This is a genomic window from Streptomyces sp. NPDC001093, assembly GCF_040298985.1.
Taxonomy (GTDB): domain Bacteria; phylum Actinomycetota; class Actinomycetes; order Streptomycetales; family Streptomycetaceae; genus Streptomyces.
The window spans coordinates 1-56,878 of record NZ_JBEPBF010000037.1 but is presented as its reverse complement, the minus strand read 5'-3'; the positions used below and the strand labels follow the sequence as shown (position 1 = coordinate 56,878).

Sequence of the window (56,878 nt, the reverse complement as noted above, 5' to 3'; positions counted from 1 at the left end):
CAGGGCGGCGGCCACGGCGGAGGCGGGGACCGCGACGTCGCGGCCGGGGGCGGGGCTGTAGGAGGTGGCGACCCCGTGCAGCCCGGCGAGCCGGGCCAGGTCCGCGTCCGCGAGGTCCTCGAACGCCGCGGTCATCTACGACCTCGCGCCGAAGTCACCGGACTCGTACGACTGCGCGCCGAAGGCGTCCGACTCGCTGGTCAGCGGGGTGGCCTCGGCGAGCGGCGGCTCGCTGGTGAGGGGCTCGGCGTCGGGCAGGGGCGGTTCGCTGGTCAGCGGGGCCTGGGCGCAGGCACTCTCGGCGCTGAACACGCTCAGCGGCGTGTCGCCGGTCGGGGCGGACGGGTCCGCCCCGGGTTTCCACTGGTCCGGGATCGAGAGCGGAGCCGGTGCGGCCACGGGGGCCTCCTTCTGGGTGGCGGTCGGATGCTGCGGTTTTGAACGGATTACGGCAGGCCTACCCCGTGACGGCGCGGGCACTCCCGACACCTGCTCGAACACGAGACGACGGGTGGTGCGCGCCCCCTGGCCTCTGACCTCGCGCCGGGTGCGGCCGGGCAGCGGGCGCGGGCCGGGGCTGCTGTTCGTGTGCTCCTGCCGGCGCCGTGGGCCGTGGCGAACACCTCCGGCACCGGTCGCGGGCGCATGCCGTTGACGGTCTTCGCGCTGGTCCTCGTGGTCGGTGCGGGCGCGGTATGGCCGGCCGGGGGCACGGCCGGCGCGGTCGGGCGGCTGCCGGCGGGGGGGCGGCGGGCGCTCCTGGCTGTGCTGCGCGGGGACTCGCTCGGCGCGGGCATGACCTTCTGCACGACGGGCATCGGTCTGACGGCCGCCGCGATCCTCGTCGCCCTCGCGATCGCCCTCTACGGCCTCGCCGGCCGGGGGTACACCGCGCTGCTGGTTCCGGTGGGCGTGTACGCCTGCTGTCCGCCGGCGGCGGCCGCCTCACTGCTCCCACTGTGGCGTTCGGCGCGTCCGGGGGAGCTGCGGTACGCGTGAGCCGCACGGCTCCGGGGGCACGGTGGGCTCCCGGAGCCGGTTCGCGTCCTCGGCGCGGCAGGTACGCGAAGGCCCGGATCGCCGTCAGGCAGAAATGCCGTCGATCCGGGCCATGGCGTCGTCCGCGCCGTACGGCTGCAAGTAGGGCAGCCAGCGCGGGTCCCTGTGCCCGGTGCCGATGATGCGCCAGGCGAGCCCGCTCGGCGGCGCCGGTTTGTGGCGCAGGCGCCACCCCAGTTCGACGAGGTGACGGTCGGCCTTCACGTGGTTGCAGCGGCGGCAGGAGGCCACCACGTTGTCCCAGACGTGCTTGCCCCCGCGACTGCGCGGGATGACGTGGTCGACGCTGGTTGCGACGCCACCGCAGTACATGCACCGGCCCCCGTCGCGCGCGAAGAGCGCACGTCGGGTGAGGGGAACGGGCCCCCGATAGGGAACCCGGACGAATCGCTTGAGCCGGACCACGCTGGGTGCGGGGACTGTGACGGTTGCGCTGTGCATATAGGCGCCGGATTCCTCGAGGGAGACGGCCTTGTTCTCCAGGACGAGGACGAGCGCGCGGCGGAGCGGTACGACGCCGAGCGGCTCGTACGACGCGTTGAGGACCAGGACATGCGGCACGGGTGCCTCCTTGGGCGTCGGCGGCGCGTGGCTCGCGCCGGGACGATCTGCAGTCAGTCTCCCCTCATGCCTGGTGGAAGCGCCACCATGTCCCGGTAACGGGCTGGGAGTGTTTTCGACCACACCGGATACTTCCCCCGGATCATGGCCTGTTCAAGCCGACGTGAGTCCCGTCTCTCCTGCGCACCTCCTTGGCGGATCCGCGCGATGCCCACACAATGCCCCGTTAGTGTGGTGGCCCTGTCCGTCCGGTGACCTTTTCGTGACCTTGAAGACCTTGACCGCCCACCGGCACGGACCGCGCAGCACCTGGAGGTATCTGCCGTGTCGTCCTTGCCCGCCGTCCTCCTGGCCGCCGGTGCGTCGCCGACCCCGTCCCCCCCTCCGTCCGAGACGGCGCCGGCCGTGCCGGCGTCGCTGCAGGACGCCCAGCAGAGCGCGACGAACGCGGCGAGCTGGGTCGAGCAGAACTGGTCGACCTGGCTCGCGATGGGACTGCAGATCCTGCTGATCGTGGTGATAGCGGTCGCGCTGCGCGCGATGGTGCGGCGGGCGATCACCAAGCTGATAGACCGGATGGGCCGCACCGCCGAGGCCGTGAACGGCACGGCGCTGGGCGGGCTGCTGGTCAACGCCGAGCGGCGCCGACAGCGATCGGCGGCGATCGGCTCGGTGCTGCGGTCGGTGGCGAGCTTCCTGATCCTCGGTACGGCCGCGCTGATGGTGCTGTCCACCTTCAAGATCAACCTGGCGCCGCTGCTGGCGTCGGCCGGGGTGGCCGGTGTGGCGATCGGTTTCGGCGCGCGGAACCTGGTCACCGACTTCCTCTCCGGCGTGTTCATGATCCTGGAGGACCAGTACGGCGTCGGTGACGTGGTCGACGCGGGCGTGGCCACCGGCGAGGTGATCGAGGTCGGGCTGCGCGTGACCAAGCTGCGCGGCGCGGACGGCGAGATCTGGTACGTCCGCAACGGCGAGGTCAAGCGGATCGGCAACCTCTCCCAGGGCTGGGCCACGGCGGGCGTGGACGTCACCGTCAAGGCCTCCGAGGACCTGGACCGGGTCAAGGCCACGCTGGACGACGTCGCCGAGCACATGAGCAAGGAAGAGCCCTGGAACGAGCTGCTGTGGGGCCCGATCGAGGTCCTCGGCCTGGACTCGGTGCTGATCGACTCCATGGTGGTGCGGGTCTCGGCCAAGACCATGCCGGGCAAGGCGCTGACGGTCGAACGGGAGATCCGCTGGCGCATCAAGCGCGCGTTCGACCAGGCGAGCATCCGCATCGTGGGCGGCGCGACGTCGGTCGAGGACGCGGAGGACACCCCCGACCCGGCGGCCTCGGTGGCCGCCCCGTCGGTCTTCGCCAACGCGGACTCCGCGCAGGCGAAGGCGACGACGCCGATAGCTCCGCAGCAGCCGGAGCCTCCGGGCAAGTAGCGAGCGGAACGGTTCAGCACACTCGTTCGAGTGAACAGACGGGGCATTCCGGCGCGCAGGGCGCATGGGGTGCCCCATCGTTCTGCCGGGGCGCCCAGCGCGGGCTTAGCCTGGCATCAGCGTGACGAGGAGAACCAGGGATGAGCGCCGAACCATCATGGAGAGGGTCGTGATGCAGGTGGACCCCATCGACCTGTTGAGCGTGATCGAAGAAGCGTCGCCGACGCCGATTCGACCCGAGTATGTCGAGGGGACGGTCATCGCGCCGCCGCAACCTGACGAAAACCACAACGACGGCATCGGCGAACTGCACTACCAGTTCCGCACAGCCGGTTTCCGCCTCGTCGGCTTCGGCTGCGGCTACCGCGCCGCCCATAAGGACGGCAGCACCATGGCCTTGCTCATTCCGGACTTTTACGCGCGTCGCCGTAAGGCCTCGGAACTCGACGAGTCGTATCGCAAGGCCAACAAGGGCTGGTACCCGGTTGACATGATCGCCCTGGTCGGCGAAGTCACGTCATCCAATCACTGGGCGGACACCGGACCGAAACTCCGCACCTATGCTGCCGCCGGTGTCCCCGCCTACGTTCTGATCAACCGCAACACGAAGACTGCCCACTGCTATACGGACCCCATTCTCCCGAGTGACGACCCCACAAAGGCGTACTACAGCGTGGACACCCCGGTCGACCTCGGCAGCCCCCTCCCCTCCCCGCCCCCTGCCCCACCCTCGACACCACCCCCTTCCTCGACAACTGAGCCCCCGGACGATCCCGCCCCCGAGGTAACGACTCCGTCTCCTCGGGGCCGTTGTCTATTGACGCCCCCTTCGTCCTGGGCTTACGTTCCTCGCACCGCGATAGGAAACTTTCCTAACAGTGATCTTCCGGCGTCCGTTGATCAAGGCTGGACGCCACGCCCGGGTCGCTGAAAAGCTGGGTGGCTGGAAAGGCAGGTGTCGACCCCATGGCAGGAACCGCCGGTACGCCGGGCACCCCGCGCGTGCTGCGCGCCATGAACGACCGCGCCGCCCTGGACCTCCTGCTGGAGCACGGGCCGCTGTCGCGCACCCGGATCGGGAAGCTCACCGGCCTGTCCAAGCCCACCGCCTCCCAGCTGCTGGCCCGCCTGGAGGCGGCCGGACTGGTGCGGGTCACCGGCACCAGCGAGGGCCGGCCGGGCCCCAACGCCCAGCTGTACGCCGTCAACCCCGCGGCCGCGCACGCAGCCGGGCTCGATGTGACCCCGGAGCGGATCCGCGCCGCCGTCGCCGACATCACCGGGCGGACCGTGGGTGAATTCGAGCTGCCGACCCCGGGGCGGCGGCCCGCCCGACCCGTCGTCCAGCAGGTCACCGACGCGCTCGACGGTGCCGTCAAGGCCGCCGGACTCGCCCGGTCCGATGTGCACCGGCTGGTCATCGGCACCCCGGGCGCCTTCGACCCCAACACCGGGCGGCTGCGCTACGCCTCCCACCTCCCCGGCTGGCACTCCCCCACCCTGCTCGACGAGCTCGCCGCCGCCCTGCCGATGCCGGTGGAGTACGAGAACGACGTCAACCTCGTCGCCCTCGCCGAACAGCGGCTCGGCGCCGCGAGGGGCCACGGCGACTTCGTCCTCCTGTGGAACCAGGAGGGGCTCGGCGCCGCCCTGGTCCTCGGCGGCCGGCTGCACCGCGGCTGGACCGGCGGCGCCGGCGAGGTCGGCTTCCTGCCGGTGCCGGGCACGCCCCTGGTCCGGCAGGTGACCAAGGCCAACAGCGGTGGCTACCAGGAGCTGGCCGGCTCCCAGGCCGTACCGAAGCTGGCCCGTGAACTCGGCATCCCGGACCTGCCGTCGGGGTCGTACACCGAGGTCGCCGCCGAGCTCGTGGCGCGGGGTGCCGACCACGTCTCCGGCCCCTACCGGGAGCTGCTCCAGACCTACGCGACCCGGCTCGCCACCGGTCTCGCCTCGCTCGTCTCGGTCCTCGACCCCGAACTCGTCGTCCTCAGCGGCTCCGCGCTGACGGCCGGCGGCGAGGTCCTGCGCGCCCTCGTCCAGGCCGAACTGGAGGAGCTGGCCGCGGCCCGCCCCCGGCTGGTCGTCGGCGACGTCCACGAACACCCCGTTCTGCGCGGCGCGTTGGAGTCCGCGCTCGTGACCACCCGCGACGAGGTCTTCGACACCTCGCGCTGACCCCGGCAGCACCTCTCTTCCCGTTCACCCGTCCCTGGGAGACCTCGCCATGCCCACAGCCATACCCGAAGTCGCCCGAAAAGCGGCTTTCGCCCTGACCGCCTCCGCGCTGCTGCTCACCGCCACCGCCTGTACCGGACAGTCCGGCTCCGGGGCCACGGACGACGCCTCGAAGGACACGACCATCAACTTCTGGCACGCCTGGAGCGCGCCGAACGAGGTGCAGGCCGTCAAGTCCCTGGTCGCCGGCTTCGAGAAGGCGCACCCCAACATCCACGTGAACATCGTCGGCAACATGACGGACGACAAGATCAACCAGGCGCTGCGGTCGGGCGGTGACAAGGCACCGGACGTGATCTCCTCGTTCACCACCAACAATGTGGGCAAGTTCTGTTCCTCGGGCGCGCTGGTCGACCTCAACCCCTTCTTCAGGAAGTCCGGGATCGACCCCGAGAAGACGTTCCCGAAGACGATGAACGAATACACCCAGTTCGACGGCAACCGCTGCACCGCGCCACTGCTCGGTGACGCGTACGGGCTCTACTACAACAAGACGGCGTTCAAGCAGGCCGGTATCGCGAATCCGCCGAAGACCTGGTCCGAGTTCGAGGCGGACGCCAAGAAACTGACCATCCCCCAGGGCGATGGCTACAAGCAGCTCGGATTCATGCCGGACTACCACGGCTGGGAGACCACCACCGAGCACTACTTCGCCCAGTTCTCGCCGACGTACTTCGGCAAGGACGGCAAGTCGGACCTCGCCACGGACCCGGCGTTCGAAAAGGGCTTCACACTCCAGAAGCGGCTCGTGGACGAACTCGGCGGATTCCAGAAGCTGGAGAAGTTCCGGGCGACGCTGGGTGACGAATGGGGTCCCAAGCACCCCTTCCACACCGGTCAGGTCGCCATGCAGCTCGACGGCGAATGGCGGCTCGGGATGGCCGAGCAGACCAAGCCGAAGTTCGAGATCGGGGTCGCCCCGCTGCCCGTGCCCGACGACCAGGCGGCGCAGTACGGCAAGGGCTACATCACCGGCACCATCGCGGGCATCGCCGCCACCAGCCACAAGCAGAACGCGGCCTGGGAATTCGTCAAGTACATCACCACGGACACGGACGCGGTGGTCGGCTTCGCCAACGACATCCACAACGTCCCCTCCACGCTGGCCGCGCTGAAGTCGCCGAAGCTGAAGTACGACCCGCGCTTCAAGACGTTCCTCGACATCGCCGCCGACCCGGACTCCACCACCACGCCCGCCTCGGTCAACGGCGGTGTGTACCTGGTGACGATCCAGCAGTTCGGTTATGACTACGAGAGCGGCAAGGCCACCGATCTGAAGGCCGGTCTGAAGAAGACGGCCGCGCAGATCGACACGGACATCGCGCAGGCGAAGTAGCCGATGAGTACGGTCACTCCGGCGTCGAAGCGCCGTCGGTCGGCGCTTCGCACCCTCGCCTTCATGTCGCCCTGGCTGATCGGTTTCGCGGTCTTCTTCGCGTATCCCCTGATCTCGACGGTCTATTTCTCCTTCATGCACTACGACGGTTTCCGGCCGCCGACGTGGAGCGGCGGGAAGAACTGGCGTTACGTCTTCGAGCACTACCCGCTCTTCTGGCCGGCCCTGCGCAACACGCTGTGGCTGGTCCTGGTGATGGTGTCGTTGCGGGTCGTCTTCGGGCTCGGCATCGGCCTGCTCATCACCAGGATCAGGACGGGTACGGGGGTCTTCCGCACCCTGTTCTACCTGCCGTACCTCGCCCCGCCGGTCGCCGCGACCATGGCCTTCGCCTTCCTGCTCAACCCCGGTACGGGCCCGGTCAACTCGATCCTTGAGAAGGCGGGCATCCCGGCGCCGGGCTGGTTCAACGACCCCGCCTGGTCCAAACCGGCCCTGACCCTGCTGGCGCTGTGGGGCATCGGCGACCTCATGGTCATCTTCATGGCCGCCCTGCTGGACGTGCCGGCCGAGCAGTACGAGGCGGCCGAGCTGGACGGGGCCTCGGCCTGGCAGCGGTTCCGGTACGTCACCCTGCCGAACATCTCACCGATCGTGATGTTCGCGGTCGTCACCGGCGTGATCCAGACCATGCAGTGCTACACCCAGCCGCTGATCGCCGGGAAGGTCGCCTCCGGGGTGATCCAGGGCGCGGGCACCCAGTTCGAGCCCGGCTACCCGGACAAGTCCACGCTCACCCTCCCCCAGCTCGTCTACAACCTCGGCTTCCAGCGCTTCGACTACGGCTCGGCCTGTGTGGTGGCCCTGGTGCTGTTCGCCCTGTCGATGGTGTTCACCGGGTTCCTGATGCGGCGCCGGGGCGGTCTCATCCAGGCAGGTGACTGACCATGACCCAAGTACTGGACAAGCCGGTGGAGTTGAGGACGCCCTCCACGGCCGCCGAGCGCACCGCCCGGCGCAGGGCGCTGTTCGAATGGATCGCGGTCCACTCCCTCGGCGTCGCCGCCGCGCTGTTCTTCACCCTGCCGTTCGTGTTCGTCTTCCTGACCTCGCTGATGAGCGACACCCAGGCGCTCAGCCGCGACCTGATCCCGCACACCTGGGAGTGGGGCAACTACCGGAAGGTCTTCGACACCCCCGGCTTCCTCACCTGGTGGAAGAACACGCTGATCTACGCCGGCCTCGGCACCGTCCTGACCGTGGTGTCGTCCATCCCGGTGGCGTACGCGCTCGCCAAGTTCCGCTTCCGGGGCCGCAATCTGTCCCTGATGCTGGTGATCTCGATGATGATGCTGCCCCCGCAGGTGGTCATCATCCCGATGTACCTGTTCTGGGCGAAACAGCTGGACCTGTCCGGCACGCTGTGGCCGCTGATCATCCCGATGGCGTTCGGCGACGCGTTCTCCATCTTCCTGCTGCGCCAGTTCCTGATGACGATCCCGAACGAGTACCTGGACGCCGCGCGGGTGGACGGCTGCGGGGACCTCAGAACCCTGCTGAAGGTCGTCCTGCCCATGGCCAGGCCGGGGATCGCGGCCGTCGCCCTCTTCCAGTTCTTCTACGCCTGGAACGACTACTTCGGGCCGCAGATCTACGCCTCCGAGAACCCCGGCGCCTGGACGCTGAGCTACGGCCTGGAGTCCTTCAAGGGCGCCCACCACACGGACTGGAACCTCACGATGGCCGCGACCGTGCTGGTCATGGCCCCTGTGATCCTCGTGTTCTTCTTCGCCCAGAAGGCGTTCGTCGAGGGCGTCACGCTCACCGGAGTGAAGGGTTAACCACGACATGAAACTCACCGTGGTCGGCGGAGGCTCGACCTACACCCCCGAACTCATCGACGGCTTCGCACGCCTCAGGGACACCCTGCCCATCGAGGAACTCGTCCTCGTGGACCCGGCCGCCGAGCGGCTGGAGCTGGTGGGCGGGCTGGCCCGGCGGATCTTCGCCAGGCAGGGCCACCCCGGCCGGATCGTGACCACCGCCGACCTGGACGCGGGCGTGGACGGCGCCGACGCCGTGCTGCTCCAGCTGCGCGTCGGCGGACAGGCGGCCCGCGAGCAGGACGAGACCTGGCCGCTGGAGTGCGGCTGCGTCGGCCAGGAGACCACCGGCGCGGGCGGCCTGGCCAAGGCGCTGCGCACGGTCCCGGTGGTCCTCGGCATCGCCGAACGGGTCCGCCGTGCCAACCCGCGCGCGTGGATCATCGACTTCACCAACCCGGTCGGCATCGTCACCCGCGCCCTGCTCCAGGCCGGGCACCGGGCGGTCGGCCTGTGCAACGTGGCGATCGGCTTCCAGCGGAAGTTCGCGAACCTGCTCGGCGTGGCGCCGGCCGACGTGCATCTGGCGCACGTGGGCCTCAACCACCTCACCTGGGAGACCGGAGTACGGCTGGGCGGCCCGGAGGGGGAGAACGTCCTGCCCAAGCTCCTGGCCGAGCACGGCGAGGCGATCGCCGACGACCTGCACCTGCCGCGCCCCCTCCTGGACCGCCTGGGCGTGGTCCCCTCCTACTACCTGCGCTACTACTACGCCCACGACGAGGTCGTACGCGAACTGCGCACCAAGCCGTCCCGGGCCGCGGAAGTGGCGGCCATGGAGCGGGAGTTGCTTCAGATGTACGGCGATCCGGCCCTGGACGAGAAGCCGGCGCTGCTCGCCCGGCGCGGCGGCGCCTACTACTCGGAGGCGGCCGTGGACCTGGCGGCGGCGCTGCTGGGCGGGGGAGGCAGCCCGTACCAGGTGGTGAACGCGTTCAACCGGGGCACCCTGCCGTTCCTCCCCGACGACGCGGTGATCGAGGTGCAGGCCGCGGTCGGCCCGGCCGGCCCGGTCCCGCTGCCGGTGCCGGAGCCGGCTCCCCTGTTCACCGGTCTGATCGCGAACGTGACGGCGTACGAGGACCTTGCCCTGGAGGCGGCGCTGCGCGGCGGCCGTGACCGCGTCTTCCGCGCCCTGCTCGCCCATCCGCTGATCGGTCAGCACGCGTACGCCGACGCCCTCACCGACCAGCTGATCGCACACAACCGGGAGCACCTCGCGTGGGCCTGACCCAGACCGTCCTCGCCATCGACGCGGGGAACAGCAAGACCGACGTGGCCGTGGTCACCGCCGCCGGGGAGGTGCTGGCCACGGCCCGTGGCGGCGGTTTCCGCCCGCCCGCGGTGGGGGTGAGGGCGGCGGTGGACGCGCTGGCCGAACCGGTGGGGCGCGCCTTCGCGGACGCGGGCCTCACGTCCGTCGCGCATGTCTCGGCGTGCCTCGCCAACGCCGATCTGCCCGTCGAGGAGGAGCAGTTGGCGACGGCGCTCCAGGCGCGCGGCTGGGGCGCGTCGGTGCAGGTGCGCAACGACACCTTCGCGATCCTGCGCGCGGGCGTCGCCGAGCCCCGCGGGGTGGCCGTGGTGTGCGGGGCGGGCATCAACTGCGTCGGCATGCGCCCCGACGGCCGTACCGCGCGCTTCCCGGCCATCGGCCGGATCTCCGGTGACTGGGGCGGGGGCTGGGGCCTGGCGGAGGAGGCGCTGTGGTTCGCGGCCCGCGCGGAGGACGGCCGGGGCGAGCCGACGGCCCTGGCCCGCACCCTGCCCGGCCACTTCGGGCTGCCGACGATGTACGCGCTGATCGAGGCGCTGCACCTGGAGCACGTCGGCCACGACCGCCGGCACGAGCTGACCCCGGTGCTCTTCGCGACGGCCGCCGACGGCGATGCGGTGGCCCGCTCGATCGTCGCCCGGCTCGCGGCGGAGGTGGCGGTGATGGCCACGGTGGCGCTGACCCGCCTGGACCTGCTCGACGAGGAGACGCCGGTGCTGCTGGGCGGCAGCGTCCTGACCGCCGGGCACGCCCTGCTCGACGACGGCATCCGCGACCTGCTGACCGCGCGCGCCCCCAAGGCCGACGTCCGCGTGGTCACGGCGAGCCCGGTCCTGGGCGCGGCCCTGCTGGGACTGGACCGCCTGGGGGCGGCCCCGCAGGCGCGGGAGCGGGCGCGGGGGCACTGGGAGGGGTAGCCGCTGCCCCACCTCCCCGGCGCCCTCCCCGGGGGAACCGAACAGATGCTCCCGGCGTATTCATGAGCAGCGCACGCTGCGATCCGATCAAGATCCAGTGAAGGCCGGTGCGGATGTCGGTCCGGGCGGCGATACTTGGCGGCGAACGGATGACCATGGGGGAGGTCGAGTGACACACCCGCCGAAGAGCACGGCAGCGCCACCGGTGGCGGGCTCCGGCCTGCCCGGAGCCCCCGGCATCCCCGCGCAGCCCGTCCGCCCGGCGCCCGCCGGCTCCCCCGCGCCGTCCGCCCGGCGGAGCGCGTTCGCCGAGGGCGTCGACCGGCTGCGGGACGCGGCGACCACCGAGCCGGGGCGGCTGCGGATCATCGGGGCCGTACTGGCACTGCTGGTCGTGGCGTTCGGCGCGGCCGCGGCCTGGCAGGCCAGTGAGCGGGGGGCCGCCGCCGACGACGTGCTGCACCGCAGCCAGCCGCTGAGTTCCGGCGCGGCGGACATCTACCGGTCGCTGGCCGATGCCAACACGGCCGCCTCCAGCGGTTTCCTGGCCGGCGGTCAGGAGACGGCCGTCTCCCGCGACCGGTACGAGAAGGACATCCGTACCGCCGCCGCGGGCCTGGTGACGGCCGCCGCGAACGCCGAGCCGGGCTCCGCCTCCGAGACGACCGTCGCCAGGCTGAACACGCTGCTGCCCGAGTACAAGGGGCTCATCGAGCGGGCGCGGACCTACAACCGGCAGGGCTACCCGGTCGGCGGCGCGTATCTGCGGTACGCCAACGAGAAGATGCAGAAGGAGATGCTCCCGGCGGCGGAGGATCTCTACACCAAGGAGAACCAGCGGCTCGACGCCGACTACGGCGACGCGACGCCGTATCCGTGGGTCGCCATCGCGCTCGGCGTGCTCGCCCTCGCCGCGCTCGGCTGGGCCCAGAACCGCACCTACCGGCGCACCAACCGCGTCCTCAACCACGGCCTGGTCGCCGCCTCCGCCGCCACGACCGTCGCCCTGCTGTGGCTGGTCGTCGGGCACGCGGTGGCCCGCTCGGAGCTGAACGGCTCCTACGACCACGGCATCCGCTCGCTGACCGTCCTGCACGACGCCCGGATCGCCTCCCTGAAGGCACGCGGCAACGAGAACCTGAGCCTGGTGGCGCGCGGCGCGGAGACCGTCACGGTCGACGGGCAGACGTACGACGCGTACTACTACGACTTCGACAAGGACATGACCAACCTCGGCACGAGCCTGGCCCGGGCGGCGAAGCTCGCCGACGACCAGGGCGGCAGCACTCCGGTGAAGGCGGCCGAGGGCAACATGGCGGTGTGGAAGCAGCGCCACACCGCCGCCCGCACCGAGGACGAGGACGGCAACTACCAGCAGGCGCTGGACGAGGTGATCGGCGCCAAGGGCGCCACCGGCGAGTGCTTCGACGGAGTCGACACCAATCTCGCCCGGGCCATCGACCACGAGCAGGCCGAGTTCCAGCGGGCCGCCGGCGACGGCCGGGACGCCATGGCCGGGCTGCCGGCCGGCGCGGCCGTGCTCGCGGCGCTCGGCGCGGCCGGCGCGCTGTTCGGCATCGGCCGCAGGCTTTCGGAGTACCGGTGACAGGGGGCATGACGATGTACGCGGCGCGTGTACGGGCCTCCCTGCGGGGCTGGGGCGGGGTCGGCGCGATGGCGGTGCTGTGCGCGCTGGCTCTGGCGTTCGTCCTGCTGCTGCCGTGCACCCAGCAGCCCCTGCCGCACCGCCCGGCGCGGACCGGTCAGGCCGTCGCCAACGGTGTGCAGGCCCGCGCCACGGACTGCACGCCCTCCGGGGCGCAGAACCAGACCCTGTCGCCGTCCGGCGCGGACGGCCCGACGATCGACGCGATCAAGGCCCGTACGGGCGCCAAGCGCAAGCTGATCGTCGGCGTGGACCAGAACAGCTACCACTGGGGCTACCGCAACCCCAACACCCAGGGCGCGGAGCTGGAGGGCTTCGACATCGACCTGGTGCACCGGATCGCGCAGGACATCCTCGGCGACCCGGAGGCGGTGCAGTTCAAGGCGATCCCGACCAGCCAGCGGATCTCCGCGATACAGGACGGGCGGGTGGACATGGTCGTGCGGACCATGACCATCACCTGCGACCGGCTGTCCCAGGTGGCGTTCTCCGCCCCCTACTTCAAGACCGGACAGCAGGTCCTCGCGCCCAAGTCGTCGTCCGTCACGGGCTACAACAGCACCCTGGCGCACAAGAGGATCTGTACGGCGGCCGGTTCGACGGCGTACACCAAACTGGACGCCGACAAGAAGGACGGCACCCTGCCCGCCTCCACGGACATCTCCACCACCGTGCCGAACCAGCTCGACTGCCTGGTCAGGCTGCAACTCGGCGAGGCGGACGCGGTGGTGACCGACGGCGCGCTCGCCGCCAGCCAGGCAGCGCAGGACCCGACCGTCGAACTCAAGGGCGGGGCGTTCACCACCGAGTACTACGGCGTGGCGATGAAGAGGGACGCCTCCGATCTGGTACGCCGGGTCAATCGCATCCTGGTGGACTACCGCGCCGGCGGCTGGCAGGTGTCGTACGACAAGTGGCTGTCGGCGACACTGGGGAAGGACTCGAGCGCGTCCAAGCCGCCCGCGCCGCAGTATCTGCGCACGAGCTGAGCCACATCCGACCGGAAACCTTAAAGCAGCGAGAGGTGATCGATGGGCGTCACGGACCCCGCCGGGCCGGTGATGGACCGGGACGAGGTGGACCGTGCGCTGGCGCGGCTCGGCCAGGAGCACGAGGCGATCGAGACCTCGCTGCTGGCACTGCAGGACCACGCGGGCCGCAGACTCCTCGAAGGCGCCGAACTGACCGGCGTCACCAGGGAACGCTGGCAGGCCACGGAGGCGCGGATCACCCTGCTGTGGGGGTATTTCGACGCCTACGCCGACGCGCTGCGCTCCGCCCGCGAGATCCGCTCCCGGCGCCGCTGGTCCAGCCGCGAGGACCTGGTGGAGCTGACCGATCTGCTGCGCGGCGAGGCCGTCACCGTGGCCGGCAACGGCACGCTCAGCGAGTCCTTCTCGCTGTCCGGCCTGGTGGACCGGATGAACGAGCTCTACGCGACGAGCCTGGACCTGGTCGTCGCCGCCGACGCGGTGTGGTCGGCGCTGCCCGCCAGGATCGATTTACTCGCCGCGGAACTCCAGCGCACCCGCAAGCTCGCGCACTCCGTCGGCGTACGCCCCGGCGAGCACCCGGCCGGTGACGACCTGGAGCGGATCACCCGCACGCTCACCAAGCTGCGCGAGGACGTCGTCTCCGACCCGCTCGCCTTCTGGGTGCCGGCCGAGGGCAGTTCGGCGCCGGGCGGCGGCCGTCCGGACACCACGGTGTACGACCGTGAGGCGCGCGCCCTGGAGGACGTGCGCCGGGAGATCGACGCCGTGCTGACGGTCCGGCAGGACGCGGAGGCGCGGCTGATCCGGCTGCGGGACGTGCTCTCGCGCGCCGACCGCACGCTCGCCGAGGCCCGCACCGCGCGCGGCGAGGTGCTGGCGAAGATCGCGGCGACCGAGGTGCCGGTGGTCAGCGGCCCGCCGACCGTGCTCCAGGAGCAGCTGGCGACGGCGGCCGAGTACCGCAGGCAGGCCCAGTGGCACCGGCTCTCCCCGCTCCTGGAGTCCCTGGAGCAGAAGGCCGAGGACGAACTGCTGCGCGCCCGTGAGTCGTTGACCGCGGTCACCGCGCCGCTCGCGGTCCGCGCCGAGCTGCGCGGCCGGCTCGACGCCTACAAGGCCAAGGTGGCCCGGCACGGGCTCGCGGAGGACCCGTTCCTGGTCGAGCGGTACGACGCGGCCCGGCGCATGCTGTGGAGCGCGCCCTGCGACCTGCGGGTGGCCGAACAGGCCGTGCTGCGCTACCAGCAGCTGGCGGCCGAACTGCTCGGCGGCGCGGGCGCGCCCGAGGACCGTAAGGGGGACCAGTCATGAGCCAGCCGGGGCAGACCTGTCAGCGGCCGGGCTGCGAGGGGTCGTACGAGGACGTGGGCGGCGGCGAGCTGTACTGCGACACCTGCGGCCTGGCACCGGTGGTCTCGGCGAGCGGCATGGTCGGTTCGCCGGCGACCGGGGTGACCAGGGGTGCGGCGGACAGCGGGAGTTCGCGCAGCAGTTCCCGTACGTCCTCGCAGTCGTCGAAGTCGCGCCGCTCGGTGTCCGGGCGGCTCTCGCGGTCCCTGTCGGGCCGCTCCAGCGGGCGTTCGGTGTCGGTGCGCAGCTCGGGTTCCTCGTCCGGGACGTCGACCCGCGGGCGGCTCGGCGCGGGTCTGGTGCATGTGCCGCAGGTGCCGCGGCCCGACCCGCGCGCGATGGTGCTGGACAACCCGGAGGTGCCGGAGCGCAAGCGGTTCTGCTCGCGCTCGGACTGCGGGGTGCCGGTCGGCCGGGCCCGGGGGGAGCGGCCGGGGCGCACGGAGGGTTTCTGCACCAAGTGCGGGCACCCGTACTCCTTCGTGCCCAAGCTGAAGGCCGGGGACATCGTGCACGGCCAGTACGAGGTGGTGGGCTGCCTCGCGCACGGCGGGCTCGGCTGGATCTACCTCGCCGTGGACCGGGCCGTCTCCGACCGGTGGGTGGTGCTCAAGGGCCTGCTGGACACCGGTGACCAGGACGCGATGGCCGCCGCGATCTCCGAGCGGCGCTTCCTCGCGGAGATCGAGCACGCCAACATCGTGCGGATCTACAACTTCGTGGAGCACCTGGACCAGCGCACCGGCTCCCTCGACGGCTACATCGTCATGGAGTACGTCGGCGGCAAGTCCCTGAAGGAGATCGCCAACGCCCGCCGCACACCGCAGGGCCGCCGGGACCCGCTGCCGGTGGAGCAGGCGTGCGCGTACGGCATCGAGGCGCTGGAGGCCCTCGGCCACCTGCACAGCCGTAACCTCCTCTACTGCGACTTCAAGGTCGACAACGCCATCCAGACCGAGGACCAGCTCAAGCTCATCGACATGGGCGCCGTGCGCCGCATGGACGACGACGAGTCGGCGATCTACGGCACGGTCGGCTACCAGGCGCCCGAGGTCGCCGAGGCGGGCCCGTCGGTGGCGAGCGACCTGTACACGGTGGGTCGTACGCTCGCGGTGCTGACGTTCGACTTCCAGGGCTACACGAACGTCTACGCGGACTCCCTGCCCGACCCGGACACCATCGACGTCTTCCGCCGCTACGAGTCCTTCTACCGGCTCCTGGTCCGTGCCACCGACCCCGACCCGGCCCGCCGGTTCGCCTCCGCGCAGGAGATGGCCGAACAGCTGACCGGCGTGCTGCGCGAGGTCGTCTCCCTGCAGACCGGGCAGGCGCGGCCCGCGCTGTCGACGCTGTTCGGGCCCGAAGTGAGGGTCATCGACCGGGAGTTGTTCCCCCGGCTGGACGGGGATGTGTCCCGGCTGGGGGCGCGGCCCCCGGCCAAGGCCCCGTCACCCGTCCCGGCCGCGCTCCCGCCCGCCCTCGTCAGGCCCGTCGACACCCCCGCCACCGCGCTCGCCCTGCCGGTCCCGCTCGTCGACCCGGGTGACCCCAACGCGGGTTTCCTGGCGGGTCTGATGACCTCCGCGCCGGCCGAGCTGATCGCGGCCCTGGACGCGGCGCCCGCGCAGACCGTGGAGACCCGGCTCCGGCAGGTCCGTGCCCGGCTGGAGAGCGGTGACCACCAGGCCGCGCTGATGAGCCTGGCCAAGCTGGAGGAGGAGCGGCCCGACGACTGGCGGGTGGTGTGGTACCGGGGCGTGGCCGCCCTGGTCACCGGCGACTTCGAGGGCGCCGCGCTCTCCTTCGACGCGATCTACGACGCCTTCCCCGGCGAGGCCGCGCCCAAGCTGGCGCTCGGCCTGTGCGCGGAGGTGCTGGGCCAGCTGGACAACGCGGCCGAGTACTACCACCTGGTGTGGGCGACCGACCCGAGTTTTGTGAGCGCCGCCTTCGGGCTCGCCCGGGTGCAGCTCGCGGCCGGCAACCGGCACGGTGCCGTGCGGACCCTGGAGTCGGTGCCGGAGTCCTCCATCCACTACACGGCCGCCCGGGTCGCCGCCGTCCGGGCGCGGCTCAGACAGCGCACCGCCACCGCCGGTGACGTACCGTTCCTGGACGACCTGACGGCCGCCGCCGGGCAGGTCGAGGCGCTGGACGCGTACGGTCTGGACCCGGCGCGGCGCGAGCAGTTGTCGGCGGAAGTCCTCGGCTCGGCGCTGGACTGGATACTCTCCGGTGGCCAGGGCACCCCGCCCGCCGCCGGCGGACGGGTGCTGCTGGGCAGCGGTCTGGACGAGCGGGGCCTCCGCTTCGGCCTGGAGCGTGCCTACCGCACGCTGGCCCGGCTGGCGCCCGGCGGCGAGGAGAGGATCGAACTGGTGGAACGGGCCAACCGTTACCGCCCCCGGACGTGGGTGTAGTTGATGTCGCAGATGCCCCAGCAGGCCGCACTGCCGAAGTGCCCGAGCTGCGCGGAGCCCGTCGAGCCGGGTGACCTGTTCTGCGGAGCGTGCGGGTACGACCTCTCCGTCGTACCCGCGCCGCCGCAGGACCATCCGACGCTCACCATGACCGGTTCCCCGGGGGACGGCGTGGACTGGCCCGCCCCCGAGCCGGACGGCTCCAACAGCCCGCAGGCGCCCCATCTGCCGGCCGACCTGCCCGGCACCGACTCCGGCGGGTCACCCCTGCCCGAACACGGGGCCGGCCCGGACCCGCACGGCCACGGGTCCGGGCCGCAGCCAGCCGGTTCCGGGGTGCGCTTCGACCGGCCCGCGGAGCTCGACGAGTACCCGTTGCAGGCGCCGGACCCGCGAGTGGCCGAGAGTCCCGGGAACACGGCCGGGCCGGAGGAGCCCGCGCAGGTGTGCGTGGCCTGCCGGGCCGGCCGGGTGGACAGCGACGGCTACTGCGAGAACTGCGGGCACGCCCAGCCCCGCGAACGCGACCACATGGAGCGGGAGTCGGGCCCGGTGGCCGCCGTGAGCGACCGGGGTCTGCGCCACCACCGCAACGAGGACGCCTTCACCGTCGGCCACACCGCGCTGCCCGACGGCACCCCGGCCGCCCTCGCGATCGTCTGCGACGGCGTGTCCTCCGCGACCCGCCCCGACGACGCGTCGACCGCCGCCTCCCAGGCGGCCGGTGACACGCTGCTGGCCGCCCTGCCGCGCGGCACGCATCCGCAGACGGCCATGCACGAGGCGATCGTCGCCGCCGCGCAGGCCGTCAACGCGCTCGCCGAGGAACCCGCCACGGCCCGCGAGCACGCCCCGCACCAGAACGCCCCGGCGTGCACGATCGTCGGCGCGGTCGTCGCCTCCGGTCTGCTGGTCGTCGGCTGGGTCGGCGACAGCCGCGTCTACTGGGTGCCGGACGACCGCAGCGCGCCGGCGGCCCGGCTCACCGAGGACGACTCCTGGGCCGCGCAGATGGTCGCCGCCGGCCTGATGAGCGAGGCCGAGGCGTACGCCGACGAGCGCGCCCACGCGATCACCGGCTGGCTCGGCGCGGACGCCTACGAACTGGAGCCGCACACCGCGTCCTTCAAGCCGGACCGGCCCGGAGTCGTGGTGGTGTGCACCGACGGCCTGTGGAACTACGCCGAGTCGGCCGAGGAGATGTCCGAGGTCGTGCCGGCGGACGCGGCCGAGCGCCCGCTGCACAGCGCCCGGGTGTTGGTCGGCCACGCCCTGGACGGCGGGGGCCACGACAACGTAACAGTGGCCGTCGTGCCGTTCCCGGTGCCGCCGCAGGGGGCAGGATCGGCCTGAGGCCGCGGGTCGGAGGGGACCGGCCCGTTCACAGCCATCGTCCTGCATCGGCAGGGCGGTCAAGGGGGATTTGAGTACGCATGGCCAATTTCGCGAAGTCGCATGTGCCGCAGTTCTCGATGGACGTCTATCAGAACGAGTACCTGCCGGAGGGCGGGCGCGAGGTCAACGCGATCGTCACGGTGACCTCGACCGGCGGCGGCACGGTCGGCAGCGCCGTGGCACCGCTGTACCCGCGCGGCCAGGGCCCGTCGGCCGCCGTGGCGCTCATGGTCGACTGCTCCGGTTCGATGGACTACCCGCCGACCAAGATGCGCAACGCCCGGGACGCCACGGCCGCCGCGATCGACACCCTGCGCGACGGCACGCACTTCGCGGTGATCGGCGGCACGCACGTGGCCAAGGAGGTCTATCCGGGCGGCGGGCGGCTCGCGGTCGCCGACGCCGCCACCCGTGAACAGGCCAAGCAGGCGCTACGACGGCTCAGCGCGGGCGGCGGCACGGCCATCGGCACCTGGCTGCGGCTCGCCGACCGGCTGCTGAACTCGGCGGACGTCACCATCCGGCACGGCATCCTGCTCACCGACGGCCGCAACGAACACGAGTCGCCGGAGGATCTGAGGGCGGCGCTGGATGCGTGTGCCGGACGGTTCACCTGTGACGCGCGGGGCGTGGGCACCGACTGGGAAGTGAAAGAAGTCACAGGGATCGCCTCCGCGCTGCTCGGCACCGCCGACATCGTCGCCGACCCGGCCGGGCTCGCCGCCGACTTCACACAGATGATGGAGACGGCGATGGGCAAGGAGGTCGCCGACGTCTCCCTGCGGGTGTGGACGCCGGTCGGCACGGCCATCCGGTTCGTCAAGCAAGTCGCGCCCACCGTCGAGGACTTGACCGCCCGCCGCACCGAGGCCGGGCCGCGCGCCGGGGACTACCCGACCGGCTCCTGGGGCGACGAGTCCCGCGACTACCACCTGTGCGTCCAGGTCCCGGCCGCCGGCCTCGGCCAGGAGATGCTCGCCGCGCGCGTCTCGCTGGTGGTGCCGCAACCGGACGGATCGGTACAGAACCTCGGCGCGCAGGGCCTCGTACGGGCGGTGTGGACCGACGACATGGTGGCCTCCACCTCGATCAACCCCCAAGTCGCCCACTACACCGGGCAGGCCGAACTGGCACAAGCCATCAGGCAGGGCCTCGATCTCCGCAAAGCGGGCGATTTCGATGGTGCAACGGCCAAACTGGGGCGTGCCGTTCAGCTCGCCAACGCCTCCGGGAACGCCGATACTGCGAAACTGCTTGCGAAGGTGGTGGACGTGGTCGATGCCGCGACAGGTACTGTGCGGTTGAAGACGAAGGTCGCAGAGGCGGATGAGATGACTCTGGAGACCCGGTCCACAAAGACTGTTCGTGTAAAGAAGTGACCCAGTAGAACATCCGGAGAAGGGGAAGCGCCGACATGCCGACCTGCCCGAACGGACACCAGTCGGGTTCCGACGACTGGTGCGAGGTGTGCGGTCACCGCATGGCCGGTGCCGTACCTCCGCCCCCGCCGCCGCCCCCGCCCGCGGGCGGTTACGGCTTCCCGCCGCCCGGCGGCCCGAACGGCCCCGGCACCCAGGCCGGCACACGCCCGCCGGCCGCGTCGGCCTCGGAGCCGGAGCTGTGCCCGCAGTGCCGCACGCCCCGCGAGGGCGGCGCGCCCTTCTGCGAGGAGTGCCGGTGGAACTTCCTGACCAACACGGCCACCTCGTACACCCCGGCCTCGCCGCGCCCGCCGCAGCCGCGGTTCCAGCCGCCGAGCGCGACGTACGGCGGCAATGACGGGTACGAGTACCAGGGCTCGCGGCCCTCGCAGATGAACCGGCCCGCCGAGCCGATCCCGTCCTTCGGCAGCGAGCCCTCGGGCCCGACGCCGTTCGCCGGCGAGCGCGGCCCGTCGGGACCGCCGACCGCGCCCGGCCCGGGCGGACCTGGCGGTCCGGGTGCCTTCGGTGGCGGCCCGGGTTCGGGCGGTCCGTCCGGTTTCGGCGGCGGTCAGGGCCAGGGTCCCGGCGGCCCCGGCGGCCCCTCCGGCTTCGGCGGTGGCCCCGGGCAGCCTCAGGGCCAGGGCGCCGGCGGTCCTTTCGGTCGTGAGCCCTCCGGTCCCGGGGGCCCCTTCGGCCGTGAGCCCTCGGGTCCCGGCGGCCCCACTCCCCCCGGCCCGCCCCAGGGCGGTCCCTCCGGCTTCGGCGGCGACCCCTCGCGTCCGGTACCGCCGCCGCCCGGTCCGACCCCGCCCGCCGGTCCCGGTGCCGGGCCCGGCGGTGCCCCGCAGGCGTACCAGCAGTCCGGACCGCCCGCGCCGCCCGCGTTCCCGCGGGAGACCGGCCGGCCCCCGGTCGGCGGTCCGCCCGGCGGCACCGGGCTGCCGGCCGGTCCCCCGCCGCCCGGCCCCTCCTTCGGCGGTGACGACGACTGGGTGATCTCCCCGCCGTCGGCCTCCGGCCCGCAGGGCGGACAGACCGGTGGCGGTTACGGCTACCCGCCGGTGCCGCCGCAGCGGGCCACCTGGACGGCGACCATCGGCCCGGACCGCGACTACTTCATGGCGATGATGCAGCGCTCGGGTCCCGAGGCCGCGGGCCTGAACCTGCCCGCGTACTCGCCCGAGCAGCAGCGCACGCTCAGCGGCAACCAGGTCACCATCGGCCGCCGTCGGCACTCCACCGGCGACACCCCCGACATCGACCTGGCGGTGCCACCGGAGGACCCGGGCGTCTCGCACCAGCACGCGGTGCTGGTGCAGCAGCCGGACGGCAGCTGGGCGGTCGTCGACCAGAACTCGACCAACGGCACCACGGTCAACATGTCCGAGGAACCGATCCAGCCGTTCGTGCCGGTTCCGCTGCAGGACGGCGACCGGGTGCACGTGGGCGCCTGGACGACGATCACCATCCGCCGGGCCTGAGCGGCACCGGGGACGGTCACCGGAGGGGCCAGGCGTACGGCCCCTTCGGCTCGTCCAGCCACGCCCAGGCGTGCTCGCCGTCGACCGTGACGCCGTACCGCTCGCGCTCCGGCATGCCCTCGCGCTCCCACAGCGCGCAGGCCTCCTGCGGATCGAGGATGCCCCGGGTCAGCCCGAGCAGGAAGCGGAGCGTCTCCTGCTCGCGGGCCCGGCCCGGCAGCCCGGCGAGCGACACGCCCTCCGGATCCGGCCTGCCCTCACCGCGCAGCGGCACGAAGTAGGCGGGCGTGGACAGGAAACGGCCCTCGCCGTGGGCCGCGTCGCGCACCGTCAGCGCGAGCAGGCCGGTGGCCAGCGGCGTCAGGATGCGGGCGCCGGCGCGGCACTGGGCGAGCCAGGCACGCGGGACCGTGGGCAGCTCACAGGTGGCGATGATCCGGTCGAACGGGGCGCGTTCGGGCACACCGCGCGCGCCGTCGCCGGTGACGACGGCCGGGCGGTATCCGGCCGCTTCCAGGTGCCGGCGGGCCGACTCGGTGATCTCCGGTTCCAGATCGACGGTGGTGACGAGGTCGCCGTCGCCGAGCCGGTGGGCGAGCAGCGCCGCGTTGTAGCCGGTGCCGGCGCCCACCTCCAGGACCCGGTCTGCGTCCTCGACCTCCAGCGCGGCCAGCATCCGCGCCATCAGGGAGGGTTGACTGCTGGAGGAGACCAGCTCGCCGTCGCGCAGCCGGGTGGCCAGCGGAACGTCCTCGTAGACGCCGCGCACCCAGCGCTCGCGGGCCTCCCGGTCGGGACTCTCGCCCCAGCGGCGCTCGTAGCCGCGCGGTCCGGCGACGTAGTAGTACGGCACGAACAGGTGCCGGGGCACCGCCGCGAACGCCTCCCGCCACACCGGGTCCCCGGCCCAGGCTCCCTCGGCGTCGATCTCCCGCACCAGCGCGTCCCGCGCGGCGGCGGCCAGGCGGTCGATCTCGGCGTCGTAGGCACCCATGGGTCCACAGTAGGGGCGAGCGGCTCCCCGACAGGCCCGAGCCGGGCGGAGCCGGACCGCGGGTCCTAGGCCTTGAGTCCTGGGTCACCCGGTCTGAGACCATGGACGGGTGAATGAGATTCGGCGCGGCACGCTGCAGGAGCAGACCTTCTACGAGCAGGTCGGCGGGGAGGAGACCTTCCGCCGGCTGGTCCACCGTTTCTACGAGGGAGTGGCCGGGGACCCGGAGCTGCGGGCGATGTACCCGGAGGAGGACCTGGGCCCGGCCGAGGAGCGGCTGGCCCTGTTCCTGATGCAGTACTGGGGCGGCCCCACCACCTACAGCGAGAACCGCGGCCACCCCCGGCTGCGCATGCGGCACGCCCCGTTCACGGTGGACCGGGCGGCGCACGACGCCTGGCTGCGGCACATGCGGGTCGCCGTCGAGGAACTCGGGCTGTCCGAGGAGCACGAGACGACGCTGTGGAACTACCTGACGTACGCCGCCGCGTCGATGATCAACACCCCGGAGTGACGAACAGCGGAACGGGATGAGCCGGAAGGAGCCACCTGGGCTCAGCGCACGCTGACGCCCAGCGGGCCGAGGCCCGTCCGCCGTACGGCGACGGAGCCGTAGGGGGTGCGCAGCCTGAGCCACGCCCCCGAGGAGAACAGCGCGGTGTCGGCCGGTTCGGTGCCCGGCCGCAGGAAGCCCAGGGACTGGGCCGCGTGCACCGCCCGCACCGTAAGCCCGGTCCGCCCGATCTCCCGGGACCAGATGTCCCGCCCGATCCGGTCCAGCTCCGCGCGGGTACGGCCGTCCGGCGCCAGCTCCTGCGTACGGGACCGGAACTCGGTGACCGCCGCGGTGACGGTCGCCCGCAGCGCGTCCGGCGCGGGCAGCCCCGGCTCGGGCTGCCAGCCGCCGCGCGGCGGCAGCACACCGGCCCACGGCGGACCGGTGACCGCGGCCGGCACGGTGGCGGTGGCCGCCCGTTCGTCCACCGACTCCAGGAACTCACCGGCGGAGACGGTCACGTCGAGGGTGACCTCGAGGCCCTTCTCGTAGGGCTTCGCCAGCCGTACCGCGCGGACGGCCAGCACCTCGAACGACGGCGGCCGGCCGAAGACGGCGAGCGCCGTGCCTGCCGCCTGCAGACGCACCGCGGCTCCACGGTCGTAGTGGAGCAGCCGGGAGAGGAAGGCGGCGAGATCGGCCGCCTCCGTCTCGTCGGCCAGGTGCAGCACGGTCATGCGGCGACGGCCTCCTCGCCGGCGTCGTCCGCTGCGTCGGTGTCGTCCGCGTCGTCGGTGTACCGCTGGAGGAACTCCCGCTCCTCGGCGGTGAGCCGGCGTGGCCGCTGCGTCTCGAAGTCGAACGGGACGACCACGGTGGAGGCCCGGACGTAGATCACGTCCGCGTCCTTCACCTCGTAGGTGACGGTGAAGGACGCGGCCCTGACCTGGGTGACCCACAGCTCGATGTCCACGGGCGTGGGTCGGTGGACGAGCTGGCGCTTGTAGTCGATCTCATGGCGCGCCACCACGGACCCCTGCTTGGACTCCTTGCCGCGCAGGGACAGGAAGTCGATGCGAGCCTCCTCCAGATAGCGGAGGAAGATCGCGTTGTTGACATGTCCGTACGCGTCCATGTCCGACCAGCGCAGCGGGCAGCGATAGATGTGGCGCAAGACCGATCAGCCCCGGGTCAGCTTCTTGTAGGTGGCGCGGTGCGGACGCGCGGCGTCCGGGCCCAGCCGCTCGATCTTGTTCTTCTCGTAGGACTCGAAGTTGCCCTCGAACCAGAACCACTTCGACTCGCCCTCGTAGGCGAGGATGTGCGTGGCGACGCGGTCGAGGAACCACCGGTCGTGGGAGACGACCACGGCGCAGCCGGGGAAGTCCAGCAGCGCGTTCTCCAGGCTGGAGAGGGTCTCGACGTCGAGGTCGTTGGTGGGCTCGTCGAGGAGCAGCAGGTTGCCGCCCTGCTTGAGGGTGAGCGCCAGGTTGAGGCGGTTGCGCTCACCGCCGGAGAGGACGCCGGTCGGCTTCTGCTGGTCCGGGCCCTTGAAGCCGAAGGCGGACACGTACGCCCGGCTCGGCATCTCGACCTGGCCGACGTTGATGTAGTCGAGCCCGTCGGACACGACCTCCCACAGCGTCTTCTTCGGGTCGAGGTTGGAGCGGCCCTGGTCGACGTAGGAGATCTTGACGGTCTCGCCGACCTTGATGTCGCCGGAGTCCGGCGTCTCCAGGCCCTGGATCATCTTGAACAGCGTGGTCTTGCCCGCGCCGTTCGGACCGATGACGCCCACGATGCCGTTGCGCGGCAGCGTGAAGCTGAGGCCGTCGACGAGGACCTTCTCGCCGAAGGCCTTGTTGAGCTTGTCGACCTCGACGACGACGTTGCCCAGGCGCGGACCCGGCGGGATCTGGATCTCCTCGAAGTCCAGCTTCCGCATCTTCTCGGCCTCGGCGGCCATCTCCTCGTACCGGGCGAGACGCGCCTTGGACTTGGCCTGCCGCCCCTTGGCGTTCGACCGCACCCACTCCAGCTCTTCCTTGAGCCGCTTCTGCCGCTTGGCGTCCTTCTGGCCCTCGACCTTGAGGCGGGAGGCCTTGGTCTCCAGGTAGGTGGAGTAGTTGCCCTGGTAGGGGTAGGCGCGGCCGCGGTCGAGCTCGAGAATCCACTCGGCCACGTTGTCCAGGAAGTACCGGTCGTGGGTGATGGCGACGACGGTGCCCGCGTACTTGGCCAGGTGCTGCTCCAGCCAGTTCACGGACTCGGCATCCAGGTGGTTGGTGGGCTCGTCGAGCAGCAGCAGGTCGGGGGCCTCCAGCAGCAGCTTGCAGAGCGCGACGCGGCGCTTCTCACCACCGGAGAGGTTGGTGACGGGCCAGTCGCCGGGCGGGCAGCCGAGGGCGTCCATGGCCTGCTCGAGCTGGGCGTCCAGGTCCCACGCGTTGGCGTGGTCCAGCTCCTCCTGGAGCTTGCCCATCTCGTCGAGCAGCGCGTCGGAGTAGTCGGTCGCCATCAGCTCGGCGATCTCGTTGAACCGGTCGAGCTTGCCCTTGATCTCGGCGACACCCTCCTGGACGTTCTCCAGGACGGTCTTCTCCTCGTTCAGCGGGGGCTCCTGCAGCAGGATGCCGACGCTGTAGCCCGGGGAGAGGAACGCATCGCCGTTCGACGGCTGCTCGAGCCCCGCCATGATCTTCAGCACGGTCGACTTACCGGCACCGTTCGGGCCGACGACACCGATCTTCGCTCCCGGCAGGAAGCTCAGGGTGACGTCGTCGAGGATCACCTTGTCGCCGTGCGCTTTGCGCGCCTTGCGCATGGTGTAAATGAACTCAGCCAAGAGAAACCGTCCGGCAGCTTGAAATCTGGCAGTGGGCAGATACACCCCATCTTGCCGTACGGCCACCCCTGGGCGGAAACCCGTTGGGTCGAGGGGCGCTGACCTGGGGGTTTCGCTGCTACGGGCTGCGCTCGTCCGTCACCGTCGGCCGATGTCGGCCGGCTCGGGCAGGCTCGCACGGCTCAGGGACGCCCCAGCGGCGATCACTCGTCAGCCGCCCGCCACTCGCAGGACGATGCCGGCGCACCTCGGTGTGCCGGTCCGAGATCTCTCCCGCGGGCTTTGAGCCTGCCGTGCGGTGCCGGTGTCCGCCGTCGGCCTGACACAGAAGCGGTTCACGCGGCCGCCGGGACGGACGCTGTGGGCCGACCGCGGGAAAGCGGCCTTCGCCTGCTCGTGCCTGCGGTCCGGCTTCCGCGCCGCGCAGAACAATCGCCTGGGCATGGCGTACGTACGCGTCCGGGCGGAGTGAGGGGAACGACCGATGGCCGCAGCGGAACACCCGAATCGCAGGGCTCTGCTGGCTGGAGGACTCGCATTCTCCACGGCCGCGCTTGCGGGGTGCTCGTCGACGAGTGCCATCCCGTTGGCCGCCAGTGCTTCACCGGAAGTGAGCCCGACAACGCCCGCCGCGGCATTCGCGAGGCTGATGGATGGCAACAAGCGGTGGGTGAGCGGAGACCTTCGACACCCCGACCGGGATCCGAACCGGCGCCAGTTCGTAGCCCAGGGGCAGAAGCCGTTCGGGGCGGTCCTTTCCTGCATCGACTCCCGGGTGCCGCCGGAACTTCTCTTCGACACCGGGCTGGGCGACCTGTACGTGATGCGCACAGGAGGAGAGGCGGTCGGGCCGGTGGTCACGGGTTCCGTGGAGTACGGGCCCATGACGAGTGGCACTCCGCTCATCGTGGTCCTCGGGCATCAGCGGTGCGGAGCCGTCGAGGCGGCGTACAAGTCTCTCCAAGGCGGCGAGCCGCTGCCCGGCAACCTCGATGCGATCGCCAAGGCCCTGCGTCCGGCGTACGAACAGGCGGCCAAGGAGGGCGGTGCCGACCCGGTCGAGACCATGGCCCGCGCGCAGGCCAAGCTGACCGCGGCCGACCTGCGCTCCAACCAGGACCTGGCCCCACTCGTGAGAAGGGGCAGCCTCGCCGTGGTCGGCGCCTACTACTCCCTCGACACCGGGAAGGTGGACGTCCTGGCGGGCGCGCCTTCCTGACCGGCCGACGGTGAACCGGGCTTTCAGCCGTCGGCCTGTTCGCGCTTGCGCAGGAGGACCAGGACCGCACCGCCGATCACCACGAAGCCGATGGCCACGCCCGCGATCAGCGGGGTGATCGCGGAGCCGCCGGTCGCGGCGAGGTTGGTGCCAGGGGCGGTGGTGCCGCCGACCGAGGCGGGGCTGGGTTCGTTGTGGATCCGGGCCGACTCCGTGGTGATCGCGCCCTGGGTCCTGCAGTCGAGGACGCCGGTGAAGCGGTGGCTGAAGCCGTGGGGTCCGGTGATCGTGAAGTCGTAGGCCTGGTCCTCCTGGAGCGGGACGGTCACCGTGCGGGAGGTGCCCGCGGGGATGGTGTGCTCGGCGCCCATCAGCTCGAAGGTGAAGGGCTTGTCGCCCTTGTTGGCCGCGAAGATGTCCAGGCTGCCCTTGGCGCAGTTCCTGCGGGCCGACACCGCCGGTATGGCGCCCTCGGCAGCCCAGGTGGCGGTCGCGGTCGCGGAGACCGTGGACTCGCTGGAGCCGGCCAGGATCTGGGTCTGGCTGCGGCTGTCGGAGGCAAACGCGCGGCCCACCGGCACCGTGGTCGACGCCTGCACGGTCAGCTGCGCCGTTCCTCCCCCACTGCCGAAAGCGTGGGAGGGGCCCCCGGATCCCTCCTCCGGAACGGCGAAGTACAGCCGGGTGCCGTCCTGCGCGGACGTGATCGCCTTGCCGGTCCTGTCGGTGATCCGTACCCCGCTGGTGGCCGCGTCCGGCGGCGGACTCACCGAGACCGTGTCCGCGTTGGTGTGCACGGTCACCGGGCCCAGCAGCTCCCCCGGCCGGCCGGAGACCGCCGGCGGGTCCAGGGTCAGCGAGGCCTGCGGTTCACCCAGGTCGCGGGCGCTCTTCTGCAGATAGGCGGCGAGCTTCTCGGCCTGCGGGTCGACGGCGTCGACCTTCGCGTGGTCGGAGTAGCGCCAGATGGCCACCTGGGTGCCGGCCGCCGCGTCCTGCTCGGTCAGGGTGCCGGCGCCGGCCCGGCGGGCGAGCGCGGCGAGGTCGTTGACCTGGGGATAGGAGTTCTGCAGGATCCAGCGGATCCGGCCGGCGTCCTTGTTGCCGCCCAGCGAGGTGCCGCTCCAGGGCGTCTCCTGGTAGGGGGCGTCGCGCTGGGTGGGGTTGTGGAGGTCGACGCAGTACGTCTGGAGGGTGCCGCCGCCGTCGACGGACATCTCGAACAGGCCCGCCTCCACGCGCTGGTCGCCGCCGTCCTCGTGGATCACTGCCTCGCCGTAGGTCTTCAGGCCGTCGATCGTGGCCGTCGCCCCGCCCTGGGTCTGCGGTATCCCGTCGGTCCCGTCGGCCACGGCCGCACCGGCGCCGGACAGCACACCGGCGGCCACCAGGCCGGTCACCGTCGTGGCGGCGGACAGGCGGGCCGCTCCGGTGGAACGGCGGAACCCACAGAACGCAGCAAGCACAGAATTCCCCTTCGAGCAGGACCCGTTGGACGTGGGGGACGGTCCCACCAGCAGAATCGGCGGCCCCTGGGGGCACGCCCGGCATCCTATGGATCAGCCGGAGCCTCTCCTGCCGGTCGGATGATCCGATGGGCGATCCGATCCGTAATCGTTATCGCCGGGACCGTCCATGAGCTGGGCATATCGACAAATCAACCGGTTCGTACGGGGTGTTGGGCAACCGGACGGGCACCGGCCGACGCCGCCGCGCCGTTGCGGAACCGGATGCTGATGTCATGTCACCGCTACTGGTTCCGCCGCCAGTTGAGGCGCGTCGCTGCCCTCGTCCGGGGTGTCGGTGGGACGCGGTGTCTCCCAGTTCGGTTCCGGCCGGGTCGCCGTCGGCGGTGCCTCCGGTTTGGCCGAGCGCTGGAAGGCGGCCGTACCGCGTGAGAGGTCGTGGCCGATCGCCACGGCGTCGATGTCGGCGGAGGCCCACTGCTGCTGCCCGTCGCGCACCTCCGTGCGCACCTTCAGCCGGCCCTGTACGACGACCGGCTGGCCCACCTCCACACACGCGGCCACGTTCACCGCGAGCTGACGGTTGGCCCAGACGGTGAAGAAGTTGGTGTGCCCGTCCGTCCAGGCGTTCTTCTCCCGGTCCCAGTAGCGCGCGGTCGCCGCCAGCCGGAACCGGGCCGACGGACCCGCCGCCGACTCCCGGTACACCGGCTGGGTCGCCACGTTGCCCACCACGCACACGATGGTCTCGTTCATGGTCTCGCTCCCCTCCCCCGCCCGGCCCCTTCCGGCCGGGCGGACACGCGCACGGGCCCCTCCCGTACGGCCGTGTCTGTCGTGTGTGTCTGTCACGTTCTGCCGCGTTGGTCTGTCATGCGTGTCTGCCGTGGGGCGCGTACGACCGGCGTACGTGCCCGCACCTCGCGCCGATCGCGCGCACCGTCCGCCGCACCTCCGGCCGGACCGCCGTGCGATCGCCGCGACCCCAGACTGCCTCCGCCCGGCCAGGCCCGCTGAGCGCTGTGGACGACCACCCCACCTGTGGAAAACCCCGCCACTCGCATGAGTGAGCCCCCTCGCATGAGTGACCCCCGCTCGCATGAGTGACCCTCGCTCACGGCGACCCCCTCACCCCCGGAAAACCGCCGAGGGGCCCCGGGAACACCCGAGGCCCCTCGCGCTCACGTCTCGCGCGTTCCGGCTCTCACCCCACTCCGGCCCCGCGCCGCGCGACGCGCCCGTACTGCTCCCGCACCTCCCGGTACCGCAAGAGTTCCGCCGCCACCGGATCGAGCACCCGGGCCCGGCCGCAGCCGGCGGCCGCCTCCCGGAGGCGGCGTTCCGCCTCCTGGCCGTAGCGCCGGGCCGGGCCTCTCGCCGCCATCCGGCACCCCCACTCCACCAGCGGCCCGCCGACGATCCCGCACACCATCAGCAGCACCGGAACCCAGAGGTTGGGCGCCATGACCCCGATGATCTGGCCGAACAGCCACAGGCCGCCCATGACCTGCAGCAGGGTCATCGCCGCCTGGACCAGCACCGCGGCGGGCCACCACCCGGGCCGCGGCGGCCGGCCCGGCGGCAGTCCGGCCCGCGCCGCCAGCTCGTCCAGCGCTTCGGACAGCCCCTGCGACCCGCGTACGGCCGCCTCGCGCACCGCCTGCGCCCACGGCGTCGGCAGCCCGGCCGAGGCCCGGTCGGCCACCGTACGGACCGCCTGTTCCACGCGCTGGCGAGCCGTGGCCTCCTCGTCGGGCTGGGCCGTGCGCACCGGGATGCGGCCCGTGGTGGACTCGCCGCGGCACTGGTACCAGCGCCACAGCCGCAGCCAGGGTGTGCCGCAGGCCCGGTTGGCGTTGCGCAGCCAGGCACGCTCGGCGGCCTCGCCCGCCGCGGTGGCGCCCACCGCGTCCGCGAGCCGCGCGGCGAACTCCTCGCGCGCCTCCTCGCTGAGACCGACGCGCCGGCCCGTGGCGTACACGGGCCGCAGGTCCACCGCCGTGGCGTCCACGTCGGCCGACACCCGGCGGGCCGCCGCGCCGCGCTCCGCCACGAACTGGCCGAGCACCTCGCGCAGTTCCCCGACGCCGTCACCGGTGAGCGCGGACAGGGCGAGCACGGTGGCGCCCGGTTCGCCGTACTCGCCGAGCGCGATCCCGTCCTCGTCCAGCAGCCGGCGCAGATCGTCCAGGACCTGGTCGGCGGCGTCCTCGGGCAGCCGGTCGACCTGGTTGAGGACGACGAACATGACCTCCGCGTGGCCGGCCATGGGCCGCAGATAGCGCTCGTGCAGCACGGCGTCGGCGTACTTCTCCGGGTCGACCACCCAGATCACCGCGTCGACCAGCTTCAGGATCCGGTCGACCTGCTTACGGTGCTCCAGGGCGGCGGAGTCGTGATCAGGCAGGTCGACGAGGACGAGCCCGCGCAACTGCGCCTCGGCCTCGGGACTCTGCAGCGGACGGCGGCGCAGCCGGCCCGGGATGCCGAGCCGGTCGATGAGGCTCGCCGCGCCGTCGCTCCAGCTGCACGCGATGGGGGCGGCCGTGGTCGGACGTCGTACACCGGTCTCCGAAATGGCCACTCCGGCAAGGGCGTTGAACAGCTGCGACTTGCCGCTGCCGGTGGCGCCCGCGATGGCCACGACGGTGTGCCGGCCGGAGAGCTTCCGGCGGGCCGCCGCCTCGTCCAGCACCCGGCTCGCTTCGGCGAGGGTATGGCTCTCCACGCGGGTCCGGGAGAGCCCGACCAGCTCGCGCAGGGCGTCCAGCCGGGAGCGCAGTTGGCCGTCGTACGCCAGGGGCGGCGGCGTCTGGCTGCCGGGGCCGCGGCCGCCGCTGTCCAGGGTGGAGGCGCGTTCGGCGGCGAGGGCGGCGGCCGTCGCCTCCGTGACGCGCCGGGCGATGAGTCCGTCGTCCCAGGGCCCGGAGGAGTCGGAGGAGCCGGAGGAGTCGGGGGACGGCGGCTTCGAGGACTCCGACGATGCCGAAGGTTCCGCCGCCTTGGGGGACCTGCGGGCGGCGGCGTCCGTGTCCGCGATGGCGCGGGACACGGGGCTCGGCAGGAAGGTGGGCATGGGCGGGATCGGCGGAATGGGCGGCAGTGAGGGTACTGGCCTGGTGATGGGGGCCGGTTCGGCCGGGGGGTTGGTGGCTTTCGGGACTCCGGGGGTGTCGGCTTCCGCTGTCGGCTGCGGGAGCGGCCGCGGCAGACAGAGCTGTGCGGCGCCTGCGGTGTCGGTGTACTTCCCCCGCTGCTGGTCCCGGTTCTCGCCGCCCGGGTTGTCGTCGCCCTCGTCAGAGCCCTCAGCCCGGTCCTCGTGGCGCACGCGGGCGTGCTGCTCGCTCGACGGGTTCTCGGGGCCCGCGGCGGCGACGTCCCCGCCCTCCTCCTGCCCGCTGTCGGTGTCTGCCTCGTCGGAGCGGGCGGCGGGTCCGGCGACACCAGCACTGCCGGAGGCGTCGCGGGCGTAGGAGAGGTCGGCGGTCCCGGAGGCGTCGCGGGCGTCGCAGGCATCGGCCGTGTCGGAGGCGGCCGCAATGCCGGCGCCGGCATCGACCGCCCCGCCGCCGCCGTCCACCCCGTTCGCGCCACCCCGAAGACGCGCTGCACGCTCGGCCATGGCTGCGCTGTACTCCGCGCGATGCATACGCTCCAGGCACTCCACGCGATCGATGTGCTCCAGGCGATCGATGTGCTCCATGCGCTCCGTACGATCGACGTGCTCGAGCCGGTCCATGGGCTCCACGCGCTCCAGGCGCTCGACGTGCTCGACCCGGTCCATGGGCTCCACACGCTCCCCGAGCCCAGACTCCAGGCGACCGCCGTGTTCCACTTGTCCGGTACAGGTGTCGCCGTGGCTGCCGTGCTCCATGTCTCTCATGCGTCCCACGTGCCTCAAGTGGTCGATGTGATCCGTGTGGTCCTGGTCAGTGACGGCGGTCACCGGTCACCTCTCCTTCTGCAGTACGGACAGCGCGGCGATGAGTGCGGCCTGGGGCTCCGGATTGACGTCCAGGGCTTCGAGCGGGGCCAGGCGCCGCTCGCGTTCGGTGTGCATGACGCGGTCCACGTGCTCGTTGAGCAGCCGCCCGGCCCGGTCGCGCAGCCGCAGCGCGCCGTGCGCCCCGATCCGCTGCGCGAGCCCCTCGCCCGCGCTGCGCGTCCGGCGCCCGCCGAGCAGCGCGGTGGCGACCAGGGCGGCGACGGCCTCCGGGTCGAGCGGCGTGGTGCGTTCCAGCTCACGCGCCTCGTCCTCGGCGTATTCCTCCAGCTCGCGCCGCCAGCGCCGTACGGCGACACCGATGCGGTGTTCGGTGCTTTCCGTGGACGACTCGCCGGCGGCGAGGGCCGGGTCGGCTCCGGCCGGCTCGCTCCGCCAGGCCTCGTCGACGCGCTCGTCCGCGGCGGTGACCGAGCACAGCAGCAGGGCGGCCAGACTTTCCACGAGCGCGTCGAGGAGTTCGCCGGGGGTGCAGTCCAGGGGGAAGGCCCGCCAGCGTTTGAGGGCGTCTCCGGCGAGTACGGCGCCGGACTGGAGCCGGCCGCGCACGCGCGCGTGCTCGCTGTCGTAGGCGGTGTCCACGGCGGAGGTGAGCCGGAGTGCGGCGGCGTGCTGGGCGGCGGCGGCGCTGGCCAGCTCGGGCATGCGGGACTTGAGCGAGTCGAGGAGACCATGGGCCGTACGGGTCATGGCCTGCTCCCTGGCGGAGGGGTCTTGGGCGTGGTACGCGAGCCAGTTCTTCAGCGGCGCCACGGCGGTGGCGGGCAGCAGACCGGCGCCCCAGGCGGACTCGGGCAGCTCGGGCACGGTGAAGCGGGGTACGTCGCCGAGCCCGGCCTTGGTGAGCAGGGCGCCGTACTGCCGGGAGACCTCGGAGACGACCTGGTGGGGAACCCGGTCCAGGACGGTCACGAGGGTGGCGTCGTACTCCTTGGCGGTGCGCAGCAGCTGCCAGGGGACGGCGTCGGCGTACCGGGCTGCCGTGGTGACCATGATCCAGATGTCGGCAGCACAGATCAGCTCGGCGGCGAGGACTCGGTTGTCGGCGATCAGGGAGTCGATGTCGGGGGCGTCGAGGAGGGCGAGTCCGCGCGGGACGGTGTCGGCCGTCTCGACGCGCAGCACGCGCGTGGGGGGCTCGCCGGTCATGAGGAGTTCGTCGGGGTCCTCCTGGGGGGCCCACACGCGCGCGAGGTCGGGCAGCACGCGCGTGTCGCTGAACCAGTGATGGTCCTCCGGATGGCAGACAAGCACCGGGGTCCGCGTGGTCGGCCGCAGTACGCCCGCCTCGCTCACCCGGCGGCCGACGAGCGAGTTGACGAGCGTCGACTTGCCGGCACCGGTGGACCCACCGACGACGGCCAGCAGCGGCGCGTCGGGCTCCCGCAGGCGGGGTACCAGGTAGTCGTCGAGCTGCGCGAGGAGTTCGTCGCGGTTGGCACGCGCGCGTGGCGCCCCGGGCAGGGGCAGCGGAAAGCGTGCGGCGGCGACACGGTCGCGCAGTGCAGAGAGTGTGTCGAGCAGCTGAGGCCGAACGTCCAAGGTCACCACATGCGAAGAATGCCCAATTTTATGGTGATTCTGAAGCATATAGACATGTCTGCGCGCCGACGGGACAGAAAGGATGCAAGGGACGACTGGGACACAGGAACGGCCCAGGCATAACGAGTGCACAACACCCGGTGCGCCGGAGGTCAAAAGCGGTGCACGATTCGTACCTGCCTGCGATTATCGGGACCGCTTCACCAAACCTCCACATCGAGCCACGGAGGCGAAGCGGCAAGGTCGAGGAGCAGGGAGCTTTATCCTTGGTCCCGCCACCAGGCCCCCGTAGCTCAGTGGATAGAGCAGGCGCCTTCTAAGCGCTTGGCCGCAGGTTCGAGTCCTGCCGGGGGCGCACAGCCTCAGCCCTCCCGTCGGGAGGGCTTTTTGCTGGTCAGGGCGGGTGTCACTGATCACGACGAAGCCCCGGACGCCCTCTTGATGATCAAGGGCAGACTCCGGGGCTGTCCGGCTGTCACCGGGTTTTCGCGGGTGGCCGTGTCGAATACGTGTCGAAGTTCTCGACCGGAAGAAGATCAGCCAACACCCGGCACCTCCGACTCAGGGAGGTCTCCCGCGGCTTCCAATCGCCGTTTCAGGTCCGGCAGCTGCCCGTCGATGCAGCGGGCGTAGGTAGCCAGCGGCACGGCGACGCTGTTCCCGGCCCACTCCGCCACCTGGGCGGGCGGGATGCCGTCGTTGAGCCACTTCGTCAGGCGCGTGTTCCGGTTGTCGTACACCCGCCGCCCGGTGGGCGACTCGAAGACGTGCGGGGGCAGGACGGCCTTACGTGCGCTGCGCCATGCCCGACGGATGACAGAGCCGGCGAGGATGCCACCGGACTCCCCCTGAAAGAGCAGATCGCCTGGCTTCAGCTGTTCGTCCGCGATGTGTTGCCGAAGGATGCGCGTCAGGGCCGGATGCCCCGGCACAGTGCGCGTCTCACCCTCCGCACGGCCCTTCAGGTCGCGTTGTTCGTGGATCTCCCCCGTGTCGGTCCACTGCTTCCCGACCTCCGGCGTCGCCGTGTGGATCAGCAGCTCGCACCACTGGTCGTCGGCGTAGGGCTCGGGCAGGGTCACGTCCTCCACGCGCATGGCTACGGCTTCCTCGGGCCGTGGGCCGCAGTAGTACAGCGTGGCGAAGAAGGCATGGAGCCGCTTACCGCCGCGCGGCCGTCGCCGTATCCAGTCGAGGATTGCCGCCGCCTGCTCGGGGTTGAGCAAGGACCGCTTGTCCACGGCGTTAGTGGTCTTCGTGGCGGCCGTCGACTCCTTGCCCTTCGGGAGGGGATTGGTCCGCAGGATGCGCCGCCGAAGCGCGTACTTCATGGCGACGTTGAGGATCCGGCGGTTGCGCTTCCGGGACCAGGCCGCCGCTTGCTTGCCGTCGAGGCGGGTGTCGATGGCCTGCAGGACCTGGTCGACCTTCTCCGGGTCCTCCCAGGCCGAGACGGGCAGGGAATTCCGCTCGACCCATTTGAGGATGGCCACCACGTCTCGGGGCGCGTCCGGGCGTCGGTTCGTGTTGAACGCCCACTCACGCAGAGCAGTGCGCACGGCCGCAGGTGCGAACTGGGTGGGCTTGGCCCGCAGCAGGGCGATGGTGGTCGCGGTCAGGGTCTTCGCGATGTTCTTGCGGCTGTTGCCGCCGAGTTGAGGCCAACGGGCGTCCACGTACTCGACGGCGAACCTGTACCACCTCATGGCAGCCGACTTGGAGCGATGGGACACCGGGAGACCCGTGGCGACGACGAAGGCCTCGCCCTTGCCCGTGGCCCGGATGAGTTCTGAACGGAAGCCCTCGGCGAGCGCGACGGTGTTGAAGGGCTCACGCCAGCGCTTGTCCGCGACCGTCCAGCGCACGGTGTACGTGGTCTTCCGGGCGCCCTTGTAGGTGAGGATCTTGTAGATCTTCACGTCGTACGTCGTCTCCATCAGGCGGCGTCCTCGCAGTCGTCGAGCCAGTGATCGAGGTCGCTCCGCCGGATCCGGAGGTCGCCGTTCGGGAGCTTGATGCAGCGCGGCGCACGGCGCTTGGCCCGCCAGTCGTAGAAGGTCGAGCGCGAGACGGCCAGTTCCTCGCAGACCTCCGCGAGGGTGAGCATGGTGCGTCGCGACCGGATGGCCGTGGTCATTCCGTGCTCCCTTCGCTCAGGAGGGCGTCGCGCGCGGTCTCCCGGTTGGTCTGGAGGTCACGGGCGATGGTCGCGGCGAGAGCGGCCTCACCCGGCGTGTGGCCGTGGCCGGCGTACTGCCAGTCCGCCAGGACGAGGACGGTGTCCGGCTCGCGGTCGTCGAGGCCGAGGACGGCTGCCTCTTGGGCTGCGCGGTAGTCGGCGCGTTCCTGGCGGAGGGCGCCGAGAGTGGTGGAGTAGGTGCGCGACTTGGACGAGAAGTGGCCGCGGAAACCGAGCATGTGCGCCCAGGCCCAGAGGCGCCGGTCCGGGTACAGGCTGTCCAGGTCGCGGCACGCGGTGATGAGCCGTCGGGTGTGGTCCGGGACCTGGTGGCGGTCGAGTTCGGCGACTTCGCCGATGCGGCGGTCCAGGGTGCCGGTGTTCTCGGCGGCCTTGGTGGCGTACTTGGCCACGTACGAGGCGACGGCCTGTTCGGTGATGTCGGAGCCGTCGCCGAAGGCCTTGACCGGGCGGACGTCGAGCTGTCGGCCCCAGCGGAAGGTACGGGCGGGCTCGTCACCGGCAGCCGGGACCGAGACCGATGTGTACGAGTGAGCTGCGGCGGCGTGAATCGCGTCCGTGAGGAGGTTCACCGTGGCCCAGGCGGGCGGTGGCGTCCCGGGCCCCTCCGGGCCGTCGAGGCGTACGACGGCGTGGAAGTGCAGGGCACCACGCTTCTGGAACTCGGCGACCTTGCCGTACGAGACGCGAAGGTGTTCGGCGAGTTCCCGGCGAGGCAGGCCGGCGCGGGCGGCGAGTTCGCGGCGGAGTCGGGTGGTGAAGCGCTGCCAGAGCTGTCCGGCGTGGTTGTTGAACAGCACGGCGCCCGCGTAGTCGTAGGTGTCCGGGTCGAGGGCGGTGCCCAGTTCCGGGGCGTCGGGCGCGTGCGCGGTGCCGCAGCGGCAGGAGCCGTCGTCGGGACGGTTGTGGACCGGCCCGAACGAGGGGGCCGTGAGGGTGGCGAAGACGCGCGGGTGATCGCGGACGGTGGCGGGGATGTCGCGGCGGTCGTCCCCGGCCAGGCCGACGCGGATCAGGTGGTACGTGTCGCCCGCGTAGGTCCAGGCGCAGGACGGGCAGCGGGACGCGCGGCGGTTGCCGCAGGCAAGGCGGAGGCGTCCGCCCGGCTCCTTCTCTGTGGAGTAGTGGTGCAGGGTCTCGCCGCTGGTCTTGTCCTTGTGGAGGACCCAGCCGGTGAGGTGGATCGGGTCGGAGCAGCCGCCGGTGCGGCGGATCTGGTCCTCCCAGCGGGCGTAGTCCGAGGCCGAAGCCACCCGGAGCACGTCCCCAAGGGTGATCGGGTCAAGCAATGTGTCGGGCATGGGCGCACTCGGTGTCGCGGGTGAGGCGCGGTGGGCCATGCTTGGGGTTCCTTCCGGTTGCGAGATCGGACAGGGACGGCGCCCGGGCGGCGGATGCTTGGCGGTATCAAGGCCGCCCGGGTGCCGGTCAGCGACGCTTGGCGTCGGAGGCGAGCAGGGAGCGCAGGACGACGGCGCAGACGGCGACTGAGGCGCCGGTGATGGCGACCGCCAGAAGCAGGGAGACCAGGACGGCGCCGAGGACCAGGACGACGGCCGTGCCGCCGCCGACGAGGGCGAGCGCTGTGCCGGGGGTGAGCTGGACCGGGGGCCGGGACGGCGCCGGAGTAGGCGTGGTGGCCGGCGGGATCTCTGCGTTCCGGGTGACGGTGGTCGGCTCGATGACGGCGGGCGGGGTGGTGAGGCCCGTCGGCATGGGCATGGTAGGGATCTTCGGGCGGAACATGGGTGGTCTCCTCTCGCGGGCGGGCTACTTGACGAGCGCGTTGATGGCCGGGGCGAGGACGCTGTCGGCAAGGAGGAAGCCGCCGAGCAGGAGCACGGCGATGAGCCAGGCGGGCGGGCGGATGAGCTTGACGCCGAGGTAGCCGACGACGAGCAGGGCGAACCAGAGCGGTACCTGCATGGCGGTGGGTCTCCTAGCGGACGCGGCAGCGGTGGGTGCGGGCGGCGAGTTGGGCCGCGGACTGGCTGGAGTAGTCGGCGGACCAACCGCAGTCGTCGGAGGTGCACACGGCGGCGTGCTTGGTCTGGCCGTGGCGGTCGCGGTGCGTGCCGATCTGCACCGGGCCGATGTGCATCACGGAGTGGAAGTGGTCGCGGGCGGGCATGTCAGTCGGTCTCCTCTCGGGCCGTGGTCGGGGCGGGGAAGCTGGCGCGGATACCGGCGGCGGTGGCCGGGTCGGCGGTGAGGCGGGCGGCTTCCTCGGCGAGCAGGTGGGCGAGGAAGGGCCGGTTGGCGGCAGCCATCTCGCGGGCGCCGTCGAGGTAGTCGGAGGCGGTCAGGTCGGCCGGGTCGCGGGTCACTGGTCTTCCTCTCGTGCTGGTCAGGTGAGGTGGGCGGCGATGGCGTCGGCGAGGTGGGGCGGGACACCGAGGCGGGAGCGCAGGGTGTCTGTGTCGATCGGGGCACCGGTACGGGCGCGGTACTCGTCGGCGACCTTGCGGGCGTGGTCGACCAGGACGGCAGGGACCGGAGGAGCGGGGGCCGGGGCCGGAGATGCGGGGGCCGCGTCAGGATCGGGCACCGGCTCAGTTGCCGATGCACGTTCGGCGTCCGGGACCGGCTGCTCGACCGGAGACACGACCTCCTCCACGTCCGCGACAGATGCCGGCGGCACCGGTCCCGACTCCGCAGCCGACGAGTGCGCGAGGAGCGTTCCGCCGAGGAAGGCGAGCGCGGGCCATCCGGCGATGCCGAGGCGGAGCAGGGCGGGCGGGTCGGCCAGATCCAGGAACCCGGCCGTGGCGACGTTGGCGCCGAGCGAGGCGAACAGCGCGACGAGGAACCAGCACCAGGCCAGCCGAGACGGGCCCTCACTGCGCAGGCGCCGCCAGGCGGCGACCAAGAGCAGGTCGACACTGACCGGGTAGGCCCAGGCCTTCCACCCGTTCTGACCGGCAGCGGAGGCCAGATCGTGCAGGTGAGCGAAGGACAGGGCACCGGCGATGACGGCCTGGACAAGGACCGCGTCGACACGGAGGCCGTGACGGGAACCCATCAGGAGTCACCGGGGTAGTCCGGGCCGCCGTCGGGGTCGTAGCCGGGCGGGAAGGTGCCGGGCGGGGGTTCGGGTAGCGAGACGGCGAGGGACGCGCTGACGGCTTCCACGAAGTCGAGGTCGGCGCCGGTCATATCGGCGTACAAGGCGAGTTGGCCGAGCAGGAGCACGGTCCGGGCGAAGTCCTCGCAGTTCGGGCACACTTCGGGGTCTCCCTTCTTTGGGCATGGCGGGGGTAGGGACCTGACGCGAAGGCGGTCGCGCCGACCGGTGAGGATCAGAGAGAGATCAGACGGCGACTGAGGAAGCCTTGGCCAGCGACACGGGAGTGGCGGCGGAGGCGGAGAGGGCGGGCCGGAACGGAGCCAGCTCGGGCAGGTCCGGGGTCCGGTCGGCGTGCCGGTTGCAGATGTTCACGGCCTGGCGGAGCGAGGTATGCGGGGCGCGGATGCGGTGCCACCCTCCGGAGGAGTCGCCCGAGATGGCGAGTCCCCGCATTTCGGCCGGGATCTGGATGGCGGCGAGTACGGCGTCCGGGGCGATGTCGCCGAAGGCCATGTTGGCGGATGTCTCGTCGTTGACGCGGTGGGCGGTTCGGCCGGTGAGCTGGGCGCGGAGCATGGTGATGCCCTTGCCGAGTTCGGAGCCGAAGCGCTGCCCGCAGATTTCAAGGTAGATACCGGCCGCGCGGCCGAGCTGGGCGAGGCGAACCAGGGCGGTAATGATGCGATCCCGGCGCTTTTCCTCCTCCTTGTTGGCGTACAGGGCGAGTTCGGCGACCTCGTCGACCAGGACCACGACCGGGACCGGGCGCAGGTGATCGGGCAGGTCCCAGATGTCGGCGGCGATCTCCGCGTCCGGCACGTCGGCGGCGATGCGCTGCTGAGCCCGGATGACCTCATAGATGCGCCCCATCCGGACCACGAGCGCATCGAGTACTTCGGCGGCGGTGTCGGGATCGTCGGCCAGCGCCGAGAACCGGCGGGCCAGCGGGAACAGCTCAACCCCCTGCTTGCAGTCGATGCCGACGAGGGCGACGTCCATCGGCGCGAGTCCCGCGACCAGGTTGCGCTGGTAGACGGACTTGCCGGACTCCGTGGCCCCGAGGGTGAGGGCGTGGGGTATCGCCCGGTAGTCGCGGTAGTGCACTGAGCCGTCCTGCCGCAGGGCGACCGGTACCCGCATTGGCCGGATGTCGGTCTTGGCCGGCATCTGCACCCGCTTGAGGACGTCGTAGCCGGTCATCCGCACCTCTACGACGCCGGAGCGCAGCTCTCGCGAGGTCACGCCGTACATGGAGAACGAGTGCCGGAGCCGGTCCGAGGCGGCGGCGATGTCGAAGGCGTCCTGCCCGGGGCGGAGCTTGAGCCGCAGGACCAGGCCGGTGCGAGTGGGCCGCAACCGCAGGATGCGCGGGGCCCGTGGTCCCGGTATCGGCCGGTTGGTGGCACGGGCGAGAGCGAGGCGCCACCGCGCAGGCGGCACCGTTAACCCGCACGCGTCCATGACGGAGCCGTACCGGACCAGGACCCGCACCACGGCCAGCGTGACCCCGAAGGTCAGCCAGTACCAGGCGGGGCGCCGCCACCGCAGAAGAACCGCGGCGACGGCGACCAGCACCAGGGAGACCGAGAAGCCGGTCATGATCAGGCCGCCTTGGGCCCTGCGGCGGCGTCGGCGAGCGAGGTGACCGCGACCGCGCGGAACGCGATGCCGTGCCGCTTCTGGCCGTTGAAGTCGTTCTCCCAGGGGCGGGCGATCAAGCCGGTGAGTGCGACCGGCGTGCCCATGGCCAGTTCGCCGGTGATGCCGGGCTCCGGGACGGTGATGGAGAGGATCTCCACCTCCTCGTTCGCCGCGAACATCACGTCGACCGTCATCAGCTTGGCCCCGGTCTCGGCGTCGGTGGCGATCTCGCCGGTACGGCGGTCACGGACCTTGACCTGCGGGGACTTGGCGACCATCACGACCGCGCCGGCGGTGTCGACGGGAATCTGACGCAGAGATCACTCCTCTATAGATGCTGAACTCCGCCACTCATGCACATGAGCGACATGAAGAAGAGTGCCTGACTCCTGTACATGAGTCAATCCGCCACGAAGAGGAACTCGTGACGGGTTGCGGAGAGTTGAGTGCGCGTCAGTCGGCGGCACGGATCCGGTACTCGAAAACGAACTGGTCAGCGGCCATGAGGGTGTCGCACACTTCAACCACGAGACCCGCGGTCGTACGGGCCTCACGGATCAGATGAACCACGGGCGCACCCGGACTCAGTGCCAGCTCCGAGGCTTCCGCCTTGGAGGCCGGCCGCGCTTGCAGCGTCTCGACGAACTCCGCGAACTCATGCCCGTGGTCTTCGAGTCGGGCGTAGATGCCACCGCCGCCGGGGTTCTCGGCGAACAGCTCCGGGATGTCCTTCACGACGTCCCAGGGCAGGTACGACGTCGCGGTCTCGACCGGGGTGCCGTTACGGAAGTACAGGCGACGACGAGCCAGCACCTGCGTACCGACCGAGACGCCCAGTCGCTGGGCGGCATCCTCGGGCGCCTCCATGGGCCCGATGTAGAGAACGCTGACTTTGGCGGTGGCGCCGGACTGAGCGGACTCCGCGAGGTGGGCCGCCTGTCCGCCCTGCCGGAGCGAGCGCCGGAAGCGATCGGAGGAGCGGTGCCGCACCGGAGGCCGGTTCTTCACGATCGAGCCCTTGCCGTGCCGGGTCTCGACCAGCCCACTCGCCCGCACCTCGACCATGGCCTTACGGATCGTCCCGCCGGACACGCCGTAGCGCTCCACCAGCTCAGACTCACTCGGCACCATGTCGCCAGGCTTGAGAACTCCCGCCCGGATCTGTTGCACGATCTCGTCCGCGATCTGCACGTACCGAGGTCCGGACCCGACCCCTCCAGCCGCAGTTCCCATAGTCCTTCTCTGCCTCCTATGCTCCTCTACATGAGTCAAGCACAGGAAGCGACGCCGTCTCCCCTGCACTCCGTATCCGTGGCCGGAGTGGTGGTGCGCGAGGACGGCCGCCTCCTGGCGATCCGCCGAGCCGACAACGGCACCTGGGAACTCCGGGCATCCTCGAACTCAACGAGACCTCCGAGGCCGGCGTCGCCCGCGAGGTCCTGGAGGAGACCGGCATCCACGTCGAGGTCGACGAACTGACCGGCGTCTACAAGAACCTCACCCGCGGCATCGTGGCCCTGGTCTTCCGCTGCAAGCCCTCCGGCGGCACAGAGCGCGCCTCAAGCGAGTCCACGGCTGTTGCTTGGCTCACACCCGACGAGGTCAGCGCGCGTATGTCCGAGGTCTTCGCCGTCAGGCTTTTGGACGCCTTGGACGGCAACGGCCCGCACGTACGCAGCCACGATGGCAGGCAGCTGCTCACCCGATGACAGAAGCGGATAACGCACGTCGGCAACCGAGGCACATCACGGAGCTCTCCAGCGTCCATGAGTTCCTTGATGAGATACGCCTCCGCCCCGGTACGTGGCTACGCGGCGGCTCACTCCAGCACTTGGACTCCATGCTCATCGGCTACCGAGCCGCGATGGCAGTGCACGGTGCCGAGGAAGACTTCCCCTTCTGGAGCCCTGGCACTCAGGGCCCGTTCGCCGAGTGGTTGTGGCAGCGGCTCGGCCGTCACAGCTCCCTTGGCTGGGCGGTCGAGATCGAACGCGAGGCACAAGAGGCCGGCGTACCTGCGGTTGAGCTGTTCTTCAGCCTGTTCGATGAGTACCGACGAGAGGCCCACCCAGCCGAGGGATAAGACTTTCCCTACTTCATCAAGCACCCGTCGTCGCTTCGCTCCTCCGGGCGGGCGCGGGCGGCCGGCGGCGCCCGCGCTCATGTCTCCGCCCCGCTCGGCACCGCCGGCCGCCCGCTCCCGCCCAAGAGGCAGGCACACGGGGCATCAGGTCAGAACACGCCGTGGCTGGGGCGGTCGGCTCCGCGACTTTAGCCAGCCGCTTTGGCGCGAGCCTCGAAGATCATGGCCCCAACGTCGTGCTTTACCGGGCAGGTCCACAGACTGCCCGACGCGCCGGAAGCTTACGGGGCCATGATCACTCGCGCCAAAGCAGCTCCCGGCCAAAGTCGCTACGCCGACCGCTCGGTACCGTGCACCACGAGGGACGGCGGGTCAGTCGTCACCCCAGCCGCGGAACGTCCCTGCCCAGCGGCGGAGACTCGCCCTGATCAAGCCCGGCCGGCATCCACAAAGCTTGTGACCTACCACACATGACCCCGCATGCCCGTATATGTCCGTTTCAATTGATAGAATCATCAGAATAGATGATCTGATCCTAGAGGGAGCAGCGCATGGCATTCACTTTCCGCGACCCTGCGTGTACGGCTCCGCGTGGCATGCAGGAGCCACACCTGATGCATCACCGAGCCAGGCCGTCACTCGTTCACTCGCGCACCTTGCCGCAATCACGATCCATGCTGACCATCACCCTGCTGTTCATTCTGGCGATCACACTCATCGATCTTCAGGTGCCTGGCGCAGTTCATCTCGGCGACTTGCTGATCATGGCGCCTGTACTCACTTCCTGGTACGCGAGCTCCCGGGTCACCGGACTTGTCGGCGTCATGGCCGTGTCGGCTTTGATGGCCATCTACCTGGTCCGCCAATCGGTGAACCCGCCACAGGCGGCTGCCCTCATTGCGACCTCGGTGGCCGTCGTGATCGCCCGGTACCTGACGGAACGGGGACAGCGAAAGCTGGTCCAGCTGCGCGCAGTCGCCGAGGCCACGCAACGCGCCATACTGCCTCCCCTCCCCCACCGACTCGGCCCTCTTCACCTGGCCTCGACGTACCTGGCGGCAGAGAACGAAGCACGCATCGGCGGAGATCTCTACGCCGCCGTGCGCACGCCCACGGGAACACGGTTGATCATCGGCGACGTACGAGGCAAGGGCCTGGCGGCGGTCGGCAACGCCGCCCACACCATCAGCACGTTCCGCGACGCCGCCCGCCGGCTGACCACGCTGCCGGAACTCGCCGCCTACCTGGATTCAAGCGTCCGCAGCGACGCATCCGAAGCAGTGAGCCCCGAACAGACCGAAGAGGCGTTCGTCACCGCCACTCTCCTCGAAATCCCCGACGCCGAGCCCCTCGTGCGGAGCGTCACCTGCGGACACCCCCCACCGCTACTCCTACGAGCGCACGACGTCGTGCCCCTGGAAGCCGGCCAACCCGCGCCCCCGCTGGGCCTGGGCGCATTGACGCAAACCACCTACCACCTCGACACCTTCGCCCTAGGGGCCGAAGACACCCTCCTCCTCTACACCGACGGTGCCATCGAAGCCCGCAATACCGACGGCGAGTTCTACCCGCTCGCCAAACGACTCACCCACCAGAACCACCGCCATTCCACGGCACTCCTCAACCATCTCCGCGGCGACCTTCTCAACCACGTCGGCGGCCGACTCGACGACGACGCCGCCTTGATCGCCATCCAACGTCAACCCGCTGACGGCATAGCGCCATCGGTTGACCAATCGACCTGTGATGAGTGGGGCGTCTCGATGTCCTTCGATATGCGGTCACGCAGCACTTCTGGCCTGGGGGAACGACCCAGTGCAGTACAGCAGTGAAGTACAGCAACCACCACGACCGCCACGGACCGCCAACGGTCCTTGGCGACCAGTTGACCAGCCCACCTGACCTCAATGACCATCCTGCCCATAGTTCGCATCGAGGGGGCCAGGCAACGGGAACCACTAGCGGCCCCGGGGGTATCCCTGGGGCCGTCTGTGGGCCGTCCGAGGGCGGCCGACGACGACAGATGACGACAGCCGAAGGCAGCCCTCCCCTGGTGAGCGATGGTGGGTTGGGTACCGGCGCAGGCGCCCATCAGCGAAGCAGTGTTGAGGAACATCAGTCCTCGGCCGCGTCGCGGGAGGGCGGGAGTAAGCGGGAGGGCGGGAGTAAGAGGTCGCGCTCCGGATGTCTCTCACCGGTGACGTTCCCCGAGATGCCCAGGTCTTGCCGGGCCGCTTCATGGAAGGTGTTGATCGCCCGGAACGCGGCGCGATGCCGTTCACGCCATTCGCTGAGAGTCCCTGTGAGCTTTCCTTCCGCCTGCCAGACGATCTCGGCAAGCAGTGAGTTCAGCTCATGGCCAGCCTCGATCGCATCGTCGCCGCCGAAGAGCATGACCCGTTCGAAGGCAGACCCCCAGCGTTGGCTTGCTTCAGCTAGGTCCCTGCGAAGCTCTTCCTTGGGCCTGTGATCTTCACGCAGCCCTTCTCTGACCTCGTACACCCGAACGGACGCGGCGATCCGCGCCTTCGCAGCGTCCACGTACTCCGCGTACGTCTCGACCTTCTTGTCGTCCCACCGGGTCATGAGTTGGTGGCGGATCTTGCTCCGCTCCATGAGGTGGTTGGTGACATGGGTGGACAGCGCACCAAGCAGTACGGCTCCTATCGTCACGAACTGCTCGCCCGTCCCCATCCCGCCCCCAGCCATAACTCCTCGAAGATGACCAGATGATCTTACGAGCGCTCGTCGTCTGGAATCACTGGAAGGCCGAAAGCGACGGTGCCCGGTTGAGCCGAACCATGCGCCATTCGGCTCATCGCCTGGAGGCACGGGAGCGGGGTTGCGTCCTTGGAAGTGGTGTACGGGTTCGACCTGATCCGGGGGTTTGCTCCGGCGTCGGGGTGATGCCCGCATAGACGCACGGCCACCGGCTGATCTTCGAGGTGTCGAAGCCCGAAGGAGATCAGCACGATGACCGCACCCGACAGTCTGCCCCTGCGTGCCCTCGCCGAAGACAACCTCGCCGCGGCGAGTCCTGATCTGCTGCGCGCGATGGTCAAGACGTTCGCCGACGCACTCATGTCCGCCGAGGCCGACGCCCTCTGCAACGCCGAATACGGCCAGGTCAGCGAGGAAAGAGTCAACCACCGCAACGGTTACCGCCCACGCGAGTGGGACACAAGGGCCGGCACGATCGAGCTGGCCATCCCCAAGCTCAGGTCCGGCAGCTACTTCCCGCACTGGCTGCTGGAACGCCGGCGCCGGGCCGAACAGGCCCTGATCTCGGTCGTGGCCACCGCCTATCTGCTCGGTGTCAGCACCCGCCGGGTCGAGAAACTCGCCGAGTCGCTCGGCGTCACGCAGCTGTCGAAGTCGTAGGTCTCGGCGATGGCCCGGCACCTGGACGAGCAGGTCACCGCATTCCGCAACCGCCCGTTGGACGCCGGGCCGTATGCGTTCATCTGGGTGGATGCGCTGACTCAGAAGGTCCGCGAGGGCGGCCGCATCATCAACGTCCACGCCCTGATCGCGGTGGGCGTGAACGCCGACGGCCACCGGGAAATCCTCGGCCTGGACGTCGCCACCGCCGAGGACGGTGCCGGCTGGCTGGCGTTCCTGCGCTCGCTCATCGCCCGCGGCCTGTCCGGCGTCCAGCTGGTCGTCTCCGACGCCCACGCCGGCCTCATCGACGCTGTCGGTGCCGTTTTGCCCGGCGCCTCCTGGCAGAGGTGCCGCACCCACCACGCCCGCAACTTGCTGAGCCAGGTGCCCAAGTCGGCCCAGCCGTGGGTGGCCACGCTGCTGCGGACGGTCTTCGAACAGCCCGACACCGACGCGGTGAAGGCCCAGATGCGGCATGTCCTGGACGCACTGGAGGCGAAGTTCCCCAAAGCCGCCGAGCACCTGGATGCTGCTCAGCACGACCTGCTGGCCTTCGCCACGTTCCCGCGTGAGATCTGGCGGCAGATCTGGTCCAACAACCCGCAGGAGAGGCTGAACAAGGAGATCCGCCGCCGCACCGACGTCGTGGGCATCTTCCCCGACCGCACCGCCCTGATCCACCTGGTCGGCGCGGTGCTGGCCGAACAGAACGACGAGTGGACCGAAGCCCGCCGCTACATGGGACTCGACCTGCTGGCCAAGGCCCGCCTCCACCCGATCGAGTCAGAAACCGACGACACCGTCCTGCCCACCGAACTCACCGCATAGCCTCGAAAACAAGATCACCGAGTGGCCGTCAATACACCACCTCGGCGGACGTGACCGAGAGCGGCAGAGCGCAACCGTGCCCTCCACGTGCCCGATCCAGCAGCTTCTGCCGGGGAACAGCGGGGAGCCACAGTCATCGCACCCAGAACACGCAGGTCAGCGTCTCGGCAGGTAAGCAGCTACTGAACTTGAACTCGTGATGTCGGCCCAGAGTCTCGCCGTGCCGCCGGGGCGGCTGCTCTACGATCCCGTGCTTGCCAACCGTGAGGCGACGATCGCCACGAAGTGCTGCAAGACGGCGAACGGCAGCGTTTGCGTCTTGTCGAAGAAGACCTCTGCAGGCTTCTCCTCCTCGGGCGCGTAGACAACCACCGTCACGGCTGTCGGCCCTGGAGCCGGTGAAGCAGGCATGGAAGGGGCTCCGCCTGGAACCATGCGGGCCTCGCTGAGCTCGAGATGAGTGGTCCGGCTCTCGCTCGCACCTGTCTCGGTGGTGAGAGCGCAGTACAGATCACCGTCGTAGTCCCAGGTCAGCAAAGACATGGCGGTGATGCTGCCACACCTGCCGCCGTCAGCGGTCGGGCATTAATATCACTGCGTCCATCAACGGGCCGGATCCAAGGTCAGGCCCGTGCCGGCGAGACAGCCATCGACCACATCAGGGCGGTACTGGATCTGCTTGAGCCGGCGTTTCACGGCGCGGGTGATCTGGTCGAGATCGGCCGCTGCGAGGTTGCCGATGTCACGCTTGACCAGCGACCAGATGCCCTCCTGCGGATTCAGATCTGGAGCGTAGGCCGGCAGCTGGAAGACGGTGAGCCACTCGGCGTTCGCTTCGATGAACTCCTTCATACCTGCAGTCAGGTGGAGGCGGACGTTGTCCCAGACCAGCACGATCGGACCGCCGAGCTGGATGCGGGCGCGGACGACCAGGTCGCGGAAGTCTCGCCAGCCGAAGCCCTTCGGCTCGTCTTTGCGGCCTCGGTACTCGCGGATCGCATAGATGAGCCGAGACCGCTGGCCCGGCTTGTAGCAGGCCATGCCTGCCATCGACACCCGTCCCGAGCCCCGCCCCCTGACCCGAGCAACGGGCGTCCGGCCGATCCGGCCCCAGGTCCTGGCACGCGGCGGAGTCATCGACTGCCCGGCCTCGTCTTCGAAGACGATCCAGGCCCCGCGCTCCGCCGCGGTTCTCTTACCCGCGGCCAAGTCTCCTTCTTCCACACCTCGACCGCCGAGTCGTCCCGCTCGATCGCCCGCCGGGCCGGCTGCTGCCACGACCAGCCGTGCCGCTTCAGCAACCGCCAGGTGCCCTCGACGGTGTACGAGACGTGGAAGAGCCGGCCGATCAGCGACTTGATCCGCGCGAGCGTCCATCGCTGGTCCGCCCAGCCGTGGGCCAGCGGACCGCGTTCCAACTCGCGCTCCAGTCTCACGATTTGTGCATCGCTGAGCCGGGGCCGCCCTGGGGAACCTTTTGACAGGACCCCGGCCTCCCCGTATTCGCGCCATGCCCGTCGCCACCGCTCCACTGACCGCTCGCTCACCCGGAGCGCGGCAGCGACCTCAGCGTTCTTCTGTCCGGCCCGGAAGCCCTCCACGGCTTGCTGCCGTAACCGCTCCCGTGCGGCCCTCCCCGCCTCGGTCAGCCCACCGCCCTGTGCATACCTCACGCCCCAGGGCTACCGGTGCCAACGGCCGACTGTCAGGCGAACGGCACCGACATCACCTAATCAAGTTCAGTATCTACGTACGCGATCTTCCAAACTAGGGCTTTACCTTCAGGTGACTCACTCGACTGTGGCATCGAAACTTCGCCGACCCCGTTTTCCGGACACAGCAAGGGATCCCGGCTAGCTTAGGTACATCTACCGTGGTCGATAAGCCAGAGGTAAAACCTTGTTCGAGAACCGCCCTAAGACACCATCTGAAGTCAAGCGCAAGCTGCGCCAGCATGCCCGCTTCGGCTGCTGCCGATGCGGCCTCCCTATCTACCAGTACCACCACATTATCCCGTATAGCGAAGACCAGCATTTCCGGGTAGAAGACATGATGCTCCTCTGCCCTCTATGCCACGACATGGCGACGAAGGGTGTTTTCACCCAGGAGCAGCAAAGGGAGATGCAGGTAAGCCCATTCAACGCACGAAAGGGCTTGGCGGGAGGAATGCTCCACACCAACCAAGAGTACTGTGCGGTGCTGGCAGGCGGCGTTCTCCTAGTGAACGAAGGGCCAGTAATCATTGCAGACGGGGAACCGCTGCTCGCTCTCACACCGGGCACGAACGGACACGTCAAGCTGTCGCTGACTCTGCACGGCGAGAAGGGCGACCTGGTAGCGCTGATTGAAGACAACGAGTGGATATCGGGCGATGTGGCAGTGTGGGACATGGAATCGGACTACCAAAAGCTGATCATCCGGTCCGCCGCCAACAATGTGACACTAAACCTGAACATGAAAGGTGAGCCAGCCCACCTTCGCGCCAAATTCTGGCGCTCTGGCTATCTAATCGACCTGCGTGGAATCGGAATCCGAGTGAACGGAGTGAATGCTGGGCAACACATCTCAGAGACCCTCGCTTTCGCCGGTATGGCTCTTGATCTAAACACGGCAATTCCGCGCGTACAACTTGCCCCGCAGCTAGAAAATGGTCTCATCGTCAGTGAGTACGATCCGTCGACGCGCCTAAATAAGGCTGTTGAAGCGTGGCGGCGCCTCAAGAGTGAAGCATCCGGCAGCCCTGGATAGGGTCGCGGTCGCTCTATCCACGCACCCGCCGCCGAGGCGCAGCCTCGCGTACGATCGCGAACTGTACTGCGCCCCCCGGCGACGAGGCTGCGAATCTGTGGACTATCTGTGGACCAATCACGCCCCACTGATCAGCCAGTCACCTGCGCATATGTTTGGGTCCGAGGCGCCCTCCGGAGCCGTTTCGCTGCCTCGAACAAGCGTCCTGGTTGAGTGATCTTCCGGCGGTGAGTAAGGCCGTCCTCACCCTGGAGAAGCACCGATGAAGAAACTTATTGTGCTTCAGCCTCGCCGCAGCCTTGGTCCACGAAGGCGATGCCACGCCAGGGCGACGGACCGCCGAGTGTCTGGTCGAGACGTTCCTGCGAGAGATGGAGTGAGCGTCGGGCCGCATTGACGAACTTCAAGTGCCCTTGGTCCAAGGCGGCGTGGACAGGTCGGAGCTCCTCAAGATCCGCTGGCTGACGATCGTGGAAGAGAATGGTGAAGTCCTCGATGACATCGCAGAGCTGGAGAGCTGCTGCGGCCGTCTCGGGATTCGCCACCAAGCTCAGCGACTGGATCGCGGCGTTGAACGGTCCCCATGCGACTGCAGGTCTGCGCCGTTCGAGGAACGCCTCACGCAGCTCCATCTCGACAGCGCCGAAAGCCTGCAGGAACCTCTCATAGGCGGACGTCTGTGTCTCCAGAAGCAACTTTCGATTCTCGCTGCGCCGCCCAACGACCCCGCCTGCAACGACGCCCACGATGGTGGCGGTGACACCACCTGCAGTGGATATCAAAAGCTCCCACGGAATAGCCATTTCCAACCCCTTGGATGGTTTCGGAAGAGCAAGGATGGGTCGAGTAACTATCAAATCCCGTGGATCAGTGGGGTAGTTTCCCTCGTGATGACCTGCTGATGGATTCCTTGTAGATGCATCCAAGACACAACCATCTTGCGTGGATTGCGGATGCGGCTACTCAGAGTTGCCTTTGGTCTGGGCGGGTAGCCACCGCTCGACTTCCGGCCAGGCAGGAGGTCCTCCCATCACCCAGTCAAGAGGCCCTTGTGAGCTGTCGAGAGACCGCCTTGCGGCGTTCACGAATGCAATCTGGCCTTGACTCAGAGCTTCATGAACCAGCTGGTACTCGCGGGCGATCTTCGGCTCACGGACGATCAAGACGCATAGTTCTCCGAGTGCTTCGAGGATCGGCCGGACGGCCGCGCTGACCTCCTGGGGGGCGACGAGGCTGAGGGCTACCAGTGCTCCGTTGAACGAGTCCCAGTCGACGGTGTTGGGCCGATTGGCCGTGTACGCCTCCCGGAGGTCGATCTCGGCTTTGGCGTATTCCCGCAGGAACGTGGCGTAGGCCGCCGACCGTGTGTCCAGAACCCTCTGCCGGTCCTGACTCCGCCGCCCTACGAACCCGCCGATCACGATGCCGAGCACCGTGGTGGCCGCTCCCAGACCAGTTGTCGTCAAGGCGTCCCAGTTGACCGCCACCCCGCACCCTCCTCGATCAACGCCCCCACTCGCAGCTAACCCTACGGGCCTGCCCCTGTTCACGACGTCGGGACTACTGGCCTCGCATAGTCTGCGACGGCTCGCAGAACCCTCTCAGCATTCGAGGACGCCAGCGCCCCGGTGGGTTTTCAGGCTGCGGCGACTTCGCCACGTTCGACCAGGAGTCCACGCTCGAATCGGGCGCCGGAGCGGACCAGGGCGACGAGTGAGGCGCCGGTGATCGCGCGCCAGCGCTCCTGGGCGGACTCGACGAGCTTGAACACCATCGCGAGGGCCGCGGCCGGGCTGCCGGCCCCGCGGGTGACCTTGGTCCGTAGTTTGACCGTGGAGAACGTGGACTCGATGGGGTTCGTGGTCCGCAGGTGGATCCAGTGCTCGGCGGGGAAGTCGTAGAACGCCAGCAGTTCCCTTGCGTCCTCGGTGATCTTCGCGACGGCCTTGGGCCACTTCGACCCGTAGGTCTTCGCGAACGCCTCGATCGCCTTCTCGGCGTGCGTGCGGTCCTCGGCGTTGTAGATTTCGTGCATCGCCTTCGTCGCGCCCGGCTGTGCTGACTTCGGCAGAGAGTTCGTGACATTTCGGGCCTTGTGGACCCAGCAGCGCTGGTGCCGGGCAGCGGGGAACACCTCGGCCAGGGCCTTCCACAACCCCATCGCGCCGTCGCCGACGACCAACTCGGGGTCGCGCATGCCGCGGCGGCGGCAGTCACGCAGCAGGTCGGCCCACGACTCGGTGGACTCCCGCAGGCCCTCGGCCAGCGCGATCAGCTCCTTGGTGCCGTCAAGCCGCACCCCGAGCAGCACCAGCACGCAGGAGTGAGCCTGGCCGAGCCGCACCTTGGGGTGCACGCCGTCGGCCCACACGTAGACGAAGTCACGGTCCGCGAGGTCGCGCTGCTGGAAGGCGGCGTGGTCGTCCTGCCACTGCCTGGTCAGCCGGGTCACGGTGGCCGACGAAAGCCCGGCCGCTGAGCCGAGGAACTGCTCCAGCGCCGGCACGAAGTCTCCCGACGACAGTCCGTGCAGGTAGAGCAGCGGCAGCACCTCGGAGACCTTCGGCGACCTGCGGCACCACGGGGCCAGGATCTTCGAGGAGAAGCGCTTGCGCTCGCCCGTGGCTTCGTCGACGCGGCGGTCATTGACCCGGGGCGCAGAGACCTTGACGGGACCTGCCGCGGTTACGACAGTGCGGGGCCGATGGTGGCCGTTGCGGACCACCAGGCGGTGCCCACGCTCGTCCCGCCCGGCGACCAACTCAGCTATGTACTGGTTGACTTCCGCCTCCAGCGCGGCGGCCAGCATCCGCCGGGCACCGTCGCGGACGATCTCGTCGATCAGGGAACCAGACTCGGTGGAACCGTCGGCATTCACTACGCTGAGCATGAGCATGCCTTCCCGACCCGTGCTGCAAACGCGAGCCTACTCGGTGACCATCAAAGGATCATTCGGGAAGGTACGCCTCCGCGTTCCGGCCCGGGGCTGATCCACAGGTCTTGAGCATTGCTCCGTGGAGTCTTGGGAAGTCACATCGCCTTTCTGGGAAGGTGCAGCCGTTAGCGGTGACGACACGTTGAGCTTTGCCGATACGGAACCTGTACTGAATCGGCTGCTTGCTCTAGGGAAAGTTCCACTCGTCCATGCGCATGAGTGGAACCTGACTCCCAACGGGCCCCTGCGCTGAGGTCTCTGACCCAACAGTGACCAAGGCGGCATCGGGCGAAGAAGTCAACGTCTGTGTTTGCGGGTGAGCGGCGCCAGTCGGGAAGAGATCTGCCAAGGGGTAGGAGTGCTGGCTGGACCCCGCGCTGAACCGCTCCCTCGCCGATCTGGAGTCCTGCCCTCCCGCCTGGGTATTTCCCTGGCGCGAAGCGGTGCGGCAGGGCCGTCTGTGGGCCGTCCGAGGAGGATCAGCGATGACCAACGACGACCAATGACAACGACCGTGCAGAGCTGGGGCCCCCAGGTCACACGAGTTGATCTGCGACACTGGTACAGCCATGCCTAAGCCCGAAGAACTGGCCTGAGGGTTCAGCGGGTGACATTCATGCCTGACATCAATGAGCACGAACGTCGGCGGACCTGGGCAGTTCGGCCCGGTCTGACGGGCGCCCGTCAGGATGCGACGAGCAAGCCCGCGGAGAGCCCGAAGGCCACGCCGCCCGTGCTGGGCGCGTGCCAGATGGTGTAGGGGACCACGGGGAGCACCGGCCAGCAGCGGGGAATCAACGGACGCGCCTACAGGCGCCGGCACGCTTCCGCCGCACGTCAGCCCCGCAGCGATCCCTAGATCACCTTAGCTTTCCAAGCTGAGGCTCCATCATCTCGGCTACAGAGCCTGCTGGGGGTGCAACCCGGTGATCGTAAGATCTGCCTGCGCTCGTGATGGCACGGCGTGAAGCGGAGGCGTTCATGAGGCTTTTCAGATGGGGACTCGCAGCCGTGGCCGCGGGGGTGAGCGTGCTGGCCATGCCTGCCGGCGCAGTTCAGGCGGCGCCGGCGGCTTCTGCCAGTTCCAAGCCGACTTGCGCTTACGGCGAGATCACCGGTTCTGGCAACCTGTCCAAGATGCCGACCTCCACGAAGGCAGGACAGAACCTGGTCACCTACACCACGGTGCGCAACGCCAAGGCGGCATCGCTCTCGGGTGTGTTCTTCGACTACCAGATGTCGGCGCCCAGCAACCACAAGGGCGCGGCACCCACCGTCTGGTGGAAGTTCAACGGCGGGTCGTGGCATCACATGATCACGGCCTGGAACCCGGCAACCAAGTCGTCCACCGCCTATTGGATCGGCGGTGACGCTGTCCTTGGAAGTCTTCCCGGTCTCACCACCCGCACCTTGGAAATGACCGTCGACTACCCCTCGGGGGCGACGCATGGGTTCTACGACGGCAACCTCTGGATGGGGGCGAAGACGTGCGGGTCCCAGCTGCTGGGGGGAATCATGGTCACCACGGCGTACCTGCCGCGGTAGACCACTGGCTATGACCCCTGCAGCAGCGAAGTACAGCAACCCCAGGAACCGTCAGCGCTTAACAACGCTCTCACGATCCACCCGGCAGCCTGTATGACCCTCGCTGACCGATCTCTGTAGAGCTACGGATCAGCAGGTGCCCGTGCCCCATCCGTGCCCGAACGTGCGGACAACCACGGGGAACCACGGTAGCGAGCGGGCAGCGCACAGCGGAACGGCCCCTGACCGTCTTGCCTGGTCAGGGGCCGTTCACTTGCGCGGTGGGTGTGGGATTTGAACCCACGGTGACTCGCGCCACGACGGTTTTCAAGATCGCTGCCAATCGCATCGACTGCTAGAACGACTGGCCGGACGACAGTCTCACCGATTCCCAATGGTCCACGATTCGCGCTGCCTCCTGGTCGAAGTCAGGGTTCGTCGGCTTCCGGAGTCCATCCACAGGCGCGACCAGATGGCACCTTCGCCCACCCCTCAGGCTGACTCGGACCTGCCGGCGGGGTTTGAAGCCTGCCAGCCGCACCACCGCGACATCGTCAACCTTCTCCCATGGGATCGTTCGCCTCACCCCGGGCCAGCGCTGGCCGATCCCCTCCGGTCCGACCGTTGTTGACGCACACGAGCCCCACAGCACAACCAAGCCCCACACGATGAGGGCGACACTCAAACCCTGGAGGGCGGCCCCTACGGTCTTCAACAACCCTCCCGACGCCCCGATGACGGCAGCGGAGACCGCCCAGCAATACAGGGCATAGAGCACGGCAACGACGCGGCGACGCGTCGGCATCTTGATCGTGATCGGGGGCACGAGCAGATCCTAGACACGCCCCTCATCTGGTGGAACCCGCCGTCTCGACCAGGCGGGAGGCCTCAGCCGCCACAGCGCTCATGGTCCACGAAGAGGCCGTGCCAGTCGCGTGCCAGATCGTGCGGGGAACCACGGGGAACACCGGGGAATCAACGGAGCCGTCCATCTGGCGTAGGCAACCTCCGCCGCAGGTCAGTGAGGCACTGAACCCTAGATCACCTTAGCTTCCCAAGCTCAGGGCTCGTCTACGCGACCGTTCAGATAGAAGAGAAGCCACTCAAGCCAGTCCGCCGTGACGCCTAGAGCCGAGGCCCAACCATGCATGGAGCTGACGTAGGTGACGTATCGGGTGGGCCAGTGGCGGGTGCCGGCCGCCTTCCAACTGGACCACCCGAGGGCGTTGAGTGAACGAAAGACCCGATCGTCGAGGATCAAAGCCCGATCCCACGTGGCGTTGCGGTCGTCCACGGCTGCAAACCATTTCGTGAAGAAGGACCTCCTCACTCCTTTGAGGGCGAACTGCCGGTAGGCCCTGCTCAAGTCGCCATCTCGGACCGCTTCGCGCGTCGCCCGGAGGACACCAGGCATGCGGGCGTCGGACAGGGCTGCTTCGGTGTAACGCGGCCCGCGTCCGTTTGTGGTGCCCGAACCCCAGATCATCACGGCCACGAACAGGTCACGCAGGCCGTCGGGATCGTCGCCAACACGATCACGGAGATCGGCCAAGTCGCCCCGACTGATGAGACGGTCACCGCTCGCCCCGGTCGCACACCCAATGCCGATATCGAGTACGTGCGCGGCTCCGTGCGGCTCCAACCATGAGCGCCACGTTCCTGGACGGAAGCGCACGGGCTCTTGTTCACAGTCACCGTAGCGGTCAACGAGCTTCTGAAGCTGCTCCATCATGCTCCCCCTGGCCATGACGGCGGCGTGCCGTGGGCCCTAGCGTATGGGAGCGCTGCCAAGGGGACACACCTCTCTGCGATTACGGAGGTACCAGCCCACTGCCAGCACGATCAGAGCTGACAGCGCGCCTGCGGCCCCTGACAAAGGTGTCCCCTGTCGCCCACCGGCCGGCCCGTGAGGATCAACTCTGGGCCGTCCGAGGCCACCCGACGCCAACCAACAACGACAGAAGCCCACGGCATCCGACGAGGTCAGAGCCGTGGGCTTCTTCCGTCCCGCTGGTCGGCGAGGCTTCTGAGTAGACCGGCTAGTCAGGCCGCGCTGCGGAGGCTGCCGTGGAAGAGCCCGGGTTCCTCTCCCCGTAAAGAGAAGCGGAACGTCACCGCCAGCAGCCGCCAAGCGCAACCATCCCCCCTTCAGGGGCGTTGAGGATCGCTCACCGCCAGGAGATGACCGCGGCTGGCTGCGACGCGGAGCACGTCCCGCAATGCCCTGGTCAGTCCCTTCGCCAACCGTCGCAGGTCCTCCGGGCCCGCGTCCTGGTCGTCGAGGGTGTCCGAGGCATGCTGCAGCAGCTCGGCTGCCGTGCCCAGTTGCACCGCTTCGATGTTGTCCGCCAGGCGGGACATGTAGCCAGCTGGGCTTGATCCGCTTTGACGGACATCGCAGATCAGGGGCTTCGGTCCCAGAAGGATGATGTCCATCATGGAGAGCATGGGGAAGAAGAAGCCGC

At 69.9% G+C, this 56,878-nt stretch carries 53 protein-coding genes, 1 tRNA gene and 2 pseudogenes (1 of these 56 cut by a window edge); 24 read left to right on the top strand and 32 right to left on the bottom strand.

Going from position 1 to position 56,878, the window contains the following annotated elements; translation table 11 throughout:
• Together malQ and ABT288_RS20280 are read right to left on the bottom strand one after the other, a co-directional pair.
• Window positions 1–135 carry the beginning of a 4-alpha-glucanotransferase gene (gene malQ / locus ABT288_RS20285; RefSeq protein ID WP_351609445.1) on the bottom strand. The gene continues 1,956 nt to the left of window position 1, outside the view, so 135 of the gene's 2,091 nt are visible here — the first part of the coding sequence; it begins with the start codon at window positions 133–135; its stop codon lies off the left edge, out of view.
• Window positions 136–399: a hypothetical protein gene (locus ABT288_RS20280; protein ID WP_351609443.1), complete on the bottom strand. Its 264-nt coding sequence runs from the start codon at window positions 397–399 to the stop codon at window positions 136–138. It abuts the gene before it with no gap.
• 213 nt (window positions 400–612) lie between these two features.
• Here ABT288_RS20280 and ABT288_RS20275 point away from each other — a divergent pair, with 213 nt between their 5' ends.
• Window positions 613–999 (top strand): hypothetical protein, encoded by a 387-nt coding sequence (locus tag ABT288_RS20275; protein WP_351609440.1) that lies wholly within the window; start codon window positions 613–615, stop codon window positions 997–999.
• An 84-nt stretch (window positions 1,000–1,083) separates the two neighbouring features.
• Here ABT288_RS20275 and ABT288_RS20270 read toward each other — a convergent pair whose 3' ends face one another.
• Complete coding sequence (locus tag ABT288_RS20270) at window positions 1,084–1,620, bottom strand: HNH endonuclease (RefSeq protein ID WP_228625160.1); 537 nt, start codon at window positions 1,618–1,620, stop codon at window positions 1,084–1,086.
• A 324-nt stretch (window positions 1,621–1,944) separates the two neighbouring features.
• Here ABT288_RS20270 and ABT288_RS20265 point away from each other — a divergent pair, with 324 nt between their 5' ends.
• The 15 genes from ABT288_RS20265 (at window position 1,945) to ABT288_RS20195 (ending at window position 21,438) form a co-directional block, all read left to right on the top strand.
• Window positions 1,945–3,057 (top strand): mechanosensitive ion channel family protein, encoded by a 1,113-nt coding sequence (locus tag ABT288_RS20265; RefSeq protein ID WP_351609437.1) that lies wholly within the window; start codon window positions 1,945–1,947, stop codon window positions 3,055–3,057.
• Between the two features lie 172 nt (window positions 3,058–3,229).
• Window positions 3,230–3,988, top strand: a complete 759-nt coding sequence (locus ABT288_RS20260) for a Uma2 family endonuclease (protein WP_351609501.1) — start codon at window positions 3,230–3,232, stop codon at window positions 3,986–3,988.
• A 35-nt stretch (window positions 3,989–4,023) separates the two neighbouring features.
• Window positions 4,024–5,235 carry an ROK family transcriptional regulator gene (locus ABT288_RS20255; RefSeq protein ID WP_351609434.1) on the top strand — a complete coding sequence of 404 codons (1,212 nt, stop codon included), beginning with the start codon at window positions 4,024–4,026 and terminating at the stop codon, window positions 5,233–5,235.
• A 49-nt stretch (window positions 5,236–5,284) separates the two neighbouring features.
• Window positions 5,285–6,631 (top strand): ABC transporter substrate-binding protein, encoded by a 1,347-nt coding sequence (locus ABT288_RS20250; protein ID WP_351609431.1) that lies wholly within the window; start codon window positions 5,285–5,287, stop codon window positions 6,629–6,631.
• Window positions 6,632–6,634: 3 nt separating this feature from the next.
• A complete protein-coding gene (locus ABT288_RS20245) occupies window positions 6,635–7,576 on the top strand; it encodes a carbohydrate ABC transporter permease (protein ID WP_351609428.1) in 942 nt (313 codons plus the stop codon).
• 2 nt (window positions 7,577–7,578) lie between these two features.
• Window positions 7,579–8,472 carry a carbohydrate ABC transporter permease gene (locus tag ABT288_RS20240; RefSeq protein ID WP_351609425.1) on the top strand — a complete coding sequence of 298 codons (894 nt, stop codon included), beginning with the start codon at window positions 7,579–7,581 and terminating at the stop codon, window positions 8,470–8,472.
• A 7-nt stretch (window positions 8,473–8,479) separates the two neighbouring features.
• Window positions 8,480–9,745: a 6-phospho-beta-glucosidase gene (locus ABT288_RS20235; protein WP_351609422.1), complete on the top strand. Its 1,266-nt coding sequence runs from the start codon at window positions 8,480–8,482 to the stop codon at window positions 9,743–9,745.
• The gene (locus ABT288_RS20230; protein ID WP_351609419.1) at window positions 9,736–10,707 is read left to right on the top strand and encodes an N-acetylglucosamine kinase; all 972 of its coding nucleotides are present in this window, start codon (window positions 9,736–9,738) and stop codon (window positions 10,705–10,707) included. Before ABT288_RS20235 ends, ABT288_RS20230 begins: the two co-directional genes overlap by 10 nt.
• A gap of 169 nt (window positions 10,708–10,876) precedes the next feature.
• Complete coding sequence (locus ABT288_RS20225; protein WP_351609416.1) at window positions 10,877–12,313, top strand: GlnX family signal transduction membrane protein; 1,437 nt, start codon at window positions 10,877–10,879, stop codon at window positions 12,311–12,313.
• A 14-nt stretch (window positions 12,314–12,327) separates the two neighbouring features.
• On the top strand, window positions 12,328–13,362 hold the full coding sequence (locus tag ABT288_RS20220) for a glutamate ABC transporter substrate-binding protein (RefSeq protein ID WP_351609498.1): 1,035 nt from the start codon (window positions 12,328–12,330) through the stop codon (window positions 13,360–13,362).
• 42 nt (window positions 13,363–13,404) lie between these two features.
• Complete coding sequence (locus ABT288_RS20215; RefSeq protein WP_351609413.1) at window positions 13,405–14,679, top strand: coiled-coil domain-containing protein; 1,275 nt, start codon at window positions 13,405–13,407, stop codon at window positions 14,677–14,679.
• Complete coding sequence (locus ABT288_RS20210; protein ID WP_351609410.1) at window positions 14,676–17,138, top strand: serine/threonine-protein kinase; 2,463 nt, start codon at window positions 14,676–14,678, stop codon at window positions 17,136–17,138. Before ABT288_RS20215 ends, ABT288_RS20210 begins: the two co-directional genes overlap by 4 nt.
• A 3-nt stretch (window positions 17,139–17,141) precedes the next feature.
• Complete coding sequence (locus ABT288_RS20205; RefSeq protein WP_351609407.1) at window positions 17,142–18,491, top strand: PP2C family protein-serine/threonine phosphatase; 1,350 nt, start codon at window positions 17,142–17,144, stop codon at window positions 18,489–18,491.
• Window positions 18,492–18,571: 80 nt separating this feature from the next.
• The gene (locus ABT288_RS20200) at window positions 18,572–19,912 is read left to right on the top strand and encodes a vWA domain-containing protein (RefSeq protein ID WP_351609404.1); all 1,341 of its coding nucleotides are present in this window, start codon (window positions 18,572–18,574) and stop codon (window positions 19,910–19,912) included.
• A gap of 35 nt (window positions 19,913–19,947) precedes the next feature.
• Window positions 19,948–21,438 carry an FHA domain-containing protein gene (locus ABT288_RS20195; protein WP_351609402.1) on the top strand — a complete coding sequence of 497 codons (1,491 nt, stop codon included), beginning with the start codon at window positions 19,948–19,950 and terminating at the stop codon, window positions 21,436–21,438.
• Window positions 21,439–21,454: 16 nt separating this feature from the next.
• Here the strand turns inward: ABT288_RS20195 and ABT288_RS20190 are convergent, their stop codons facing one another.
• Window positions 21,455–22,432 (bottom strand): methyltransferase domain-containing protein, encoded by a 978-nt coding sequence (locus tag ABT288_RS20190; RefSeq protein WP_351609399.1) that lies wholly within the window; start codon window positions 22,430–22,432, stop codon window positions 21,455–21,457.
• A gap of 109 nt (window positions 22,433–22,541) precedes the next feature.
• On the opposite strand from ABT288_RS20190, the gene ABT288_RS20185 reads away from it, so the two are divergent.
• On the top strand, window positions 22,542–22,946 hold the full coding sequence (locus ABT288_RS20185; RefSeq protein WP_351609396.1) for a globin: 405 nt from the start codon (window positions 22,542–22,544) through the stop codon (window positions 22,944–22,946).
• Between the two features lie 41 nt (window positions 22,947–22,987).
• Here ABT288_RS20185 and ABT288_RS20180 read toward each other — a convergent pair whose 3' ends face one another.
• Genes ABT288_RS20180 through ettA form a run of 3 tightly spaced genes read right to left on the bottom strand, consistent with a single transcriptional unit; the run spans window position 22,988 to window position 25,773 of the window.
• Entirely contained in the window at window positions 22,988–23,665 is a 678-nt protein-coding gene (locus ABT288_RS20180) for a DUF8185 domain-containing protein (protein ID WP_351609393.1), read from the bottom strand.
• Entirely contained in the window at window positions 23,662–24,102 is a 441-nt protein-coding gene (locus ABT288_RS20175) for an acyl-CoA thioesterase (protein ID WP_351609390.1), read from the bottom strand. The genes ABT288_RS20180 and ABT288_RS20175 overlap by 4 nt, the downstream gene beginning before the upstream one ends.
• Window positions 24,103–24,108: 6 nt before the next feature.
• Window positions 24,109–25,773, bottom strand: a complete 1,665-nt coding sequence (gene ettA, locus ABT288_RS20170) for an energy-dependent translational throttle protein EttA (RefSeq protein WP_351609387.1) — start codon at window positions 25,771–25,773, stop codon at window positions 24,109–24,111.
• A gap of 670 nt (window positions 25,774–26,443) precedes the next feature.
• Between ettA and ABT288_RS20165 the strand changes: the two genes are divergently transcribed.
• Window positions 26,444–26,992, top strand: coding sequence for a carbonic anhydrase (locus tag ABT288_RS20165; protein WP_351609385.1), 549 nt, complete (start codon window positions 26,444–26,446; stop codon window positions 26,990–26,992).
• Window positions 26,993–27,015: 23 nt separating this feature from the next.
• On the opposite strand, the gene ABT288_RS20160 is transcribed toward ABT288_RS20165, so the two are convergent.
• From ABT288_RS20160 to ABT288_RS20145, 4 genes are all read right to left on the bottom strand, one after another.
• A complete protein-coding gene (locus tag ABT288_RS20160) occupies window positions 27,016–28,458 on the bottom strand; it encodes a Cys-Gln thioester bond-forming surface protein (RefSeq protein ID WP_351609383.1) in 1,443 nt (480 codons plus the stop codon).
• 273 nt (window positions 28,459–28,731) lie between these two features.
• Window positions 28,732–29,214 carry a single-stranded DNA-binding protein gene (locus ABT288_RS20155; RefSeq protein WP_351609380.1) on the bottom strand — a complete coding sequence of 161 codons (483 nt, stop codon included), beginning with the start codon at window positions 29,212–29,214 and terminating at the stop codon, window positions 28,732–28,734.
• A gap of 448 nt (window positions 29,215–29,662) precedes the next feature.
• Window positions 29,663–31,534, bottom strand: a complete 1,872-nt coding sequence (locus ABT288_RS20150; protein WP_451335433.1) for a YfjP family GTPase — start codon at window positions 31,532–31,534, stop codon at window positions 29,663–29,665.
• 873 nt (window positions 31,535–32,407) lie between these two features.
• Window positions 32,408–34,012, bottom strand: a complete 1,605-nt coding sequence (locus ABT288_RS20145; RefSeq protein WP_351609374.1) for a dynamin family protein — start codon at window positions 34,010–34,012, stop codon at window positions 32,408–32,410.
• Between the two features lie 273 nt (window positions 34,013–34,285).
• On the opposite strand from ABT288_RS20145, the gene ABT288_RS20140 reads away from it, so the two are divergent.
• Window positions 34,286–34,358, top strand: a tRNA-Arg gene (locus tag ABT288_RS20140).
• Between the two features lie 181 nt (window positions 34,359–34,539).
• Here the strand turns inward: ABT288_RS20140 and ABT288_RS20135 are convergent.
• From ABT288_RS20135 to ABT288_RS20080, 12 genes are all read right to left on the bottom strand, one after another.
• Entirely contained in the window at window positions 34,540–35,940 is a 1,401-nt protein-coding gene (locus ABT288_RS20135) for a tyrosine-type recombinase/integrase (RefSeq protein WP_351609371.1), read from the bottom strand.
• Window positions 35,940–36,140 carry a helix-turn-helix transcriptional regulator gene (locus ABT288_RS20130; protein WP_351609368.1) on the bottom strand — a complete coding sequence of 67 codons (201 nt, stop codon included), beginning with the start codon at window positions 36,138–36,140 and terminating at the stop codon, window positions 35,940–35,942. The genes ABT288_RS20135 and ABT288_RS20130 overlap by 1 nt, the downstream gene beginning before the upstream one ends.
• Window positions 36,137–37,504 carry a replication initiator protein RepSA gene (gene repSA / locus ABT288_RS20125; protein WP_351609365.1) on the bottom strand — a complete coding sequence of 456 codons (1,368 nt, stop codon included), beginning with the start codon at window positions 37,502–37,504 and terminating at the stop codon, window positions 36,137–36,139. The genes ABT288_RS20130 and repSA overlap by 4 nt, the downstream gene beginning before the upstream one ends.
• A gap of 127 nt (window positions 37,505–37,631) precedes the next feature.
• Entirely contained in the window at window positions 37,632–37,949 is a 318-nt protein-coding gene (locus ABT288_RS20120) for a SpdD-like protein (RefSeq protein ID WP_351609362.1), read from the bottom strand.
• A gap of 24 nt (window positions 37,950–37,973) precedes the next feature.
• Complete coding sequence (locus tag ABT288_RS20115) at window positions 37,974–38,129, bottom strand: hypothetical protein (RefSeq protein WP_107069211.1); 156 nt, start codon at window positions 38,127–38,129, stop codon at window positions 37,974–37,976.
• 13 nt (window positions 38,130–38,142) lie between these two features.
• Window positions 38,143–38,334 (bottom strand): mobile element transfer protein, encoded by a 192-nt coding sequence (locus ABT288_RS20110; protein WP_225101442.1) that lies wholly within the window; start codon window positions 38,332–38,334, stop codon window positions 38,143–38,145.
• Between the two features lies 1 nt (window position 38,335).
• Window positions 38,336–38,530 carry a hypothetical protein gene (locus ABT288_RS20105; protein ID WP_225101441.1) on the bottom strand — a complete coding sequence of 65 codons (195 nt, stop codon included), beginning with the start codon at window positions 38,528–38,530 and terminating at the stop codon, window positions 38,336–38,338.
• 20 nt (window positions 38,531–38,550) lie between these two features.
• Window positions 38,551–39,225 (bottom strand): DUF2637 domain-containing protein, encoded by a 675-nt coding sequence (locus ABT288_RS20100; protein ID WP_351609357.1) that lies wholly within the window; start codon window positions 39,223–39,225, stop codon window positions 38,551–38,553.
• Window positions 39,225–39,428, bottom strand: a complete 204-nt coding sequence (locus ABT288_RS20095) for a hypothetical protein (RefSeq protein ID WP_351609354.1) — start codon at window positions 39,426–39,428, stop codon at window positions 39,225–39,227. The genes ABT288_RS20100 and ABT288_RS20095 overlap by 1 nt, the downstream gene beginning before the upstream one ends.
• Window positions 39,429–39,513: 85 nt before the next feature.
• Window positions 39,514–40,869, bottom strand: a complete 1,356-nt coding sequence (locus ABT288_RS20090) for an FtsK/SpoIIIE domain-containing protein (RefSeq protein ID WP_351609351.1) — start codon at window positions 40,867–40,869, stop codon at window positions 39,514–39,516.
• Between the two features lie 2 nt (window positions 40,870–40,871).
• Entirely contained in the window at window positions 40,872–41,228 is a 357-nt protein-coding gene (locus ABT288_RS20085) for an SCO3933 family regulatory protein (RefSeq protein WP_225101437.1), read from the bottom strand.
• 136 nt (window positions 41,229–41,364) lie between these two features.
• Entirely contained in the window at window positions 41,365–42,144 is a 780-nt protein-coding gene (locus ABT288_RS20080) for a GntR family transcriptional regulator (protein WP_351609348.1), read from the bottom strand.
• Between the two features lie 18 nt (window positions 42,145–42,162).
• Between ABT288_RS20080 and ABT288_RS20075 the strand changes: the two are divergent.
• A pseudogene (locus ABT288_RS20075) lies at window positions 42,163–42,620 on the top strand (NUDIX hydrolase).
• Between the two features lie 110 nt (window positions 42,621–42,730).
• Here the strand turns inward: ABT288_RS20075 and ABT288_RS20070 are convergent.
• Window positions 42,731–43,018 carry a hypothetical protein gene (locus ABT288_RS20070; protein WP_351609345.1) on the bottom strand — a complete coding sequence of 96 codons (288 nt, stop codon included), beginning with the start codon at window positions 43,016–43,018 and terminating at the stop codon, window positions 42,731–42,733.
• Window positions 43,019–43,668: 650 nt separating this feature from the next.
• On the opposite strand from ABT288_RS20070, the gene ABT288_RS20065 reads away from it, so the two are divergent.
• Window positions 43,669–44,826, top strand: a complete 1,158-nt coding sequence (locus tag ABT288_RS20065) for a PP2C family protein-serine/threonine phosphatase (RefSeq protein WP_351609342.1) — start codon at window positions 43,669–43,671, stop codon at window positions 44,824–44,826.
• 283 nt (window positions 44,827–45,109) lie between these two features.
• On the opposite strand, the gene ABT288_RS20060 is transcribed toward ABT288_RS20065, so the two are convergent.
• Entirely contained in the window at window positions 45,110–45,688 is a 579-nt protein-coding gene (locus tag ABT288_RS20060; protein WP_351609340.1) for a hypothetical protein, read from the bottom strand.
• Between the two features lie 279 nt (window positions 45,689–45,967).
• Here ABT288_RS20060 and ABT288_RS20055 point away from each other — a divergent pair.
• Window positions 45,968–47,206: pseudogene (locus ABT288_RS20055) on the top strand (IS256 family transposase).
• Window positions 47,207–47,446: 240 nt separating this feature from the next.
• Here the strand turns inward: ABT288_RS20055 and ABT288_RS20050 are convergent.
• A complete protein-coding gene (locus tag ABT288_RS20050; RefSeq protein WP_351609338.1) occupies window positions 47,447–47,749 on the bottom strand; it encodes a hypothetical protein in 303 nt (100 codons plus the stop codon).
• 60 nt (window positions 47,750–47,809) lie between these two features.
• A protein-coding gene (locus tag ABT288_RS50270) for an IS630 family transposase (protein ID WP_502972785.1) occupies window positions 47,810–48,879 on the bottom strand; the annotation gives its coding sequence in 2 pieces (ribosomal slippage) (window positions 47,810–48,430 and window positions 48,433–48,879; 1,068 coding nt in all).
• A 226-nt stretch (window positions 48,880–49,105) separates the two neighbouring features.
• On the opposite strand from ABT288_RS50270, the gene ABT288_RS20035 reads away from it, so the two are divergent.
• A complete protein-coding gene (locus tag ABT288_RS20035) occupies window positions 49,106–49,954 on the top strand; it encodes an HNH endonuclease (RefSeq protein ID WP_351609334.1) in 849 nt (282 codons plus the stop codon).
• 272 nt (window positions 49,955–50,226) lie between these two features.
• Here ABT288_RS20035 and ABT288_RS20030 read toward each other — a convergent pair whose 3' ends face one another.
• The 3 genes from ABT288_RS20030 to ABT288_RS20020 all read right to left on the bottom strand — a co-directional run bounded on the left by ABT288_RS20030 (window position 50,227) and on the right by ABT288_RS20020 (window position 52,844).
• Entirely contained in the window at window positions 50,227–50,757 is a 531-nt protein-coding gene (locus ABT288_RS20030; protein ID WP_351609331.1) for a hypothetical protein, read from the bottom strand.
• A 156-nt stretch (window positions 50,758–50,913) separates the two neighbouring features.
• Entirely contained in the window at window positions 50,914–51,441 is a 528-nt protein-coding gene (locus ABT288_RS20025; RefSeq protein ID WP_351218132.1) for a hypothetical protein, read from the bottom strand.
• Between the two features lie 149 nt (window positions 51,442–51,590).
• Window positions 51,591–52,844: an IS256 family transposase gene (locus ABT288_RS20020; protein WP_351609328.1), complete on the bottom strand. Its 1,254-nt coding sequence runs from the start codon at window positions 52,842–52,844 to the stop codon at window positions 51,591–51,593.
• 1,182 nt (window positions 52,845–54,026) lie between these two features.
• Between ABT288_RS20020 and ABT288_RS20015 the strand changes: the two genes are divergently transcribed.
• Window positions 54,027–54,434, top strand: coding sequence for a hypothetical protein (locus ABT288_RS20015; RefSeq protein WP_351609325.1), 408 nt, complete (start codon window positions 54,027–54,029; stop codon window positions 54,432–54,434).
• 1,039 nt (window positions 54,435–55,473) lie between these two features.
• On the opposite strand, the gene ABT288_RS20010 is transcribed toward ABT288_RS20015, so the two are convergent.
• Window positions 55,474–56,145 (bottom strand): 8-oxoguanine DNA glycosylase OGG fold protein, encoded by a 672-nt coding sequence (locus ABT288_RS20010; RefSeq protein ID WP_351609322.1) that lies wholly within the window; start codon window positions 56,143–56,145, stop codon window positions 55,474–55,476.
• Window positions 56,146–56,561: 416 nt separating this feature from the next.
• Window positions 56,562–56,852: a hypothetical protein gene (locus ABT288_RS20005; RefSeq protein WP_502972787.1), complete on the bottom strand. Its 291-nt coding sequence runs from the start codon at window positions 56,850–56,852 to the stop codon at window positions 56,562–56,564.
• Window positions 56,853–56,878: the final 26 nt, after the last annotated feature.

Bases quoted from the DNA above. Each gene is read 5' to 3' on its own strand.
- ABT288_RS20260 (WP_351609501.1), top strand. From the start codon at position 3,230: ATGCAGGTGGACCCCATCGACCTGTTGAGCGTGATCGAAGAAGCGTCG.
- ABT288_RS20255 (WP_351609434.1), top strand. From the start codon at position 4,024: ATGGCAGGAACCGCCGGTACGCCGGGCACCCCGCGCGTGCTGCGCGCC.
- ABT288_RS20250 (WP_351609431.1), top strand. From the start codon at position 5,285: ATGCCCACAGCCATACCCGAAGTCGCCCGAAAAGCGGCTTTCGCCCTG.
- ABT288_RS20245 (WP_351609428.1), top strand. From the start codon at position 6,635: ATGAGTACGGTCACTCCGGCGTCGAAGCGCCGTCGGTCGGCGCTTCGC.
- ABT288_RS20240 (WP_351609425.1), top strand. From the start codon at position 7,579: ATGACCCAAGTACTGGACAAGCCGGTGGAGTTGAGGACGCCCTCCACG.
- ABT288_RS20235 (WP_351609422.1), top strand. From the start codon at position 8,480: ATGAAACTCACCGTGGTCGGCGGAGGCTCGACCTACACCCCCGAACTC.
- ABT288_RS20220 (WP_351609498.1), top strand. From the start codon at position 12,328: ATGTACGCGGCGCGTGTACGGGCCTCCCTGCGGGGCTGGGGCGGGGTC.
- ABT288_RS20215 (WP_351609413.1), top strand. From the start codon at position 13,405: ATGGGCGTCACGGACCCCGCCGGGCCGGTGATGGACCGGGACGAGGTG.
- ABT288_RS20210 (WP_351609410.1), top strand. From the start codon at position 14,676: ATGAGCCAGCCGGGGCAGACCTGTCAGCGGCCGGGCTGCGAGGGGTCG.
- ABT288_RS20205 (WP_351609407.1), top strand. From the start codon at position 17,142: ATGTCGCAGATGCCCCAGCAGGCCGCACTGCCGAAGTGCCCGAGCTGC.
- ABT288_RS20200 (WP_351609404.1), top strand. From the start codon at position 18,572: ATGGCCAATTTCGCGAAGTCGCATGTGCCGCAGTTCTCGATGGACGTC.
- ABT288_RS20195 (WP_351609402.1), top strand. From the start codon at position 19,948: ATGCCGACCTGCCCGAACGGACACCAGTCGGGTTCCGACGACTGGTGC.
- ABT288_RS20190 (WP_351609399.1), bottom strand. From the start codon at position 22,432: ATGGGTGCCTACGACGCCGAGATCGACCGCCTGGCCGCCGCCGCGCGG.
- ABT288_RS20180 (WP_351609393.1), bottom strand. From the start codon at position 23,665: ATGACCGTGCTGCACCTGGCCGACGAGACGGAGGCGGCCGATCTCGCC.
- ABT288_RS20155 (WP_351609380.1), bottom strand. From the start codon at position 29,214: ATGAACGAGACCATCGTGTGCGTGGTGGGCAACGTGGCGACCCAGCCG.
- ABT288_RS20150 (WP_451335433.1), bottom strand. From the start codon at position 31,534: ATGCCCACCTTCCTGCCGAGCCCCGTGTCCCGCGCCATCGCGGACACG.
- ABT288_RS20135 (WP_351609371.1), bottom strand. From the start codon at position 35,940: ATGGAGACGACGTACGACGTGAAGATCTACAAGATCCTCACCTACAAG.
- ABT288_RS20130 (WP_351609368.1), bottom strand. From the start codon at position 36,140: ATGACCACGGCCATCCGGTCGCGACGCACCATGCTCACCCTCGCGGAG.
- repSA (WP_351609365.1), bottom strand. From the start codon at position 37,504: ATGCCCGACACATTGCTTGACCCGATCACCCTTGGGGACGTGCTCCGG.
- ABT288_RS20120 (WP_351609362.1), bottom strand. From the start codon at position 37,949: ATGTTCCGCCCGAAGATCCCTACCATGCCCATGCCGACGGGCCTCACC.
- ABT288_RS20115 (WP_107069211.1), bottom strand. From the start codon at position 38,129: ATGCAGGTACCGCTCTGGTTCGCCCTGCTCGTCGTCGGCTACCTCGGC.
- ABT288_RS20110 (WP_225101442.1), bottom strand. From the start codon at position 38,334: ATGCCCGCCCGCGACCACTTCCACTCCGTGATGCACATCGGCCCGGTG.
- ABT288_RS20100 (WP_351609357.1), bottom strand. From the start codon at position 39,225: ATGGGTTCCCGTCACGGCCTCCGTGTCGACGCGGTCCTTGTCCAGGCC.
- ABT288_RS20090 (WP_351609351.1), bottom strand. From the start codon at position 40,869: ATGACCGGCTTCTCGGTCTCCCTGGTGCTGGTCGCCGTCGCCGCGGTT.
- ABT288_RS20080 (WP_351609348.1), bottom strand. From the start codon at position 42,144: ATGGGAACTGCGGCTGGAGGGGTCGGGTCCGGACCTCGGTACGTGCAG.
- ABT288_RS20065 (WP_351609342.1), top strand. From the start codon at position 43,669: ATGCTGACCATCACCCTGCTGTTCATTCTGGCGATCACACTCATCGAT.
- ABT288_RS20060 (WP_351609340.1), bottom strand. From the start codon at position 45,688: ATGGGGACGGGCGAGCAGTTCGTGACGATAGGAGCCGTACTGCTTGGT.
- ABT288_RS20050 (WP_351609338.1), bottom strand. From the start codon at position 47,749: ATGTCTTTGCTGACCTGGGACTACGACGGTGATCTGTACTGCGCTCTC.
- ABT288_RS20030 (WP_351609331.1), bottom strand. From the start codon at position 50,757: ATGGCTATTCCGTGGGAGCTTTTGATATCCACTGCAGGTGGTGTCACC.
- ABT288_RS20020 (WP_351609328.1), bottom strand. From the start codon at position 52,844: ATGCTCAGCGTAGTGAATGCCGACGGTTCCACCGAGTCTGGTTCCCTG.
- ABT288_RS20015 (WP_351609325.1), top strand. From the start codon at position 54,027: ATGCCGACCTCCACGAAGGCAGGACAGAACCTGGTCACCTACACCACG.
- ABT288_RS20010 (WP_351609322.1), bottom strand. From the start codon at position 56,145: ATGATGGAGCAGCTTCAGAAGCTCGTTGACCGCTACGGTGACTGTGAA.
- ABT288_RS20005 (WP_502972787.1), bottom strand. From the start codon at position 56,852: ATGATGGACATCATCCTTCTGGGACCGAAGCCCCTGATCTGCGATGTC.